47 protein-coding genes and 1 tRNA gene (2 of these 48 cut by a window edge) are annotated in these 57671 nt (G+C 72.8%); 36 read left to right on the top strand and 12 right to left on the bottom strand.

The annotated features are described in order from the left end of the window. The 5 genes from FGE12_RS02955 to FGE12_RS02935 all read left to right on the top strand — a co-directional run. A protein-coding gene (locus tag FGE12_RS02955) for a toxin TcdB middle/N-terminal domain-containing protein (protein WP_153864629.1) crosses the window boundary here: on the top strand, positions 1-3969 show its end. Its footprint begins 7032 nt before the window's first position; the window shows 3969 of its 11001 coding nt (coding positions 7033-11001); its start codon lies beyond the left edge, outside the window; it ends in the stop codon at positions 3967-3969. A gap of 53 nt (positions 3970-4022) precedes the next feature. Next, on the top strand, positions 4023-4694 hold the full coding sequence (locus tag FGE12_RS02950) for a hypothetical protein (RefSeq protein WP_153864628.1): 672 nt from the start codon (positions 4023-4025) through the stop codon (positions 4692-4694). A 13-nt stretch (positions 4695-4707) separates the two neighbouring features. Continuing rightward, the gene (locus FGE12_RS02945; protein ID WP_153864627.1) at positions 4708-6279 is read left to right on the top strand and encodes a hypothetical protein; all 1572 of its coding nucleotides are present in this window, start codon (positions 4708-4710) and stop codon (positions 6277-6279) included. A 46-nt stretch (positions 6280-6325) separates the two neighbouring features. Next, positions 6326-7300, top strand: coding sequence for a peptidylprolyl isomerase (locus tag FGE12_RS02940; protein ID WP_153864626.1), 975 nt, complete (start codon positions 6326-6328; stop codon positions 7298-7300). A gap of 105 nt (positions 7301-7405) precedes the next feature. Beyond that, positions 7406-7780: a hypothetical protein gene (locus FGE12_RS02935; RefSeq protein ID WP_153864625.1), complete on the top strand. Its 375-nt coding sequence runs from the start codon at positions 7406-7408 to the stop codon at positions 7778-7780. 29 nt (positions 7781-7809) lie between these two features. On the opposite strand, the gene FGE12_RS02930 is transcribed toward FGE12_RS02935, so the two are convergent. Then, on the bottom strand, positions 7810-9297 hold the full coding sequence (locus tag FGE12_RS02930) for a mechanosensitive ion channel family protein (RefSeq protein WP_194797511.1): 1488 nt from the start codon (positions 9295-9297) through the stop codon (positions 7810-7812). 99 nt (positions 9298-9396) lie between these two features. Here FGE12_RS02930 and holB point away from each other — a divergent pair, with 99 nt between their 5' ends. Continuing rightward, a complete protein-coding gene (holB, locus tag FGE12_RS02925) occupies positions 9397-10428 on the top strand; it encodes a DNA polymerase III subunit delta' (protein WP_153864624.1) in 1032 nt (343 codons plus the stop codon). Then, positions 10425-11741 carry a DNA polymerase III subunit delta gene (gene holA / locus FGE12_RS02920; RefSeq protein ID WP_153864623.1) on the top strand — a complete coding sequence of 439 codons (1317 nt, stop codon included), beginning with the start codon at positions 10425-10427 and terminating at the stop codon, positions 11739-11741. Before holB ends, holA begins: the two co-directional genes overlap by 4 nt. On the opposite strand, the gene FGE12_RS02915 is transcribed toward holA, so the two are convergent. Both FGE12_RS02915 and FGE12_RS02910 read right to left on the bottom strand, forming a co-directional pair. After that, positions 11701-12126, bottom strand: a complete 426-nt coding sequence (locus tag FGE12_RS02915) for a DoxX family protein (protein ID WP_153864622.1) — start codon at positions 12124-12126, stop codon at positions 11701-11703. The two genes, holA and FGE12_RS02915, sit on opposite strands and share 41 nt — an antisense overlap. 62 nt (positions 12127-12188) lie before the next feature. Then, entirely contained in the window at positions 12189-12980 is a 792-nt protein-coding gene (locus FGE12_RS02910; protein ID WP_153864621.1) for an NRDE family protein, read from the bottom strand. Between the two features lie 78 nt (positions 12981-13058). Between FGE12_RS02910 and metG the strand changes: the two genes are divergently transcribed. The 5 genes from metG to FGE12_RS02885 all read left to right on the top strand — a co-directional run bounded on the left by metG (position 13059) and on the right by FGE12_RS02885 (position 18696). Then, positions 13059-15203 (top strand): methionine--tRNA ligase, encoded by a 2145-nt coding sequence (gene metG / locus FGE12_RS02905; RefSeq protein WP_153864620.1) that lies wholly within the window; start codon positions 13059-13061, stop codon positions 15201-15203. Beyond that, entirely contained in the window at positions 15200-16156 is a 957-nt protein-coding gene (locus tag FGE12_RS02900; protein WP_194797510.1) for a HEAT repeat domain-containing protein, read from the top strand. Before metG ends, FGE12_RS02900 begins: the two co-directional genes overlap by 4 nt. Further along, positions 16153-16926, top strand: coding sequence for a TatD family hydrolase (locus tag FGE12_RS02895; RefSeq protein ID WP_153864619.1), 774 nt, complete (start codon positions 16153-16155; stop codon positions 16924-16926). Before FGE12_RS02900 ends, FGE12_RS02895 begins: the two co-directional genes overlap by 4 nt. 224 nt (positions 16927-17150) lie before the next feature. Then, positions 17151-18227, top strand: a complete 1077-nt coding sequence (locus FGE12_RS02890; RefSeq protein WP_153864618.1) for a hypothetical protein — start codon at positions 17151-17153, stop codon at positions 18225-18227. A 34-nt stretch (positions 18228-18261) separates the two neighbouring features. Beyond that, positions 18262-18696 carry a hypothetical protein gene (locus tag FGE12_RS02885; protein WP_153864617.1) on the top strand — a complete coding sequence of 145 codons (435 nt, stop codon included), beginning with the start codon at positions 18262-18264 and terminating at the stop codon, positions 18694-18696. A 58-nt stretch (positions 18697-18754) separates the two neighbouring features. Here FGE12_RS02885 and FGE12_RS02880 read toward each other — a convergent pair whose 3' ends face one another. After that, the gene (locus FGE12_RS02880) at positions 18755-20233 is read right to left on the bottom strand and encodes a 3'-5' exoribonuclease YhaM family protein (protein ID WP_153864616.1); all 1479 of its coding nucleotides are present in this window, start codon (positions 20231-20233) and stop codon (positions 18755-18757) included. A gap of 44 nt (positions 20234-20277) precedes the next feature. Between FGE12_RS02880 and FGE12_RS02875 the strand changes: the two genes are divergently transcribed. Next, positions 20278-20925, top strand: a complete 648-nt coding sequence (locus FGE12_RS02875) for an START domain-containing protein (protein ID WP_194797509.1) — start codon at positions 20278-20280, stop codon at positions 20923-20925. On the opposite strand, the gene FGE12_RS02870 is transcribed toward FGE12_RS02875, so the two are convergent. The 3 genes from FGE12_RS02870 to FGE12_RS02860 form a co-directional block, all read right to left on the bottom strand. Beyond that, on the bottom strand, positions 20922-22061 hold the full coding sequence (locus FGE12_RS02870) for a class I SAM-dependent rRNA methyltransferase (protein WP_194797508.1): 1140 nt from the start codon (positions 22059-22061) through the stop codon (positions 20922-20924). The genes FGE12_RS02875 and FGE12_RS02870 overlap by 4 nt on opposite strands. A 129-nt stretch (positions 22062-22190) precedes the next feature. Beyond that, positions 22191-22580, bottom strand: a complete 390-nt coding sequence (locus FGE12_RS02865) for a hypothetical protein (protein ID WP_153864613.1) — start codon at positions 22578-22580, stop codon at positions 22191-22193. Between the two features lie 17 nt (positions 22581-22597). Then, entirely contained in the window at positions 22598-24196 is a 1599-nt protein-coding gene (locus FGE12_RS02860; protein ID WP_153864612.1) for an NAD(P)/FAD-dependent oxidoreductase, read from the bottom strand. Between the two features lie 363 nt (positions 24197-24559). Between FGE12_RS02860 and FGE12_RS02855 the strand changes: the two genes are divergently transcribed. After that, the gene (locus FGE12_RS02855) at positions 24560-24775 is read left to right on the top strand and encodes a hypothetical protein (protein WP_153864611.1); all 216 of its coding nucleotides are present in this window, start codon (positions 24560-24562) and stop codon (positions 24773-24775) included. A gap of 128 nt (positions 24776-24903) precedes the next feature. Here the strand turns inward: FGE12_RS02855 and FGE12_RS02850 are convergent, their stop codons facing one another. Then, positions 24904-25587, bottom strand: a complete 684-nt coding sequence (locus FGE12_RS02850; protein WP_153864610.1) for a diacylglycerol kinase family protein — start codon at positions 25585-25587, stop codon at positions 24904-24906. A 296-nt stretch (positions 25588-25883) separates the two neighbouring features. Between FGE12_RS02850 and gap the strand changes: the two genes are divergently transcribed. From gap to FGE12_RS02760, 18 genes are all read left to right on the top strand, one after another. Beyond that, positions 25884-26894 carry a type I glyceraldehyde-3-phosphate dehydrogenase gene (gene gap, locus FGE12_RS02845; protein ID WP_153864609.1) on the top strand — a complete coding sequence of 337 codons (1011 nt, stop codon included), beginning with the start codon at positions 25884-25886 and terminating at the stop codon, positions 26892-26894. Between the two features lie 20 nt (positions 26895-26914). Continuing rightward, positions 26915-28102 carry a phosphoglycerate kinase gene (pgk, locus tag FGE12_RS02840; protein WP_194797507.1) on the top strand — a complete coding sequence of 396 codons (1188 nt, stop codon included), beginning with the start codon at positions 26915-26917 and terminating at the stop codon, positions 28100-28102. Further along, complete coding sequence (tpiA, locus tag FGE12_RS02835) at positions 28103-28876, top strand: triose-phosphate isomerase (protein ID WP_153864608.1); 774 nt, start codon at positions 28103-28105, stop codon at positions 28874-28876. Between the two features lie 139 nt (positions 28877-29015). Continuing rightward, positions 29016-29429 carry a preprotein translocase subunit SecG gene (secG, locus tag FGE12_RS02830; protein ID WP_153864607.1) on the top strand — a complete coding sequence of 138 codons (414 nt, stop codon included), beginning with the start codon at positions 29016-29018 and terminating at the stop codon, positions 29427-29429. Between the two features lie 73 nt (positions 29430-29502). Then, positions 29503-29584 (top strand) — tRNA-Leu (locus tag FGE12_RS02825). A gap of 152 nt (positions 29585-29736) precedes the next feature. Continuing rightward, positions 29737-30918, top strand: a complete 1182-nt coding sequence (locus FGE12_RS02820) for a diguanylate cyclase (protein ID WP_153864606.1) — start codon at positions 29737-29739, stop codon at positions 30916-30918. A 56-nt stretch (positions 30919-30974) separates the two neighbouring features. Next, on the top strand, positions 30975-31721 hold the full coding sequence (locus FGE12_RS02815; RefSeq protein WP_153864605.1) for a spheroidene monooxygenase: 747 nt from the start codon (positions 30975-30977) through the stop codon (positions 31719-31721). Between the two features lie 189 nt (positions 31722-31910). Then, entirely contained in the window at positions 31911-34883 is a 2973-nt protein-coding gene (locus FGE12_RS02810) for a choice-of-anchor D domain-containing protein (protein WP_153864604.1), read from the top strand. A 166-nt stretch (positions 34884-35049) separates the two neighbouring features. Continuing rightward, positions 35050-35412 (top strand): hypothetical protein, encoded by a 363-nt coding sequence (locus FGE12_RS02805; RefSeq protein WP_370458864.1) that lies wholly within the window; start codon positions 35050-35052, stop codon positions 35410-35412. Between the two features lie 162 nt (positions 35413-35574). Beyond that, a complete protein-coding gene (locus FGE12_RS02800; RefSeq protein ID WP_194797506.1) occupies positions 35575-37404 on the top strand; it encodes a serine/threonine-protein kinase in 1830 nt (609 codons plus the stop codon). A gap of 143 nt (positions 37405-37547) precedes the next feature. Beyond that, positions 37548-38087: a MerR family transcriptional regulator gene (locus FGE12_RS02795; protein ID WP_153864602.1), complete on the top strand. Its 540-nt coding sequence runs from the start codon at positions 37548-37550 to the stop codon at positions 38085-38087. Positions 38088-38134: 47 nt separating this feature from the next. Beyond that, positions 38135-38647, top strand: a complete 513-nt coding sequence (locus FGE12_RS02790) for a sigma factor-like helix-turn-helix DNA-binding protein (RefSeq protein ID WP_153864601.1) — start codon at positions 38135-38137, stop codon at positions 38645-38647. A 93-nt stretch (positions 38648-38740) separates the two neighbouring features. Continuing rightward, positions 38741-40282 (top strand): bifunctional phosphoribosylaminoimidazolecarboxamide formyltransferase/IMP cyclohydrolase, encoded by a 1542-nt coding sequence (gene purH, locus FGE12_RS02785; RefSeq protein ID WP_194797505.1) that lies wholly within the window; start codon positions 38741-38743, stop codon positions 40280-40282. 3 nt (positions 40283-40285) lie between these two features. Next, entirely contained in the window at positions 40286-43000 is a 2715-nt protein-coding gene (locus tag FGE12_RS02780; RefSeq protein WP_153864600.1) for a zinc-ribbon domain-containing protein, read from the top strand. 7 nt (positions 43001-43007) lie between these two features. Then, positions 43008-44300, top strand: a complete 1293-nt coding sequence (gene purD, locus FGE12_RS02775; RefSeq protein WP_194797504.1) for a phosphoribosylamine--glycine ligase — start codon at positions 43008-43010, stop codon at positions 44298-44300. Further along, positions 44297-45412, top strand: coding sequence for an LptF/LptG family permease (locus FGE12_RS02770; RefSeq protein ID WP_194797503.1), 1116 nt, complete (start codon positions 44297-44299; stop codon positions 45410-45412). Before purD ends, FGE12_RS02770 begins: the two co-directional genes overlap by 4 nt. Next, a complete protein-coding gene (locus tag FGE12_RS02765) occupies positions 45409-46509 on the top strand; it encodes an LptF/LptG family permease (RefSeq protein ID WP_153864599.1) in 1101 nt (366 codons plus the stop codon). The genes FGE12_RS02770 and FGE12_RS02765 overlap by 4 nt, the downstream gene beginning before the upstream one ends. Then, positions 46506-47768, top strand: a complete 1263-nt coding sequence (locus tag FGE12_RS02760; RefSeq protein WP_153864598.1) for an O-antigen ligase — start codon at positions 46506-46508, stop codon at positions 47766-47768. Before FGE12_RS02765 ends, FGE12_RS02760 begins: the two co-directional genes overlap by 4 nt. Here the strand turns inward: FGE12_RS02760 and FGE12_RS02755 are convergent. Then, positions 47692-48756: a glycosyltransferase family 1 protein gene (locus FGE12_RS02755; protein WP_153864859.1), complete on the bottom strand. Its 1065-nt coding sequence runs from the start codon at positions 48754-48756 to the stop codon at positions 47692-47694. The two genes, FGE12_RS02760 and FGE12_RS02755, sit on opposite strands and share 77 nt — an antisense overlap. Before the next feature lie 144 nt (positions 48757-48900). On the opposite strand from FGE12_RS02755, the gene FGE12_RS02750 reads away from it, so the two are divergent. The 3 genes from FGE12_RS02750 to FGE12_RS02740 all read left to right on the top strand — a co-directional run bounded on the left by FGE12_RS02750 (position 48901) and on the right by FGE12_RS02740 (position 52061). After that, positions 48901-50025, top strand: coding sequence for a glycosyltransferase (locus tag FGE12_RS02750; RefSeq protein WP_194797502.1), 1125 nt, complete (start codon positions 48901-48903; stop codon positions 50023-50025). 175 nt (positions 50026-50200) lie between these two features. Next, positions 50201-51592: an undecaprenyl-phosphate glucose phosphotransferase gene (locus FGE12_RS02745; protein WP_194797501.1), complete on the top strand. Its 1392-nt coding sequence runs from the start codon at positions 50201-50203 to the stop codon at positions 51590-51592. Between the two features lie 4 nt (positions 51593-51596). After that, on the top strand, positions 51597-52061 hold the full coding sequence (locus FGE12_RS02740; protein ID WP_153864596.1) for a GNAT family N-acetyltransferase: 465 nt from the start codon (positions 51597-51599) through the stop codon (positions 52059-52061). A gap of 91 nt (positions 52062-52152) precedes the next feature. Here the strand turns inward: FGE12_RS02740 and FGE12_RS02735 are convergent, their stop codons facing one another. Next, the gene (locus FGE12_RS02735) at positions 52153-53565 is read right to left on the bottom strand and encodes a glycosyltransferase family 39 protein (protein ID WP_153864595.1); all 1413 of its coding nucleotides are present in this window, start codon (positions 53563-53565) and stop codon (positions 52153-52155) included. A 60-nt stretch (positions 53566-53625) separates the two neighbouring features. Next, positions 53626-56406, bottom strand: coding sequence for a vitamin B12-dependent ribonucleotide reductase (locus FGE12_RS02730; protein WP_153864594.1), 2781 nt, complete (start codon positions 56404-56406; stop codon positions 53626-53628). Between the two features lie 532 nt (positions 56407-56938). Between FGE12_RS02730 and FGE12_RS02725 the strand changes: the two genes are divergently transcribed. After that, positions 56939-57280 carry a ferredoxin gene (locus FGE12_RS02725; protein ID WP_153864593.1) on the top strand — a complete coding sequence of 114 codons (342 nt, stop codon included), beginning with the start codon at positions 56939-56941 and terminating at the stop codon, positions 57278-57280. 44 nt (positions 57281-57324) lie between these two features. Here FGE12_RS02725 and FGE12_RS02720 read toward each other — a convergent pair whose 3' ends face one another. Then, positions 57325-57671, bottom strand: the final stretch of a protein-coding gene (locus tag FGE12_RS02720) for a Bax inhibitor-1/YccA family protein (protein ID WP_228530504.1). It continues 370 nt past the right edge of the window; the window shows 347 of its 717 coding nt (coding positions 371-717); its start codon lies beyond the right edge, outside the window; it ends in the stop codon at positions 57325-57327.

Raw genomic sequence — 57671 nt, 5'->3', positions numbered from 1 at the left:
CTCTTCGGCGCCACGGTGAACACCTACGGGGCCACCACCCCGCTGGCGGCGCCGCTCGCCCAGTGCATGGCGTACGCGCCCTTCTTCCTCTCCGCAGCGGACTACTGCGCGCCCACCTTCACGCCGCTGGAGCGCTCGGAGGTGCGCCAGTACGAGGGCCGCACCGAGGACGTGAATGCCCCGGGGCTCGCGTCCGCCCAGGTGCTGCACTACGACCTCGCCACCGGCAACGTCACCCTGGTCGAGGACCTGGGCGACCTCGCGGACCCCTCGGACGACCTGCACGCCCGCATCGCGTACGCGACGAGCAGCGCGCTCGCGGCGCTGCACATCGAGAGCAAGGTGGAGAGCGTCGAGGTGCGCGCGGGCTCGCCCGCCTCGCCGGGCGCGCTGATGCGCCAGCGCAGCGCCACGTACGACGAGCACGGAGACCTGGTCCGCCAGGTGGCGAAGATCTCCAACTCGGAGAGCTCCGAGTCGCTGCTCGCCTGGAACGCGGACGGCCTGCTCCAGACCCTCACCGGGCCTCCCAACGCCCGCGGCCAGCGCTACCAGGTCAGCTACCAGTACGACCCGGTCACGCGCGCGCTCGCGACCACCATCTCGGACTCGTTCGGCTACACCTCGCAGGTGGACTACGACCTGCGCTTCCAGCAGGCGGTGCGCACCCAGGACGTGACGGGCAACGTCACCGAGCAGGCGTTCGACTCCTTCGGCCGGCTGGTGCGGGTGTGGAGTCCCTACGAGTCGCGCAGTGGCGCCCCCACCCTGGAGGTGACCTACGGCCACACCGACTTCCCGGCCTGGGCCACCACCGCGCACCTGCTGCCGGACGCCAACGAGCGCGGCGCGGACCGCACCCTGGACACCACGCTGTTCATGGATGGGTTGAACCGCCCCCTGCAGATGAAGAAGGACGTGGAGCTCGAGGGCCACATCGTGGGCCACAGCGTGAGCGGCCACGTGGCCTTCGACGCGATGGGGCGCCTGAGCGTGCAGGGGCAGACCTTCTTCGATTCGTCCCCCACGCAGGTCTACGTGCCCGGCCTCCCCATCCATCCGAGCACCGAGGAATACGACGTGCTGGGCCGGCGCGTGCGCTCCACCACCGCCGACGGCTCCGTCACCCGGATGAGCTACGACTTCGCGCCCCTGCCCGGTGGCGGGCCGCTCAAGCTGCGCTCCACCGTGGTGGACCCGATGCTCAACGTGCGCGTGCTCTACCGCGGCGCGGACAGCAACCTGGACGCCGTGGAGGAGCACATCGAGGGGCGCGCGCCGCTCACGCGCTACGAGCGCGATCCGGTGGGGCAGCTGGTGCGCGTCACGGACGCCGCGGGCAACGTGACCCGCACGGGCTACGACCTGCTCGGCCGCCGCACCTTCGTGGACGGCCCGGACACCGGCCTCACCGAGCTGCGCTACGACGCGGCCGGCAACCTGGTGGAGCGCGTGGAGCCCAACCTGCGCGCCGCGGGCCTCGCCATCCGCTTCGAGTACGACTTCAACCGCCTCATCCGCGTGGAGCGGCCCGGCTCGGACGAGCTGCGCTACGCCTATGGTCCGCCGGGCGCTGCGGAGAACGCCGCCGCTCGCCTGGTCCGCATCGACGACGAGGCGGGCAGCGAGACGCGCGGCTACGGCCGGCTCGGCGAGATGGTCCGCTCCACCCGCACCGTGCGCGCGCTGCGCCCGGGTGACCGCGAGCGCACCTTCACCACCCGCTTCGAGTACGACGCCTTCGGCCGGATGCTCGGGATGGTCTATCCGGACGGCGAGGTGCTGCGCTACGGCTACGACGCGGGCGGCCTGCTGCGCGACGCCACCGGCCACCGCCCCGGCTCCGCCCATGCCCCGGCCGAGTCGCAGACCTACCTGCGCTCCACCGAGTACGACGTCTTCGGCCAGCGCACCCGCCTGGTGATGGGCAACGGCGTGGTGTCCACGTACAGCTACGATCCGCTCAATCGCCGGCTCGCCACCGTGACCACGCGCACGCCGCGCGCCCGCACCCTGCAGGCGATCAGCTACCGCTACGATCGCGTGGGCAACGTCACCGGCCTGGTCAACGCGCTCGGCCAGCCCGTGGGCAGCCACTCGGGCTCCGTCTCCTACAGCTACAGCTACGACGAGCTGTACCGGCTGACCTCCGCCACGGGCGAGGCCCTGGCGCGCCCCGGCCTCATCGACCGGTTCGCCTCCCGCTTCGCCTACGACGACATCCACAACATGCGTCACAAGACGCAGGTGCACGAGCTGCTCAGCAGCCGCCCGGAGGGCGCCAACGCGGCCCGTCCGGACGCCTCCAACCACGACGAGGCTTACGAGTACGGCGGCACCGGGCCCCACCGGGCCACCCGGATCGGCGACACGCTCTACACCTACGATCTCAACGGCAACACGCTCGTCGAGTGCCGCACCGTCAATGGCTCGGGCTGCGCGGACACCGACGGCACCACCGGCTCTCCGGAGACGCACAACCACTACCGCCGCTACGTCTGGACCCAGGACAACACCCTGCGCGCCGTGGTGCACGGCGGCGGTGACACGACGCGCTTCTTCTACGATGCGCAGGGCGAGCGCGTGGTGAAGCTGGGCCGCGGCGGGACCAGCATCTCGCTCGGCCAGTTCTTCTCCATCAAGGGCAAGCGCCACGGCACCAAGCACATCTTCGCCGGCGAGACCCGCCTCGCCTCCAAGCTCATGCCCGTCCCGGACGGGGACATCGGGATGAGCGGGCCTCCCGGCTCGGTGGTGCTGACCAACGGGACCGGCAACGTCAACGGCTGCGAGCCCAGCGACGACCAACCCCAGAAGTGCCCGGTGATCGTCCCGACCCCGGGCGAGGACCCGGACGGCGAGCCTGCGGTGCGGCCGGCCACGTACTACTACCACCCGGACCACCTCGGCTCGACCAGCTGGATCACCGACCAGCTGGGCAAGGTGCACGAGCACGTGGAGTACTACCCCTTCGGAGACGTGTGGCGCGACCAGCGCAACGACGACGACGGCGGACCGGCGAAGGCGCCCAACTACCTCTTCACCGGCAAGGAGTTCGACGAGGAGACGGGCCTCACCTACGTGGGGGCGCGCTACTACGACTCGCGGCACGCGCGCTGGATCAGCCCGGATCCGATGCACTCGGACTACCTGGACGGCGCTCCCAACGGCGGCGTGTTCACGCCGGTGAACCTGGCGCTCTACGCGTACGCGAACAACAACCCGCTGGTCTTCGTGGACCCCACCGGGCTCTTCAACGTCTCCTGGAGCGACGCCGGCAAGGGCTTCGTCAAGGGAGGCGCGTGGGGCCTGGCAGGCGGCATCGTGATCGGCGCGGCGCTGGCCGTGGCCTCGCCGGTCGTCGCTGCGGCGGTGGGCGGCGCGCTGGTGGGCGTGGCCGTGGTCACCACCGGCAAGGCGGTCTACGAGATCGCCACCGGACGCGAGGTGGGCACAGGCCGACAACTCAACGACCGCGAACGCTCGTACATGGCGGGCGAGCTCGCGGGCGGCTTCGTGGGTGGAGCGGTCGGCGGCTACGCCGGCTCGCGCGCGGGCAAGGCGCTCGCGGGCGCCATGCGGGCGCCTCCCGTGGAGCCTCCGGGACCGCGGCTGCCCCAGGACGTGGACGTCAACCCCACCGCGCCGCGCGCCAACAACGGCGTGGGCTCGAACGGCCAGCAGGCCCCTATCGGCAAGTCCCCCGCACAGGCCGCCGAGCTGGCGCGCGACATCCGCGCGGCGCGGGCCAAGGGCGCCACGGACATCCGCGTCAACCAGCAGCAGGTGAACGCCGCCGGCGAGCGTGTGGGCATCAACCGTCCGGACCTCCAGTACACGCTCAACGGCAAGCGCTTCAACGTGGAGTACGATTCGCCCAGCTCGGGTCGCGGTCCGGGGCACGAGGCGCGCATCAAGGCGAACGACCCCAACGCCCACGTCGAGCTCAAGATCATCAAGGACAAGTGAACGTGAGCACCGAGTCACCTCAGGGGTTGCTTCCGCAGTACTGGCCTCTCACCATGAGTGTGGGCTTCCTGGACGCGCCCCTGGGGCGCGTCCGAGACGCCTTCGCCGCGTGGCTCGCGGAGGTGCGCCAGGCCCGACCCGCCGTGAACCTCGGGCGGGCTCCCCTGGTGGCACACCTCGGCCGGCTCGAGCCGCTCGCCTTCACCTGGAGGCGCATGCTGCTCGTGCAGACGCGCTCCGCGTGGACGGCCGTGCTGCTGAGCAACAGCAGAGGGGCGGACGTGACGCCCCCGGTCTCGCACCTGAGCGAGGTGCTCGGCGTGCGAGGCGCACTCTTCTCCAACGTCCCGCAGGTGGAGGATGCCAGCGGGCGCGTGGTGAGCTTTGGCGAGGTGCGCTTCGACCTGGTGTCGGAGAAACCCGGCTACTTCCTCAACCACGTGCGCACCGTCTACGTGATGAACGACGGCGGGCGCTGGGTGTTCACCGCCCAGGGAGAGCCGCAGCCCTTCGAGGAGCCGGAGGCGTACAAGGCGCGCAAGGTGCGCGACCGCTTCACCGCGCCCATGCTCGAGCGCTACGCGCGCGGGCTCGGGATCGAGCTCTTCACGCCCGAGTTCTACGAGGGCGAGGCAGCGCTGCTCGAGACCGGGGACGCGCTGCCTCCGGGGCAGAAGGAGCTCTCGCTCGCGCAGGCGCGGCGCGAGCTCGGTTTGTCCGCCTGAGCGGAGGGAAGCCATGAAGCGAGCGGTGCGGGCGATCAGCAGGCTGGGCTGGGGCGCGGTGGCGGCACTCGCGGCCTGTGGTGGCGGGAGCGGGGGAGGGGGAGGCCCGGGGGAGCAGGGCAAGGTGGTCGTCACGGTCGCCATCGGCGGGCTCGGCGGCGGCGAGGTGCGCGCCACCGGCGGCACGTTCCGCTGCAGTGGCCCCGCGTGCCTGCTCGAGGGCGAGGCTGGCAGCACGCTCACGCTCGAGGCCAGCCCCGCCGCGGGCGGCGCCTTCACCGGGTGGAGCGGCGCCTGCTCGGGCACGGGCAGCTGCCGGCTCACCTTCGACCTGGGGGCCGCCAAGGTGGTGGCGGGCTTCGCTCCGCCGGGCACCTGGTCGCGCAGCTTCGGCTCCGCGGGGGCGGACGTCCCCCTCGCGGTGGCGCGGGACGCCACAGGCAACGCCACGGTACTCGGCGTGCTCGCCCAGGACGCGCGGGTGGACGGCCAGACGCTCGCCGCCGGGGTCTTCGTGGCGCAGTTCGGAGCCGGAGGGACGCTGCGCTGGGGCCGGTCGCTGCCGAAGCTGGGCACGGACGCCCGCCTCCGGGCGCTCGCGGGCGGGGACCTGCTGGTGGCGGGCAGCTTCAGCGGCACGGTGCAGCTGGGAGCGCAGAGCCTCACGAGCGCGGGTGGCACGGACCTGCTCGTCTCGCGGCTGGACCCGTCCGGCGCGCCGCGCTGGGCCCGGCGCCTGGGCGGCGCCGGCGACGAGCGCGTCACGCTGCTCGACGCGGCCGCGAGCGGCGCCCTCTTGGTGGGCGGGGACACCACCCAGGGCTACTCGGCGGAGGACTGCCCTTCGCCCTGTACCTTCCTCACCGCCGGCTTCGTCTATTCGCTCGGGGGGGACGGGCAGCTCGCCTCGGTGAGCGCCCAGGGCAAGGGGCCCGCCGCGCTCGCCACGGATGGGCTGGGGCGCCGCATCCTCGCGGGCGACGACGCCTCGAGCACCTTCAGCCTCTGGGTGGCGGCGACGGACGCCGACGGCGCCTGGGTGTGGGGCTACGAGCCCACGCGGCCCGCCGCGGCCCGCGCGGTGCCGCGCTGGCTGCGCGCGAGCGCCACGGGAGAGGTGCTCGTGGCGGGCTCGTACGCCGGGACCCTGACCGACGTGGGGACGGTGGGCTTCGAGTCTCGCGCGGACCTGTTCCTGCTCTCGCTCTCCCCGACGGGCGCGGTGCGCTGGGGCCGCAGCTACGGCGGTGACGACCTTCAGGTGCTGGGCGGAGCCGCGCTGGACGCGCGCGGCGACCTCGTCCTCGCAGGCTCGAGCTACGGCAGCCGTCCGGACCTCGGCAGCGGCGCAGTGGACCTGGGCGCGGGGCTGGGGCAGCAGGCCTTCGTCGCGCGCTACGGCACCGACGGCACCCCGCGCTGGTCCGCCGTCTTCGGCAGCACCGGAGAGGATGCTGCGGTGGATGCAGCCTCCGCAGGCGCGGACGTGGCCGTGGTGGGCAGCTTCGAGGGCAGCGTGCACTTCGGAGACGCGGAGCGCACGAGCGTGGGGAGCAAGGACATCTTCCTGCTGTCGGTTCCCTAGCAGGGCCTGGGCAGGACCAGCGAAGGGTTGACGAGGTGACGAGCCGATGAGCGATGCGCGCAAGTGGGGCGTGGGCCTGGTGCTGGTGGCGCTGGGGGCGGCAGGTGGCTATGCGGTGGGTGCGTGGCACGGTGGCGCGGACGCTCCCGGTGCCGCGCCCGCGCGCGGCCCAGCGGTGGCCACCTTCGAGGGAGGCCGCATCGACGCGGAGGCCGTGCGCGAGCGGATCCGCGAGGAGGGGCCGCTGGTGGCCGAGACCTACGCGACGCCCGCCGGGCTGCACGAGCTGGTGGAGCGGATGGCGCGCGAGCAGGTGCTGCTCGCCGAGGCGCGCAAGAAGGGCTACGACCACCGCCCCGCGGTGACCCGGCAGTGTGACGGCGCGCTGCTCGAGGCCTTCCTCGAGGGCGAGTTCGAGGCTCCCGAGCGCGCCCGTGCGCTCGCCCCCGGTGAGCTCGAGTCCGCCTTCACGGCCCAGAAGGACGCGCTGTCCCATCCGGCCCAGGTGCGCGCCGCGCAGATCTTCCTCGCGGCGCCCGCGAAGGACGCAGCGCTGCGCCAGCGCCAGCGGCGCGCCGCGGAGGCCCTGCTCGCCGAGGCGCGCACGGCACTCGCCCGCGACCCCGAGGCCTTCGCCGCGCTGGCTCGCCGGCGCTCGGAGGATCCGCGCACCCGGCCGCTCGGGGGGGAGCTCCCCCTCATGACGCAGGCGCAGCTGGCCGCAGTGCTGGGGGCGCCCGCTGCCGAGCGCGCCTTCGCCGGCACGGCGCCACGCACCGTGCTCGACCAGGTGGTCGAGGCGGAGGACGGATTCCGCGTGGTCGCGGTGCTGGAGCGCCGGGCGGCCTCGGAGACCTCTCTGGACGAGGCGCGCGAGCTCCTCGAGCCGCGGGTGCGCCGCGAGCGGCGCAAGCAGGCCTACGACGCCTTCGTGGCCGGGCTGGAGCAGCGCGCACAGGTGCGCATCGACGACGCCGCCCTCTCCCAGCTGAGCGGGGCGGCCTCGGCCGGCGCGCGCTGAGCGCGGTGGACCGGGTGGCAACAAGTCCCTAGGCAATCACGGGGACGTCGTGCGGACGCGCTGGGAGGCGGCGCTGCACCTCCTCGTCGGTGAGGCTGGTCGAAGATGACCCCAGAGGAGTTCGTCGAAGTGGTGCGACAGGTCGTGATGCAGGGCGCCGTGCGCGCGGCGGTGTCGCTCCTCGAGCGTCCACCGGGTCGCCGTCCCGCTCCCAAGCTCGTAGCGGCGAGCGCCTGGTACAACGGGCTGAGCGAGCAGGACCGTGAGCAGGTGCGGGGTGTCGCGGCCATGGCTTCGCATGCCGCCGTCTTCGGCTTCCTCGCCGTGCTCGATGGCGTGCGGGTGATCGAGGATGGGCCTGACAAGGGCACCCTCACGCTCACGCTCCGCAAGGGCGACCAGGAGTGGGTCCTCAATCCGCCGAACGCCCCAATGCTGCACGACCTGCTGAACACGCCTCCCGAGGATTCGCCCGGCTAGCCCGTGGCGCTCTCCGCGAGGGCGACGCGTCAGTCTCCGGACAGCCCGAAGATCTGCCGCAGGCGCGCGAGGATGCGGCGCTCCTCGGGGTGGGCCTCGGCGCCGCCTGCGTGCTCCGCGACCGCGCGCAGCTGCGAGCGGCGCTGGGCGAGCAGCGCGGAGAGCTGGCGCGCGAGGCGCGGGTGCTCGGAGAAGAGGCGCGCGAAGGTGGGCCGCCCGAACTCGAGCAGTACCGAGTCCTCGGCGGCGACCACCGTGGCCGAGCGCGACTCGCCGGTGAGCAGCGACATCTCACCGAAGTACTGGCCGCGCTTGAGGCGGGTGATCTCCGCGCCGGTGCGCCCCGTGCGCACGGACACCTCGCCCGAGGCGACGAGGTAGAAGGTGTGGCCGCTCTCGCCCTCCTGGAGGATGCGCTCGCCGCGCCCGAAGCGGCGCTCGACCACCTCGTGGCGCAGCCGCTCCAGCTCCGCCGGGGGCAGGGGAGCGAAGAGGTCCACCGCCTGCAGCACCTCGATCATCCCGTCATCCGGGCTCGCAGTGGCGCCCGCGGGCGCGCCGGCCTGCTGCATCCGGATGGTGCGCTGGGGGAAGGGCACCTCGATGCGCTCGCGCCGCAGCCGGTACCAGAGGCGCGAGTACGCGTCCTCCATCACGCTGTCCGCCGTGAGGTAGTCGGTCACGAAGTAGCGGATCATGTACTTGATGCCGTTCTCCTCGTACGCGTTGGTGCGCACCGAAGGCGGCGGGTCCTGCAGGACGAGCGGGTTGCTGCGCACCACGTCGAGCAGCACGCTCTTCACCACGTTCGGCGGCGCGTCGTAGGACAGGGTGATGTAGTGGTCCTGGCCCACCGGCTCGCCGCCGCGCGAGAAGTTCTTGATGGCCTGCTTGCCCACGAGGCTGTTCGGCAGGGTGATGCTCTCGCGGCGGAAGTTCTCGATGCGCGTCGCGCGCCAGCCGATCTGCGCGACGAGACCCGTGTACTCGCCCACCTTCACGTAGTCGCCCACCTGGAAGGGGCGCTCGAGCTGCAGCGACAGGCCCGCGAAGAGGTTTCCGAGCGTCTCCTGCAGCGCGAGACCGATGACCACCGAGAGCACCGCAGAGGTCGCGAGCAGGCCGGTGAGGTCCAGGTTCAGCTGCGCCCGGAGGATGGGCACCGTGACGAGCGCGTACAGCGTGAAGTCGATGACGTCGCGCAGGATCTTCGGCGTGGTGACGGGCGTGCGCAGCCGCAGCAGCTTCAGCCCGAAGGACACGGCGACGCGCACCATGCCGAAGGCGAAGGTGAGCATCCAGGAGACCTGGATTGCCTTGCCCAGGCTGGGGAAGTGCTCCAGGGGCACCACCCACGAGAGCAGCCTCAGCGCGAGGAAGGTGAGGATGAGCGCCAGCGCGCCGCGCAGGTCGCGCTTGAAGAGCGCGTCGGAGGTGCCCGCGCGAACGGCCAGCAGGACGACCGCGAGCAGGGCGCCCGCGAAGAGGAAGAGGTTGCTCTGGAGGAGGGGAAGCACGGGCGCGCTCGACTCTGCCCAGCCGGGGGCAGGGGGTCAAGCCGCGGCGGGCAAGCGGGCGGTTGACCTCCGGCGTCCGAGCGGGGATACACAGCGCCCATGACGCTGGCCTCGGTGTTCGGACAGCCGCGCGCAGTCGAGGCCCTCCGGGCCGCCCTGCGTGGCGGATCGGTGCACCACGCCTACCTCTTCGTCGGCCCCGAGGGCGTGGGCAAGGAGCTGGCGGCGGTGGGCCTCGCACAGGCACTCACCTGTCCGGAGAAGCCGCTCGAGGGCTGTGGGGTGTGCAGCAGCTGCACGCGCATCGCCAAGGGCACCCACCCCGACGTGCTGTGGCTGATGCCGGACGCCGAGCGCGTGGAGCGCGGGCTCGCGGGGCGCTCGGACATCAGCGGCACCCCCAGCCGCGACATCCGGGTGGAGCAGATCCGCCAGCTGCAGGAGCGCCTCTCGCTGCGCGGGCTCGAGTCCCCGCGCAAGCTGGCCCTCGTCGCGAGCGCGGAGGCGATGAACACCCAGGCGCAGAACGCCTTCCTCAAGACGCTGGAGGAGCCGCCCTCGGACACCACGCTGGTGCTGCTGTGCTCGGCGCTGGATCGCCTGCTGCCCACCATCCGCAGCCGCTGCAGCAAGGTGCCCTTCGGCCCGCTGCCGCTCGATTTCCTCGCCCAGCGCGTGCAAGCCGAGCGCAAGCTGGACCCGGCGACCGCGGCGCTGGTGGCGGTGATGGCCGGCGGCAGCCTCGGGCGCGCGCTCGCGCTGGACGTGAAGGCACTGGGCCGGCGCAAGCAGCTGATCACGGACTTCGAGGCGCTGTGGGGCGGGGACGCGCTGCCGCTCCTGCGCTTTGCCGAGGAACACGGCAGCAGCCGCGACGACGCGGAGCAGGCGCTCACCATCCTCACGCTGTGGACGCGCGACGTGGCGGTGGCGCGCACCGGCGCCGGCGCGGGGCTCGCGAACCAGGACCTGGAGCCGCTCGCGCGCGAGGTGGCCGGCCGCCTCTCCGAGGCCGGGCTGCACCGGCGCTTCGCGCTGCTCGAGCGCGCGCTCGGGGCGATCGTGGGCCGCAACGGAGCGCCGCGCCTGCAGCTGGAGCGGATGCTCATCGAGATGATGGAGGCCCGATGAGCGTGGAGCTCGACGACGTGCTGGCCGAGGCGAAGGCGGGCAAGGTGGCCCCGCTCTACCTGCTCTGGGGTGAGGAGTACCTCGTGCGCAAGGGCGCGGACGAGCTCATCAAGCTGCTCGTGCCGGACGCCGCCATGGGGCTGAACCTGGTGGTGCTGGACGCGGCCTCCCCGCGCGAGGCCGCGCAGGAGCTCGCCACCATGCCCCTGTTCCCCGGGCGCAAGGTGGTGCTGGTGCGAGACCCGGAGTTCCTCGCGCCCAAGAAGGGGCGCGGGGATGCGCTGGGCAAGGCGCGCGAGGCGTGGAAGGCCGGCAAGCGCAAGGAGGGGGCGCGGCGCCTGCTCGCGCTCGCGGCGCGCGCCGGCTGGGGCGTGGACCAGCTGGACCCGGACGGCGCGAGCGCGCCGGGCGTGGAGGCGTGGAAGGAGGAGCTGAACGTGGACCTCGCCGAGGCGGACCTCGCCTTCCTGCGCGAGGCCGCTGCCTTCTGCCGCGAGGAGCGCATCAGCGCCCCGGAGGGCGACGCGAGCGCGCTGCTCGAGCTGTTCCAGAAGGGCGTGCCGCCGGGTCACGCGCTGGTGCTCGCCGCGACCGACGTGGACGCGAAGAGCCCGCTGCTCAAGCTCGCGAAGGAGGAGGGGCGCCTCGTCGAGCGCAAGGTGGCGAGCCGGCTGAAGGACCTGGACATCTCCGAGCTCGCGGCCGAGTTCCTGCGCCCCTTCAAGAAGCGGCTGGGCCGCGGGGCGGAGGCGGCGCTGAAGGAGCGGGTGGGCGGCAACATCCGCCTGTTGCAGAGCGAGCTGGAGAAGCTCGCGCTCTACGTGCAGAGCGCCGTCATCGAGACCGAGGACGTGGCGCTGCTGGTGGGCCACGCGCGCGAGGAGGAGTTCCTCGAGCTCTCGGACGCGCTGCAGAAGCGCGACCTGCGCGCGGCGCTCGCCTATGCCGAGGACGCGATGGGGCAGGGGACGCACGCGCTGCAGCTGCTGGGCGCCGTCGCCTCCATCACCCGCACGCTGCTGGAGAACCACGAGCGGATGAACCGCTACGCGCAGGGCGCGCCCCCGCGCTCCTTCGACGACTTCAAGAGCCGCATCTTCCCCAAGGTCGAGCAGGAGGCGAAGGCGAGCAAGGGCCGCGCGCCGCACCCCTACGGCGCCTTCCTCGGGATGCAGGCGGCGGCGCGCTACGGGCGCAAGGAGCTGCTCGGCGCGCTCGTCGCGTGCGCCGAGTCGGACCTCGCGCTCAAGTCCTCGGCCAGCGGCAAGCTCGTCATCGAGCGGCTGCTGTGGAGCGTGTGCGGGAAGGCCTAGGCCACGAGGCCCACGCGAGGCTCGCGAGGCAGGCGATGAGCAGGGCGCTGAACTCCACGCCGTTGCGCCCCGCGCCCACGACGAACCAGCCCTCGTGCGCGTGGATGAGCACGATGCCGGCCGCGAGGATGCCGATGAGGGCGAGGCAGGCAGGCACCACGTAGCGCCCCGCGAGCAGCGCTCCGCAGGCCGCGAGCTGTACGAGGATGGTGAGCCACGCCAGCGCCACGCCGAAGGGCAGGCCCACGCTGCTCAGGAAGCCTCCGAAGCCCGCGATGTCCTCGCCCAAGTGACCGCCGCTCCAGAGTCCGTGCAGCGGGTGCACGATCTGGATCAGTGCCACGGCGATGCGGAGGGCATTCAACGGCGTCCGGGCCTGCTCCATGCGCGCGCTCCTCGGGAGGGTTGCGCCTGGAACGCTCGGGCCCCGGAGAGATACCGGCCCTTTCAGCCGCGCGGGTACACGAGCGGGAGCACGTCCACCCACGGGCTCACGCAGGGGGCGCCCTCCGTGGCGAGGTAGTGCGCCACGCGCCCGGGCTGCAGCGCCACGAGCGCGGAGGAGCGCGTGCCGTAGGCGGGCGTGTGGATGCACAGGGCCTGGAGCTGGCGCACGAGCTCCCGGGTGAAGCGCGAGCCCTGGGCGGGCTCCTCCACGCTCTCGAGCGGAGGCAGGGCGTGGTCCGCGAGCGCCCCCTTCAGGCGCTCGCAGAGCTCTTCCCAGCCGAGCCCCGCCACGTCCCCGACGAGCGCCCGGGCGCGGGTCACCTTGGGGATGCCCGCGTGGTCCAGCCGGTCGTTGGGCAGGACGTGCAGCCCCTCGGGCACGTCCTCGCGCGTGAAGCCCTCGGGCCGCGCATAGGCCACCCGAAGGCGCTCGGCGTCGCCGTACAGGAGGTTGAAGGGGTTGAACTCGGCCGGGGCGAGGGTGTCCAGCAGCCGCTCCACCCCGTCCACGCTGCCGCTCTCCAGGGCACGCAGCACCACCTCGCCGCGCGAGCGGCGGGTCGCATCCGCGGGGCCCGAGGTGCGCTGGTTCGTCAGCCCGACGAACAGGCCAGCGTCCGTGACGCCCATCCAGGTGCCGGCGCGCACCTCGTCGCGGCCGCCGATGGTACGGGGGGAGGCGAGCAGCACCTCGGGGCCGCGGGCGGGGCGGGCGTAGAACTCGTCCCGGTTGGCCGCGAGCACGAGCGGCAGGGTGGGGTGGACGCGGCGCAGGACGAGCACGGTGCACATCGTGACGGTCGCGATAACACCGGCGACCGCCGCTTGCCGAGGATATAGAGTCCGCCGCCCTTCAGGAGAGTCGAGTCCATGCCGCAGAAGACCCTCATCACCAGCGCGCTGCCGTACGCGAACGGCTCCGTGCACATCGGCCACCTCGTCGAGCACATCCAGACGGACATCTACGTCCGCTTCCTGCGCTCCTGCGGCGAGGACGTGATCGCCCTGTGCGCGGACGATCAGCACGGCACGCCCATCGAGATCAACGCGGCGAAGCAGGGGCTCAAGCCCGAGGACTTCGTGGCCCGCTTCATGGAGGAGCACCAGGCCGACTTCCGCGACTTCGACGTCCACTACGACGCGTACGGCAACACCAACTCGCCGGACAACCGCAAGTACGCCGAGTACATCTACGGGCAGCTCAAGGCGAAGGGCGACATCGACCGGCGCGACATCGAGCAGTTCTACTGCGAGACGGACAAGCGCTTCCTGCCGGACCGCTTCATCAAGGGCACCTGCCCCAACTGCGGCGCCAAGGATCAGTACGGCGACGCCTGCGAGAAGTGCGGCAAGGCGTACGCGCCCACGGACCTCATCGACCCGCGCTGCGCGCTGTGCGGCAACCCGCCGGTGCGCCGCAACTCCACGCACCTGTTCTTCACGCTGAGCAAGCACCGCGACTTCCTCGCCCAGCTGCTGCGCCGCCCGGAGTTCGTGAACCAGGGCATCGCGAACCAGCTGCAGCAGTTCTTCGAGAAGGGGCTCGCGGACTGGGACATCAGCCGTGACGGTCCCTACTTCGGCTTCGCCATCCCCGGCGAGACGGACAAGTACTTCTACGTCTGGCTGGACGCGCCCATCGGCTACATCGCCGCGACCGAGCTGTGGGCGCGCGAGACGGGCAAGGCGAAGGACGCGCTCGCGTACTGGGCCGAGGGCAGCGGCGCGCGGATCATCCACAACATCGGCAAGGACATCGTCTACTTCCACGCCCTGTTCTGGCCGGCGGTGCTCAAGGTCGCGGGGCTCAAGCAGCCGGACAAGCTGCTGGTGCACGGGCACCTCACCGTGAACGGCGAGAAGATGTCCAAGAGCCGCGGCACCATGGTCCCGGCGCGCGCGTACCTCGACAAGCTGGACCCGAGCTACCTGCGCTACTTCTACGCGGCCTGCCTCGGCAACGGGCCCGAGGACCTGGACCTCTCGCTCAACGACTTCCGCCTGCGCGTGAACGGGGAGCTGGTGAACAACATCCTCAACCTCGCCAACCGCAGCCTCTCCATGCTCGCGGGGCCCCTCGAGGGGCGGCTCGCGCCGGGCGGCAGCACGGGCCCCGGCCGCGCGCTGGTCGAGGCGGCGCTCGCGCGCGTGCCCGAGGTGCGCGCAGCCTTCGAGCGGCTCGAGTACCGCGTGGCGATCAAGGCCATCACCGAGATCGCCCAGACGGCGAACGGCTTCCTGCAGGCCGCAGCCCCCTGGGCGAAGATCAAGACCGACCCCGAGGGCGCGCGCGCGGACCTCTCGGACGCGGCGGAGGTCACCTACCTGGTGGGCGCGCTGCTCGCCCCCGTGGTGCCGCGGGTGACGGACAAGCTCTTCGCCCAGCTCGGCGCGCCGCCGCTCACCTTCGAGCGCCTCGCCTCCGCGAGCTACCCGCTGTTGGACCGCACGCGGCCCGTGGGCACGCCCGCGCCGCTGCTCCCGCGCCTCGAGGAGGCGCAGGTCAACGCCATCCTGGGCACGCCCGCAGCCGAGGCGGCCCCCGCACCCAAGAAGAAGGAGAAGAAGATGAAGGACGCTGCCCCCGCCGGTGCTCCGGCTGACGCGCCCGCTGCGACGCCCACCACCCAGGCCTCTGCGGGCGCTGGCGCCGCGGCTCCGGCCGCCGCGCCCGCTGCTGCCCCCGCGAGCGAGATCGAGTACGCGGACTTCGCCAAGGTGGTGCTCAAGGTGGGCAAGGTGCTCAACGCCGAGCGCATCCCGAAGGCGGACAAGCTGCTCAAGCTCACCATCGACCTGGGCGAGGGCAGCCCCCGCACCATCGGCTCGGGCATCGCGGAGGCCTACGCGCCCGAGCAGCTGGTGGGCCGCAACGTGGTGGTGGTGACCAACCTCAAGCCGCGCACCATCCGGGGCATCGAGAGCCGCGGCATGATCCTCTCGGCCGGCTCCGGGGGGAAGGATCTCTCGCTCATCGATCCCGGCGACATGCCGCCGGGCACCGAGGTCAAGTGAGCGCGGAGGCCGCTGCGCTGTTGCTCGGGGCCGAGCAGCCGCCCCGCTCGCGCGCCGCGGCCGCCCGCACGCTCGCCCAGGCGGCCAGCGCGGGGGAGCCCGTGCCCGAGTCGGTGCGCGCGCAGCTGCCCGCGCTGCTCGAGGACGCGCAGCCCGAGGTGCGCCGCGCGGCGACGGTGCTCGCGAGCGCGCTGCTGGACGGAGCGGCGCGCGAGGAGGCGGTGCGCGCGCGGCTCGCGGACCCGGAGGCCGAGGTGCGCCTCGAGGCCGCCGGCCGCCTCGCGGACCTGGGCGAGCCGGGGCTGCGCGGCGCACTCGCCGGCATGCTCGAGGACCCGAGCTTCGAGGTGCGCTTCGAGGCGGCGCGCGGCATCGCGTCATTGGGGCATGGGGCGGGGCTCGAGGTGCTGGTGGAGGCGCTGGACCGCGCGCCCCTGCGCTTCCGGGCACTCGGCGCGCTCGGTGAGCTCGCGGACGCGCGCGCGCTGCCCGCGGTGCAGAAGCTTTTCGGCCGCTGGCTGCTGCCGGACTTCGAGCGCACGCAGGCGGCCGGCGTGCTCGCGCGCCTCGGCGAGCCGAAGGGCGCGGCGCACCTGCTCGCGCGCACCCGGAAGAAGTGGAGCCCGGACCGCGCGCTCGCGGCGGAGCTGCTGGGAGAGGTGCAGGCCGCGGGCGCGCTCGAGCGGCTGCGCGAGATGGTGCAGGACGCGGGGGACGTGAACCGGGGCGCTGCGGCGCGCGGGCTCGGCCGGCTGGGAGATGCGGCCGCGCTGCCCTGGCTCACCGCGCTGCTGGAGGACACCTCGGCGCCGGAGGACTTCCGCCAGGATGCCGCCGAGGCTCTGTGCCTGTTGGGACTTCCGGAGGCGCGCGGCGCGGTGGAGCGCGCGCTGCCGGGCTTCTCCGCCGAGGTGCAGGCGGAGCTGAGGCAGACACTGCAGGAGACGGCATGAGACTCGTCGATTCACACTGCCACCTGGAGCCGAAGGACTACGCGGAGCTGCCGCCGGTGCTCGAGCGCGCGCGGGCCGCGGGCCTGGTGCACGCGGTGGTGGTGGGGCAGTTCCACGGGCCGGGGGACTGGGGCCACACGCTGCAGGTGACGGCGGCGCACCCGGAGTTCCTCTCGCCCACCATGGGCATCCACCCGCACGAGGCGGCGCGCGCGCGCGAGGAGGACCTGCAGGCGCTCGAGGCGATGTGCGCGCGGCCCGAGGTGCGGGCGGTCGGGGAGGCGGGGCTCGACTACTACTACGATCACTCCCCGCGCGAGGTTCAGGCGCAGGTGCTGCGGCGCCAGTGCGCGCTCGCGAAGGCGGTGGGCAAGCCGCTGGTGGTGCACGTGCGCGACGCGCACGAGGACTGCGAGGCCATCCTGCGCGAGGAGGGGCTCACCCGCGGCATCATCCACTGCTTCACCGGGGACACGGCGGCTGCGCGCCGCTACCTGGACCTGGGCTTCCACCTCTCCTTGTCCGGCGTGGTGACGTACAAGAAGACGGAGGCGCTGCAGGCCGCCGTGCAGTACGCGCCGCTGGAGCGGCTGCTGGTGGAGACGGACAGCCCCTACCTCGCGCCGGTGCCGCACCGCGGGCGCAAGAACGAGCCTGCGCACGTGGTGGAGACGGCGCGCAAGGTGGCGGAGCTGAAGGGCGTGTCGCTGGAAGAGGTGGCCGCGGTCACCACGGCGAACGCCCGCGCGATCTTCTCGCTCCCGATTTGACGAAGCGAGCCTGCGGCCTCCCGCCCGTCCGCTCGCGCGCCAACACGCGCCGGCGATCTGCGTCGGTGGAGCGTGGCGATGCTGCTAAGGGGAGGGCGACGGGAGTGCCGCTCTCCCGCGCTCGGAGACGCCTGATGCTCGAGTCGCCTCGCCCCGGGGGGCCCGCCCCCCTGACAGCGGACGCCCCCGCCTCCCTGGATGCGCCGCGCACGCGTCCAGCGAGGGTGCTGCCCTGGCTCGTGCTCGGCTCCTTCCTGCTGCTCGCCGTCTGCCCGCTGCTCAGCCGCAGCCGCACGGCAGACCTCGCAGGGGACTTCTCGGATCACCTGCGCCACGCCCACGTCGCCTGGCTCGCGCTCCACAAGGGCCTCGCGGTGTACCTGCATCCGTTCGGGGAGGTCGCGGCAGGAGGGGACTACCGCCACCCCTGCCTTGGATGGCCGATGGTGCCCTACGCCTATCCGCCGCTCGCGCTGGTCCTGTTCATGCCCGTGGCGCTCGCAGGCCAGTACCTTCCGCTCTCGGAGATGGCCTACGCGCGCTTCGCATTGCTCTACACGCTCGTGCTGGCACATCTGGCGCTGTGGGCTTTCTGGAGCGCCCTGGGCCGCCGCACGCTGCTCACGCTGGTCGCGGGTGCCCTCGGCTGGGCGATGCTCGTGCGCTCGGGGCTGCAGGGCTTCTACGATCCCGCGTGGCTGCTCTTCGGCGCGCTGGCGCTCTCCCGGCTGCAGCGGGGCAGGCCCTCCGAGGCCCTGCCGTGGTTCGCGCTCGCGGCGCTCACCAACTACCGTGCCGCGGCGCTCGCGCCGTTCGCGCTCCTGGCCGCGTGGGAGGCGGTGCGCGGCCGGCCCGCGGCGAAGTGGCCCTGGGCGAGCCTCGCCCTGCTCGGGCTGAGCGGCGCGCTGTGCGTGGCGCTCTTCCTGCCGGTGCTCCCCTACGAGCGTGACTTCCGGCTCGCGCCGCCACTCCTCGAGCGGGGTGGAGGGCAGTTCCACTGGGTACTCATCCTCGGTGCCGGCGCCGCGCTGCTCGCGCTCGCGCAGCGCCGACCCGCGGTGGCGGCCTCGGTCGCCGTCGTGACGGCGCTCGCGGTCGTGGACACCCCTGCCTGGTGGCACGCCCTCATGCTGCTGGTGCCGCTCGCGGCGACCGTGGCGGAGCGCCGCACTCCCGCGCGCGTCCTCCTGACGGTGGTGCTCGTGTGCTGGCTGCTCGTGCTCCACCACAACGTGTGGCTCAGTACGCCCCTCGGGGTATTCACGGAGCTGAGCATCTGGGCGCAGCGGCTGCGGGCCTGAGCGCCAGGGCACTCGACGAGGGGGCGAACTTCGCATGTTCAGGCAGACGCGGGAGCAGAAGCAGTCGTACGTGAATGGGCTGGGGCTCTTCTTCGGAGCCCTGCTCGGCGCGAACATGGGCGTGCTGACGGACCTCGCGCCCTCGGAGTACCTGAAGGTCATCCTGCTGCTCGCCGGCGTGGTGCTGTGGATCCAGATGCTCAGCGCCTCGCGCAGCCGGCTTCACGCGCTGCGGATGCTCGCAGCGCTGGTGCTCCCGGCCGTCATCCTGATCGCGTTCCCGCAGTCGCGGCCGCAGGGGCTCACGGATCGCCAGGCGTACAACATGGCCGCGACGCTCGCGGTCTGGCTGGTGTGCGTGGCCTTGATCGAGGTGACGCCCCTGGTGCCCGAGCCGGCGGCTGGCGCGGGTACGGCGGCGCCGGTGTCTCCGCCAGCGGCTTCGCGCAGCGGGGCGAGCAAGGCCTGAGCGGGGCGCCACCACGCCCTCGTCCGAGCGGGACGAGGGCGGGGCGGGCGCGGGAGTGCTACTCGCCGGAGCCCGGCTCGGTGCCCTGCGCAGGCTCGGAGGCCGCGGGGGCCTCCTGCGCCGGCTTCGGGGCCTGCAGGTCGCCCGTCAGCGCGCTGAAGGGCTTGAAGGTCAGCTCCTTCGGCGCACTCGCCGGCTTGTCGCCGCGCGGCGGGCGCGGCTCGCGCGGGCCGCGGTCCTCGCGCGGGCCGCGGTCCTCACGGGGCGGACGCTCGCGGCGCGGCGGGCGCTCCTCGCGCGCGGCGGGGGCGGCCGCGGACGGCGCGCCTCCCTCGGTGGGCGTGGCTGCCGGCGCCGCGGCCTGGGGCTGCTGCTGCTGCGCGCCCTTGCCCTTGCGGCGCGGCTCTCCGTCGCGCTGCTTGTTGCGGCGGCTCTCCACGGGCGCCTTGCCGCGCACGGTGGGCACGGGGCCCTTCCAGAGCGAGCGATCGTAGTGGCGCAGCGGCTCGGTCCAGCGCTCGTTGGGGTCGCGCGCCATGGCCTCGGTCCACGAGGCGATGCGCGAGTCGAGCGAGTCCAGCGCGTGGACGATGTGCGCCTCGAGGGTGAGGGGCAGCTTGGGCGAGCCGTACTCGAGCTGGCCGTGGTGGGCGAGCACGAGGTGGGTGAGGTGCTGCTCGAGCAGGGGCGGGAAGCCGGGCAGCTGCAGGGTCTTCTCGCGGATCTTCTGCGCGGTCATCACCAGGTGGCCCACGAGGCGGCCCTCGTCGGTGTAGTCGAAGCCCTTGGCGGACGAGATCTCCTTCACCTTCATCACGTCGTGCAGGAGCGCGCCGGCGAGCAGCAGGTCGCGGTCCGCCATGGGGTAGTGGTCCGCGACCCGCAGGGTGAGGCGCATCACGGAGAGCAGGTGATCCGCGAGCCCGCCGCGGTAGGCGTGGTGGATGCCCTTGGCGGCCGGCGCCTGGGGCAGGAGGGCGGCGATCTCGGAATCGTCCAGGAAGGCGAGCAGCAGCGCCTTCACGTGCGGGTCCTGGATGCGCTGCTCCACGATCTCGCGGATCTGTCCCACCGAGCGCGCGCCGCCCGCGCCCTCGCCACCGCTGCGCGGGGCCGCGGGCTCGGCGGAGGAGGCGGCGGCGGCCTGCGCGGGAGCGGCCGGGGCCGGAGGCGCGGGCGGGGGCTCGAACTCCTTGGGGTCCAGCGGCTCGGGGTCCAGCTTCTCGAGCTTCTCGATCACCACCTGCGGCTTGCCGTGGAAGGCGATGACGTTGCCCTCGACGAGCAGGTAGTCGCCGGAGGCGAAGGCGGCATCCAGCTCTTCGGCGCGCTCGAAGACGCGGGCGTCCACCTCGCCGCTCTTGTCGGCGAGCACGGCGCTGAGGAACACCTTGCCCGAGCGGGCGGTGACGCGCGCCTTCTGGGTCACGCGGAACACGGTGTGGACGCGGTCCTTCTCGCGCAGGTCCTTCGCGTACACCTTGCGGACGTGCTCGACGGAGGCGGAGGTCTCTTCGTTCTGGGTTTCGGTCGCCATTGCGGCGGCGGACACTAGCCCACCTTCCGGCTAGAATGGCGGCGATGATTTCCGCTGCGTCCGTCTCGCTCGTCGTGCTCCTTGCCCTGGGGGCGGGCCCTGCCTCCCCCCCTGCCGCCTGGGAGGCCGTGACGGAGGTGGACGGCATCCGCGTCTACGCCCGCGAGCGCGCCGAGAGCAGCGTGTCCGAGGTGCGCGCGGTGGGGATGGTCGATGCGCCGCCCCTCGCGGTCTGGCAGGTGGTGCGCGACTACGCGAACCAGCCGAAGAGCTCTCCGTACGTGGAGGTCGCCCGCGTGCTCGCCAGCGAGGCGGACGGCAAGGTCATCCTCCTCTACAACGTGATCAAGGCGCCGCTCGCGGACCGGCGGGACGTGACGGTGCGCATCACGGACGAGTCGGACTGGCAGGAGGGGCGCGGCTACCTCAAGGCGCGCTGGACCGCGAGCGAGCTGGGGCCGCCGCCCACGCCCGGCATCGTGCGCATCCACCTCAACGATGGCTTCTGGCTGCTCGAGCCCATGGACGGCGGGGCGCGCACGCGGGTGACCTACTCGCTGTACACGGACCCGGGCGGCTCGGTGCCCCGCTGGATCGTGAACCGCGCCAACCGCAGCTCGCTGCCCGAGGTGCTGCGCGCGCTGCGGCGCGAGGTCGCAGCGCGCGCCGCGGGCGCGGCTTCGGAGCGCTAGTTCACCTCGAGCGCCACGGCCTCGAGGTACTCGGCCGTGGGCGAGCCCACCGGGGTGGGGTGGTCCGGCGGCAGGCCGAAGCGCCCGAGCCGGAACGCGATGCGCTGCTCCTGCTCGCACGCCACCGTCACGTGGCGGTCGAAGGTGCCCGCGCTCAGGGGCGGGTGGTAGCCCACCACCGCGAGCCGGCCGCCGCGCCGCGTGGCGCGCAGGCCCAGGCGCACGCGCTCGATGAAGGCCTCGTCGGTGCGCGCGTCCGGGGTGTCCAGGAGCACCAGGTCGAAGGTCTCGCGGTTGGCCTGCAGCACCTTGAGGCTCTCGCCCTGCTCGACCTTGGCGCGGCCCGACAGGCCGTTGGCCTCCGCGTTCTCGCGCGCGAGCTCCGCCGCGTCCGCGTTCGCCTCGAAGGCGCGCACGCTGCGCGCGCCGTGCAGGCCCGCGTGCACGAAGAGGCCGCCGGTGGTGCAGCAGGGGTCGAACACGCGTGCGCCCTGGGCCATGCGCCCGAGGAAGCGGCGCAGCTCGCGCTGATCGTAGTGGTAGCCGGTGCGCCGCCCGTAGGAGAGGTCCACGGTGAAGCGTGCCCCGAGCTCGAGCATGCGGCACCAGCGCGGCGGGCTGCCGTAGAGCACGTGCGGGCGCTGCGAGGGCAGCCCCAGGCCCTTGCGGCGCGGGCTGTCGTTGCGCAGCAGCACCGAGCTCGCGCCGGCCACCTCCACCAGGGCGCGGCTGATCTCCTGCACCCGCGCGTCCATGGCGCGGGTGAAGGTCTGCACCACGAAGTGGGTGTCGTAGCGGTCGATGGTGAGGCCGGGCAGCCCGTCCCCGTCGTCGTTCACGAGGCGGCAGAAGCGCGGGTCGTCCACGAGGCGCGCGCGGCGCTCGAGCGCCTGGCGCAGGTGGCGGGGGACGAGCCCCTCGGCCGCCTCCTCGGGCAGCCCCAGCCGCCGCACCGTGTACGAGGACTCGAGGTCCAGGTCGGCGAGCCCCAGCACCTGTCCGTCCTCGTCGCGCAGCTGCACCGGCTCCCCCAGCGCAGGGGTGCCGTCCATGGACAGGATGCCTTCGCGCGGAACCCAGGAAGCTCCGAGCCGAAGGCTGCGCGCCGCGTCACGAGAAAGATAGGTGCTGAGCAATACGCCCTCCCGGCAGGTCGGGGTGGATCCCCTCGGGTGCCGGGTGCTCAACAATCGTGAAGGGTGCGGGAATCTGCGCACCCACCTCGTCCGCCGTGCCGGTTCCCAGGGCAGGCGGGCAGGGGAGCGCTAGAGCAGGCGCTTGCCGCGGGAGAAGGTGCGCGAGGTGACACGCATCAGCAGGCCGGCCACCACGAGCGCGAGCGCCACCCCGAGCATGCGCACGCCCGGGTTGCTGCCGCGCACGAGCAGCCACAGCGCGACGAGCGAGAGCCCCACGGCGAGCAGGATGGGCACGCGCTGGCTGCGCGAGCCCCCGTCGGTGGCCGCCGGCGCGGGGCGGCTGCGGGCGAGCGCGGGGAGGCTCGCGGCGCGGCGCCACTTCTCGCTGCCCTCCTCGCGCACCTCGTCCTCGGGGCCCACCAGCCCCACGGCGTAGGCGCGCTCCACGTCCAGGAGGCTGGGGAAGTCGAGCTCACCGTCGGGAGTGCGGACCCTGTAGGACGTGGGAGTGGGCATGGGGCGTGGGCCGGGCGCTAGCCGCCCAGCTCGGTGGCAATCTGCTCAGCGATGCGCAGCCCATCAATGGCGGACGAGACGATTCCTCCCGCGTACCCGCAGCCCTCGCCGGACGGGTAGAGCCCGCGCAGCGAGACGGAGTGCAGGTCCTCGCCGCGGGTGATGCGCAGCGGGGTGCTGGTGCGGCTCTCGATGCCGATGAGCTTGCCCTCCTCGGAGATGAAGCCGCGCATGCGCCGGTCGAAGGCCTTGAGCGCCACCTTGATGGACTGGGTGATGCGCGCGGGGAAGAGCCGGTTGAGGTCCACGTGGGCGAGGCCCGGGCGGTAGCTCGTGTCGCCCGGGTCCTTCTTCACGCGCCCCGCGAGGTAGTCGGGAATCGTCTGCGCGGGCGCGAAGTAGCGCCCACCGCCCAGCTCGTACGCCTTGCGCTCCCAGTGGCGCTGGAACTCGATGCCGGCGAGCGGCCCGTGGAAGCCCTCGCGCGCGTAGTCCGCCACGCTCACCGAGACGACGATGCCGGCGTTGGCGAACTTCGCGTTGCGCCGCGAGTTGCTCATCCCGTTCGTCACCTGCATGCCCTCCTCGGTGGGGGTGGGCACCACGATGCCGCCGGGGCACATGCAGAAGGAGTAGATGCCGCGCACCTCGCCATCCACCTCGAGGTTCTCCGCGAGCTTGTAGTCGGCCGGGGGCAGCTTCGGGTTCTTCGCCGCGGTGCCGTACTGGATGCTGTTGATGAGCCCCTGCGGGTGCTCGGCGCGAAAGCCCAGCGCGAAGGGCTTGGGCTCCACGCTCACCCGGCCGTCCTTCGCGAAGCGCTCGAAGAGGTCGCGCGCGCTGTTGCCCGGCGCGAGGATGACGCGGTCGCTCTCGAGCGTGCGCCCGTCCACCAGCCGCACCCCGGCCACGCGCCCGTCCTTGTAGAGCAGGTCCTCCACCTTGTGCTCGAAGAGCACCTGGCAGCCGCCCGCGATGAGCATGTCGCGGATGCGCGCCACGGCGCCCGGCAGCAGGTCCGAGCCGATGTGCGGCTTGCCCTCCACCAGGATGTGATCCGGCGCGCCGTACTGGGCGAAGGTCTCGATGACCTTGCGCACCATGGGGTGGTTGATGCGCGTGGAGAGCTTGCCGTCCGTGTACGCGCCCGCGCCGCCCTCGCCGAAGCTCATGTTGCTCTCCGGGTCGTGGGTGCCGTCGCGCATGATCTTCGCCACGTCCTTGCGCCGCTGCACCACCTCGCGCCCGCGCTCGAGCAGGATGCTGCGCACCCCGCGCTCCAGGAGCCCCAGCGCGCAGAAGAGCCCGGCGGGGCCGGTGCCGATGATGATGGGCAGCCGCTCGGGCTCCTTCACCGGCAGCGGCTTCTCGGGGGCCGCGGGCGCCTCGCCCACGTCCGGGGGAAGGCGCGCGGGCCTCTTGCCCGGCGCGAGCGCCACCTCGAGCGTGTAGATGTAGCGCGGGCTGTTCTTCTTGCGCGCGTCCAGCACCGAGCGCACCACGCGCACCGAGGCGAGGTCCGAGCGGCTCACCCCCAGCTTCTCCGCCGCCTTGTCGCCGAGAGAGGACTCCGGCTCGTCCAGCCAGAGGCCGATGTTGTTCACGCGGTACGTCATGGGTGCTGCATCTCCTGGGTCATGGGCCGTCTTCGCGGCCAAGTGGGGCCGGGGCTCTTACGCCACCGGGGCCCGGAAACGGAAGCCGCCTGGAACCTTCCAGACGGCCTGATCCGGGGCGCAGTGTGTAAACCTCTATACACCTCGCGCGCCACCCGCCCTGCGCTGCCCCCCGGGTGCGAAGCCTCCTTCGCACCCGAAAGGCCCGATTGACGAGCTGCGGCAAGGCCTCGAGCACTCTCAACCCACGGGGAACTCAGGAGAATCCGTGAGGAAGAGGACGGTTGGCACGGCGGTTGTAGTGGCTCCGCTGCGTCCGCTTCACGCAGCACAAACCTCTCATCCTCCCTAGGAGGCACCCCCTTGAGCACCGATAAAAAGGGCACCCGGATCCTGGCGCGCACCTTTTTCAACCAGCTTCGCGCGAGCGGCTACACCCCGCACCAGATCATCGGCGTGGCCACCGAGCTGCTCGACCTGGTGACCGAGGAGCTCAAGGCTCCGGCGCCCGTCGCCGAGGCGCACGTTGTGTCCCAGGCGACCCTCGCCCAGAAGCCGGACTTCCGCCCCGAGCTCTAGCGCCCTAGACTTTCGAGCAGTGCTGGGGGGCAAGCACGGGTTCCGGCCGGGTGCCGGGGCTCAGCCCCTCAGACCGTAGAATCAAAAGCAGCAGCGCGGACCGGCCCCCTTCACTGGCGGCCGGTTTTTTATTGCGTGCGCTCCGGGTGGACAGGGCCCGCCGCGGCGCGCCTCCGGGCCGCCGCCCCCGCCTCGTGCCGGCGGGTGAGCGCAGCGGCGGCCGCCACCGCGAGCAGCCCCAGCGCCATGGCGCTGAACACGATGCTCGCCGTCTCGCGCGCCAGCAGCACGAGCAGCGCGAGCGCCCCCACGAGCGCGAGCGCGTCCACGGCGAGCGGGCGCGGGCGCGGGGTGAGCAGCAGCCACACCAGCGCCACGAGCGGCAGGCCCAGCTGCACCTGGCGCAGGATGCGCTCGCCGTTGCTCGCCACGGTGCTCCAGTTGGTCACCAGGATGGCGGCGAAGATGACCACCGTGCCGATGGCGAGCACCAGCACGCCGGCGGCCGCGGCGTCCTTGGCCACCCGGGCCTTCTCGTCGAACTGCTGCACCGCCAGGTCCACCAGGTGCTCGAGCGCGCTGTTGAGGATCTCGGCGAAGAAGATGAGCAGCACGCAGAAGATGAGCGTGACCTTCTCGGCGAGCCCCAGCGGGATGCCGCTGCCCACCAGGCTCACCAGCATCGCGGCGAGCACGTGGATGCGCATGTTGCGCTGGTGCACCACGGTGTGGATGAGCCCCCGCCACGCATGGAGGAAGGAGGCGAAGAAGCCGCTGCCGCCGGGTGCGAGGAAGGGGGGAGGGGAGCTCATGGGCGGGCCGTGTGCGGGCCGCACCCTAGCAGGAAGCGCGGCCGGGGCAGCCGGGGAACGGTGCGCCGCCCGTTCGCCCGCAGGGCGCTCCGGGCCCGGGTGGAGTGTTCACCCCTTGCGGCTCGGCGTGCACGGCCGCGCGATGCGCCGTGCATCGGAGCGCGCGCTGCTCTAATTGGCTCCCCGTCGGCTCCAATGTAGAGCGTTGACTCACCCGGCGGTCGTGCCTACGGTCGGCCGCCCTTTTTCGCTTCCTCCCAATCCCGTCGCCACATCCCTTCAAAGGAGAGACATCCATGGCCACCAAGATCGCGATCAACGGCTTTGGCCGCATCGGCCGCTGCCTGCTGCGCGCCGCGCTCGCCCGCAAGGAGGACCTCGAGATCGTCGCCATCAACGACCTCGACAAGCCCTCCGCGCTCGCGCACCTCTTCAAGTACGACTCCGTGCACCGCACCTGGCCGGGCGAGGTGAAGGCCGAGGAGAAGGCCATCGTCATCGACGGCAAGCGCATCGCGATCACCGCGGAGCGCGACCCGGCGGCCCTGCCCTGGAAGGACATGGGCGTGGACATCGTGCTCGAGTGCACCGGCCGCTTCACCGCGCGCGAGGGCGCCGAGAAGCACCTGAAGGCGGGCGCCAAGAAGGTCATCATCTCCGCGCCGGCGAAGAACCCGGACGTGACGATCGCCTACGGCATCAACCACGACCAGTACGACGCCGGGAAGCACCACATCATCTCCAACGCCTCCTGCACCACCAACTGCCTCGCCCCGGTGGCGAAGACGCTGGTGGACGCGTTCGGCATCGAGCACGGCCTGATGACCACCGTGCACAGCTACACGAACGACCAGCGCCTGCTGGACCTCACCCACGAGGACATGCGCCGCGCCCGCGCCGCCGCCCTCTCCATGATCCCCTCCAGCACCGGCGCCGCGAAGGCGATCGGCGAGGTGCTGCCGGTGCTCAAGGGCAAGATGCACGGCCTCGCGGTGCGCGTGCCCACCCCGAACGTGTCGCTCGTGGACCTCACCGTGGTCACCAGCAAGCCCACCACCCAGGAGGCGGTGCTCGCGGCGTTCAAGAAGAACGCGGACGGCGCACTCAAGGGCGTGCTGCAGTACAGCGACGAGCAGACCGTCTCCATCGACTACAATGGCAACCCGCACTCGGCCATCTTCGATGCCACCAACTGCTTCGTCATGGGCGGCAACATGGTGAAGGTCATGGCCTGGTACGACAACGAGTGGGGCTTCTCCAACCGCATGGTCGACATGGCCAAGTTCCTGGTCTCCAAGGGCCTCTAGGAAGGGCAGCAGGCGCTCCCGTGATCAAGTACATCGACGAGCTGCAGCTCACCGGCAAGCGCGTGTTCATCCGGGTGGACTTCAACGTCCCCCTTGAGGGCAAGCGCGTCACCGACGACACCCGCATCCGCGAGGCCCTGCCCACCATCCGGCGCGCGCTGGAGATGGGCGGCAAGGTCATCCTCGCCAGCCACCTGGGCCGCCCCAAGGGCCCGGACCCCAAGCTCAGCCTGGAGCCGGTGGCGGGCCGCCTCTCCGAGCTGCTCGGCGGCAAGCACGAGGTCATCCTCGCGGACGACTGCGTGGGTGACGGCGTGAAGAAGCTGGTGCGCGAGCTCAAGGAGGGCCAGGTGGCGCTCCTCGAGAACCTGCGCTTCCACAAGGAGGAGGAGGCCAACGACGAGGCCTTCGCGCGCGAGCTCGCGGCGCTCGCGGACGTGTACGTGAACGATGCCTTCGGCACCGCGCACCGCGCCCACGCCTCCACTGCCGGCATGGTGCCCTTCGTGAAGGAGAAGGCCGCGGGCCTGCTCATGCGCAAGGAGCTCGAGTACCTGGGCGGCGCGCTCAAGAACCCCCAGAAGCCCTTCGTGGCCATCCTGGGCGGCTCGAAGGTGAGCGACAAGATCAAGGTCATCGAGAGCCTGCTGCCCAAGGTGGACGCGCTGCTCATCGGCGGCGCCATGGCGTACACCTTCCTCAAGGCGCAGGGCATCAACGTGGGCAAGAGCCGGGTGGAGGAGGACAAGCTCTCGCTCGCCACCAAGATGCTGGACGCGGCGCAGCGCCTGAAGACCCCCATCGTGCTGCCGGTGGACCACGTGTGCTCCACCGAGTTCGGCGAGGCCGGGCAGAAGGTGGACGTGAACGACCGCGTCATCCCGGACACGATGATGGGCCTGGACATCGGTCCCAAGACGCGCGCCATGTACACGCAGTGGATCCGCGACGCGAAGACGGTGCTCTGGAACGGCCCCATGGGGCTCTTCGAGGTCCCCAAGTACGCCGAGGGCACGCGCGTCATTGCCGAGGCCATGGCCAACAACCGCGACGCGGTGACCATCATCGGCGGCGGCGACAGCGCCGCGGCCGTGCAGCAGATGGGCTACGCGGACAAGCTCAGCCACGTGTCCACCGGCGGCGGCGCCTCGCTCGAGTTCCTCGAGGGGCGTGAGCTGCCCGGCATCAAGGCCCTGGAGACCCGCTAGATGGCGAGCGCGACCGGAGCCCGGGTGAAGATCGTCGCGGGCAACTGGAAGATGAACAAGACGGTGGCCGAGGCGCTCGCGCTGGTGGGCGAGCTGCGCGGGCTGCTGAAAGAGGTTGCCGGGGTGGAGGTGGTGCTCGCACCGCCCTTCACCGCCCTGCACCCGGTGGCCGGCGCGCTCGCGGGCAGCGGCTTCGGCCTCGCTGCGCAGAACTGCCACTGGGAGCCGTCCGGCGCCTTCACCGGCGAGGTGGCCGCCCCCATGCTGAAGGAGCTCGGCTGCGCCTACGTCATCGTGGGCCACAGCGAGCGCCGGCAGTTCTTCGGCGAGACGGACGAGACGGTGAACCGCCGCAGCCAGGCCGTCCTCAAGGCCGGGATGCTGCCCATCGTCTGCGTGGGCGAGACCCTGCAGGAGCGGGAGGCGGGGCGCACCCTGGAGGTGGTGAGCCGCCAGGTGAAGGGGGCGCTCGCCGGCTTCTCCGCAGAGCAGGTGGGCCGCTTCGTGCTCGCCTACGAGCCGGTGTGGGCAATCGGCACCGGCCGCAACGCCACCAGCGCCCAGGCGCAGGAGGTCCACGCGGCCATCCGCCAGCAGCTCGCGGGCCTCCACGACGGGGCCACGGCCGCCCGGGTGCGCATCCAGTACGGCGGCAGCGTGAAGCCGGACAACGCCGCGGAGCTGCTCGGGCAGCCGGACGTGGACGGCGCCCTGGTGGGTGGGGCCAGCCTCAAGGCGGCGGACTTCGCCGCCATCGTGCGCGCGGGGCGCTAGCCCGCTCGGGCGCCCCGGCAACTCCGGGGAGGGCACGAGAAGGTTGTCTCCGCGCTGTCAGTTCTTGTACGGTGCGCGTCCCCCGAAGCCGAAGGGCTGTCGGGGGACGACTCACGCGCCGCTTCGCCAAAGGGATTCCATGCTGGCCTTCGTCACGACCGTGCACGTGCTGCTGTGCGTGTTCATGATCTTCGTCATTCTGCTCCAGCCGGGTAAGGACGCCGGCATGGGCGCGGCCCTCGGCGGCGGCGCGGCCACCACGGCCTTCGGCGGCCGCGGTGCGGTCACCTTCCTCAGCAAGCTCACCGCCATCTGCGCGGCGCTCTTCTTCCTCACCTCGCTGGGCCTCTCCTTCGTGGGGATGCGCTCGTCGGTGGCCGCGGGCCCCCTGCCGGCGCGCCGCGCGGCGGCTGCGCCTGCGCCGGCCGCTCCGGCGAACCCGGTGGGCACCTCTCCTGCGCCCGCGCCGGCCTCCGGTGCGCCGGCGTCCGTGGAGCAGGCGCGCCCGGGCCAGACGGCTCCCGCCGCTCCGGCGCCCGCGCCGAAGCAGTAGCAACAAGCGGCTGCAGCGCCTCAAAAAGGCGTTGCACCGCAAGGCCCGCTCAGGCATAGAGGGGCCGCGAATTGCCCAGGTGGTGGAACTGGTAGACACACTGGCTTGAGGTGCCAGCGCTGCAAGGCATGGGGGTTCGAGTCCCCCCTTGGGCACTCCCCGTGAAAGGCCTCCAAGTCTTCGGACTTGGGGGCCTTTCGCTTTTCCGGCCGGCCGCAGCGGAAGCGCAGCCCGCACCGGGGGGTTGCACTCTTCGTTGGGCACCGTGCCTCCGGCAGCGGAGGGAGGGCGCCCACGGGACCCCGCCTTGGACGCCGACGCCCCCAACCCAGCCCCGCCGCCGCCCCAGGTCGCCGCCGCCGCGGACGAGCTCGGCGCGGCGCTCGCCGAGGTCCAGGCCCGGCTGCGTGCGCTGCTGCTCGGCGGGCCCGTGGCGCAGGCGCTCGATGGGGCCCAGCGCGAGCTGGTGCGGCGCGTGGAGGCGGAGCTGGCGCGCGCCCAGGAGCAGCTCGGCCGGCTGGGCTCGCCGGGCGGCGGGTGGGGGGCGGCGAACGAGGGGGGGCTGCTCGCGGCCGTGCCCGAGGCGGGCGCCGATTCCCATAAAGGGCGCTTCCGGGTCCTCTACGTGGACGACGACCGCGAGAGCCGCGACGGGGTGGGGGAGCTGCTGGCCCGCTACTTCGACGTGCACCTGGCCCCGGACGGGGTGCGCGCCGCGGAGCTCGCCCGCGCGCTGCGCCCGGACATCATCGTCACCGACCTGAACATGCCCGGGCTGGACGGGCTCTCCCTGCTCTCGCTCCTGCGCAGCGACGAGGACACCGCCCACATCCCGCTGCTGGTGGTGAGCGCCTCCACCCACACCGAGGCGAAGGTGCTCTGCTTCGAGGCGGGCGCGAGCGACTACCTCACCAAGCCGGTGGTGGCCGACGAGCTGGTGGCGCGCGTGCGCAACGCGCTCGCGCGCTCCGAGGATCTGCGCCGCGAGCGCGCCCTGCAGGCGACCGACGATCTCACCGGGCTCGCGAACCGCCGCCGCCTGCGCTCCTTCCTCACGCCCGCGCTGCGCAGCGCCGCGCGCACCCGCACGGAGCTCACCGTGGTGATGGTGGACCAGGACCGGCTCAAGGAGCTCAACGATCGCTTCGGCCACGCGGCCGGTGACCAGGCCCTCCGCGCGCTCGCCCAGGCGCTCAGCGCGTGCAAGCGCTCCGGAGATCTCGCCGCGCGCATTGGCGGGGACGAGTTCGTGGTCTCCATGCCGGACACGGATCGCGCCGGCGCCGGGCGCTTCGTCGCGCGCGTGGAGGAGGAGCTGCGGCTGCGCCCCATCCTGCTCGAGCAGGGCGAGGTGTACCTCTCGGCGAGCTTCGGGCTCGCGAGCGCGAGCGAGCGCGACTGGGAGGAGAGCGCCGAGCACCTGCTGCAGCGCGCCGACCGCGCGCTCTACGAGGCGAAGCGCCTGCGGCGCAGCCGGCCCACGGACTGACGCCTGCTTCCCCTTTGCGCGCGCGCCCCGTCCGTGCTCCGGTGGGCGCCGGCCCCGTGACGCTCCTCGCTCCGACCTCGCCCCTCGCCGCCCTCACGCTGCTGCGCTACGCGCCGCGCGGCGTGCCCGGGGCCCTGCTGCGCCAGGGCCTGGAGTCGATGCAGCTCGCGCGCACGCCCGGCCTGCGCTTCTTCCGCCTCCTGGGCACTGCGCGCGGGCGGGGCTTCGGGCCCTGGGAGCCCACGCGCTGGGCGGCCTTCACGGTGTGGGACTCGGCGGCGGCGTTGGATGCCTTCGAGGCGCACTCGCGCGTGGCGGCCGGCTGGCGCGCGCGCGCCGTGGAGCAGTGGACGCTGCGGATGCGGCCCGTGCGCTGGCACGGGGCGTGGGGTGGGGTGGACCCCTTCGCCGGCTTCACGCCGGGAGCCGAGGACGGGCAGGGGGCGGCCGCTCCGCTCGTCGTGCTCACCCGGGCCACGCTGCGGCTGCGCCACCTGCGCGCCTTTCGCGCCGCCGCGGCCGCGCTCGAGGAGGTGCTCGCGCGGCAGGAGGGGCTGGTCGCGAGCCTCGCCGCGGGCGAGGTGCCGCTGCTCAAGCAGGCCACCTTCAGCCTCTGGCAGAGCGGCGCCGCGGTGCGCGGCTTCGCCTACGCGGGGCAGCGCCACGCAGGTGTCGTGCAGCGCACGCGGCGCGAGGGCTGGTACAGCGAGGAGCTGTTCGCGCGGCTGCGCCCACTGTCGGCCAGTGGAACGTGGGACGGGCGCGAGCCGCTCTCGGCGCTGCTGGCCCCGGGCTTGAACTGATCCCGCGCACCTCCCGGCGCACACTGCAGCAGAGGGCAACGCGCTTCCACACACGGCGCAGCGCTTTCGCCTGCGTGGGCAGTTGCCTGCCCAGAGGGGGGTGCCTAGCTTCGCGACCTGATCCGGCACGGGCATCGGCCCGTTTCCGGCATGGTGGGACGAGTGGCGTCGCGGAGGGGGTTGGGAGCCATGGATCGGCGTTGGGGCCTCTTGAGCCTCGTGGTGGGACTGGTGGGAGTGGGGATGGCGTCGGGGTGCGTGGACCGTCAGCGGACCACGCTCACGGACGGCCAGCTCACGGTGTCGCCCGGCGGCATGCAGTTCCAGCGCGTGGCGGTGTTCGACGGGCGCGAGGTCGAGTTCACGCTGCGCAGCGTGGGCCGCATGACCGTGACCGTGCAGGACGCCTGGGTGGAGGGGCCCGCGGGACAGTACGTGGCGCGCTTCCAGGACGCGGGGCCCCACAAGCTCTCGCCCGGTGAGGCCAGCCAGCTCAAGGTGCGCTTCACGCCGCTCGCTCCGGGCGACATGCCGGCCACGCTCGTCATCCAGACGGACTCCTCCAAGGCGCGCCAGCTGCGCGTGCCCCTCACCGGCACGGGCGTGGACGCGTGGGCGCGCATCAGCCCCTCGCGCCTGGACTTCGGGCGCATCGAGGCGGACTCGAGCAAGACGCTGCAGCTCGCGCTGGAGAACCCCTCGGACCTGCCGGTGGAGGTCAACCCCAAGTTCCTCGGCACCAAGGAGCAGCAGGCCGAGTTCAGCATGGCGCCGCTGACGCTCGCCCCCTTCGAGAAGCGCGAGGTGCCGGTCACCTTCTCGCCGCACGAGGTGGGCATCAAGAACGTGGTGCTCGCCATCACCCCGTGCCGCGGCTGCGCGGACGTGCCGGTGCAGGTGGCCGCCGAGGCGCTCGAGCAGGCGGTGATCGCGGTGCCGCCGGACATCGACTTCGGCGCGGTGCCGCTGGACCGCGACGCGCAGCAGCCCATGAGCATCAAGAACATCAGCACCGAGCCGGTGACGGTGACGGGCTTCGTGCGCGACGGCAAGGACGCGTCCTTCTCCGGCGAGGTGACCGGGCTGCCGCTGGTGCTGCAGCCGGGGGAGACCCGCAGCTGGACCATGACCTACAGCCCGGGCCACCCGAACCTCGCCGAGGACTCGGCGCGCTTCACGGTCCAGAGCAAGCGCCACCCCACCACCGAGATCACGATGCGCGGCTTCGGTGGCGCTTCCGAGGTGTGCCTCTCGCCCTCCGGCGGCGAGGTGCTCTTCGGCGAGAAGCCCCTGGGCTCCAAGACCTTCCGCCTGGTGACGGTGAAGAACTGCGGCGCGGACAACGGTGGCCCGCTGCGCCTGCTCGGGCTCTCGTGGGGTGACGCCGCGCGGCCCGCGGATGGCCAGTTCACCAACGCGCCCCTCGCCACCCCCTACGTCCTGCAGCAGGGCGAGGAGGTGACCTTCAAGATCTTCTACGAGCCGGTGCGCGAGGGCCCCGCGAGCGACGTGCTCGTCATCCGCACGGACGCCTACAACGGCGCCACCGTGAAGCTCAACGTGCGCGGCAGCGCGGTGGCGCTGCCCCCCTGCGACCTGAAGATCACCCCCGAGGCGGGCCTGGACTTCGGCACCGTGCCGCCGCGCAAGGGCGCGGTGCTCGGCTTCAAGGTGCTCAACCAGGGCCAGTCCGACTGCGCGGTGAAGAACCTGCGCCTGCGCGACGACGGCGGCGGCACCTTCAACATGCCGGGCGGCGCCTTCGACGGCCTCATCATCCCGCCGGGCAACTACTTCAGCTTCCAGGTGGGCTTCACCGCACCGGAGGCGAGCGGCCGCTTCGAGGGGATGATGCAGATCCAGCAGGCGAACCCCGCCGACCCGCTCATCCTCCTGCCGCTGCGCGCCAACGTGCAGAGTGCCTGCCTCGTGGCCTCGCCGCGCTACCTGGACTTCGGCGCGGAGCTCAACATCTGCCCGCCGCCCGCGCGCGAGGTGAACTTCCTCAACGCCTGCTCGGACACGCTCACCATCCGCGACGTCGCGATTGGTGCGGGCACCACGGACGGCGAGTTCAAGATCACCGATGGGCCCAAGACGCTGCCCTTCACGCTGGCGCCGGGCGAGGCCTTCACCGTCGCCGTGGACTACGCGGCCAAGGTGCCGGGCATGAACCTCTCGCCGCTCTACGTGGACACGGTGGACCTCGCGGCGCCCCTGATGGTGCCGCTCATCGGCGAGTCCTCGGACCGCACGGAGAAGACGGACACCTTCATCCAGCAGGACGCCGCGAAGGTGGACGTGCTCTTCGTCGTGGACAACACGCCCACCATGGTCGAGGAGCAGCCGCGCTTCACCGCGGCGCTGCCGGCCTTCGTGGACGCGGCCCTGCAGAAGGGCGTGGACATGCACGCCGCCGTCACCACCACCGGCATCGACCCGGCGAGCAACGCCTGCCCGGGCGGCGCGCAGGGCGGCGAGGCGGGGCGCTTCTTCCCCGTGGACAACAGCTCGCCGCGCATCGTGAACCAGAACACCCCGAACCTCGCCGGCGTGCTGCAGAACAACTCGCAGGTGGGCCTGTGCTCGCTGCGCGAGGAGGGCTTCGAGGCGATGCGCCGCGCGCTCTCCGTGCCGCTCGTCAACAACGCGGACGACCCGCGCACGGCGACGCCCAAGGACGGCAACGCCGGCTTCCTGCGCGACGAGGCGGCGCTCGCGGTGGTGTTCGTGGGCGACGAGGACGACAACTCGCCGGACGAGGTGCTCACGTACGTGAAGTTCCTCCAGGAGAAGAAGGGCGAGAACCAGCCCCAGCGCGTCACCGTCTACGCCATCGCGCCCACCAAGACCGGGTGCGCGAGCGCCGGCGCGGGCGGGCAGCGCTACGCGGAGATCGCCAAGCTCACCGGCGGCGAGGTGCAGTCCATCTGCGCGGGCGACTACGCGCCCCTGCTGCGCACGGTGGCCAACAAGGCGTTCTCTCCGCAGAACACCTTCCCGCTGAGCAGCCCGGCGACCTCGGGGAGCATCCAGGTCACGGTCAACGGCACCCCGGCCACCGGCTGGCACTACGACGCGGACACCCAGAGCGTGGTCTTCGACGTGACCCCGCCGCCGGGCGCCAAGATCGCCGTCTCGTACCGTCGCGCCTGCAGCTAGCGGCCGTTAGGAATGGGCGGCGAGGGCCGAGAAACAGGCCCCGCCGCAGCGTGACAGGGCTGGCTGCTACAGGTGTGCAGCGGCCTGTTTAGATGACCGGAAAGTTGGAGCTTCGCCCGCAGTCTGTACCTTCCGCTCGTCCCTGCAGCAGCCGAGGAGGCGTCGGGTGAGCCAGAGCAACTCCGGAGATTCCCAGCAGCAGCTCCCGAGCGCGCGCCGCGCCGGCCACGCCCCGGGTGCGCGCCTGCGGGTGCTGCCCGGCGGTGGCCAGCGCCGCCAGGAGGAGCCGCTGGGCTCGCGCGACGCGGTGGTGCGGGTGCTGCTGGAGGCGGGCGCGGACCTGCTCCTGCGCCGCATCTCCTCCGTGCGCGCCGAGGAGATCGAGGGGCGCGTGGACCGCATCCTCGAGCTCTTCGACCGGGTGGACCAGGTGCCCGCGCTGATGCCCGTGCTGCGCCGCCAGCTGGACGAGCTCGAGGCGCTCATGCGCGAGACGCGTGAAGTGCGCCGGGTGCGGCGCGGAGGGTAGGGCGGCCGCGACGTTTGACCCGCTTCCGCGCTCGCGCGTACGCTGCCGCGCGCTCCGGGGGCAGGCAGGCGCCCCTCCTGCCAGACGCATCGTGTCCCTCGACCTTCGCCACCGCTCCTGCCGCCGCCCCTGCTCCCACCGCGCCCCGCCGGGGAGTCGCGCGTGACGCTCGCGGCCGGGACCCCCATCGGCAAGTACCTCGTGCGGCGCAAGCTCGCCGAGGGCGGGATGGCCGAGATCTACCTGTGCACCGCGCGCGGGGTGGAGGGCTTCGAGAAGGAGGTCGTGATCAAGCGGGTGCGCTCGTTCCTCGCGGACGACCCCGCCTTCGTGGAGATGTTCAAGGCCGAGGCCCGGCTCGCCTCGCGGCTGAACCACGCGAACGTGGTGCAGATCTTCGACTTCGACAAGCACGACGACAGCTACTACCTCGCGATGGAGTACGTGCGCGGCTGCTCGCTGTGGGAGCTGCGCAAGCGCTGCAAGGCGCTGCTGCGCCCCATGCCGCCCACGCTCGTCGCGCACATCGGCGCGGAGGTCGCCCGCGGGCTGCACTACGCCCACCGCCTCAGCGACCGCGGCCAGCCGCTGCAGCTCGTCCACCGGGACGTGACGCCGCACAACGTGCTGCTCAGCCTCGAGGGCGCGGTGAAGCTCACCGACTTCGGCATCGCCAAGGCGGGCAACCAGCTCACCGCGCCCGGCATGCTCAAGGGCAAGTTCGCGTACATGGCGCCGGAGCAGGCCCGCGGCGACGTCGTGGACGCGCGCACGGACATCTTCGCGCTGGGCATCGTGCTCTGGGAGATGCTCACCGGAGGCCGCCTCTTCGAGGGCGACACCGACGTGGCCGTGCTGCGCGCCGTGCAGGAGTGCCTCATCGTGCCGCCCGCGCGCCTCAACCCGGACGTGCCGGCGGACCTGGACGCCGCCGTGATGCGCGCCCTGCAGCGCGACCCCGCTGCCCGCTTCGCGAGCGCCGGGGAGCTCGAGCGGGCGCTCGCCCAGTGCGTGCTCGTGCACGCCGCCTCCGTGGACGACACGGACGTGGGCGAGTTCGTGCGCAGCGTGCTGCACGACGGGCCCACCCAGCTGGCCGAGCTCCCCACGGGGTTCTCCCTCGAGCTCGCCGGAACGCACGCTGCGGCGCCCCCGGCCGGCGAGGCCGCGGCCCCCGCGGTGCGCGCCGTGCGCGAGCCCACAGCGGTGATGCCGGGCGGCCGGGGCCGCGGCGAGGCGGCGTCCCCGCGGCGTCCCTCGCAGCCCGAGGCGCCGCGCGCAGAGGGGTTGCCACCGCCGGAGGCACCGCGCCCGGGGGTGGCGTCTGCGCCCGCGCCTGCGGAGCGGGGGGCCGCGCGCACCGGGCCGCCCGCAGCACCCCCGCTCGCGCCGGCCTCGGCGGACGAGGACGTGCACGCGCCCACCTTCGTCCTGCCGCCGCGCCCCGCGCTCTCCGAGGCGGCGCGGGCTCCCACGGACCAGGGCCTGCCTGCCGTGCAGCCTCCGCCCCCGCCCGCGCCCCGGCGGCGCTGGGCGCTGCTCGCCGCCTGCGGCCTCGGGCTCGGGGTGGTGGTGGCCGGTGCAGCGGCGCTGCGCCCTCGACACCCTGCGTCTCCTGCGTCCGTGGCGCCGTCCGTCGCCGCGAGGGCCGAGGAGGGTGGGGCGCCGCCCGCCGTGCAGCCGCCGGTGGCCGCGGTCTCCGCGCCGAGCGCGTCGCCCGAGCCTGCGGAGGCGGCGGACGCCGGCGTGGACCCGGAGATCGAGGAGCTCACCCAGCAGCCCGGCAGCCTCCAGGTGCTCGTCTATCCCTACGCCACCGTCTTCGTCGACGGCCGCTCCGAGGGCGTGGTGCAGGGCACGGCCACCTTCGCGCTCGCGCCCGGCAGACACACCGTGAGCTTCAAGCACCCGAACTCCCCGGCCGAGACGCGCGTGGCCACGGTCGAGTCCGGCAAGACGGTGAAGGTCCCGTTCCGCGCGCGGCTGAAGTAGCCGCCCGCGCGGGCCCGCGGCCTCCTGCCGCGACGTCGTAGCGCTCCGTCCACCGCTGATCACTTCGCGCCCCCGGTGCGCGCGCACGTCCGCGCACCCTTGACGCCGCTTGCCTGCCTGTGGCATTCAGTAGCGCATATTCAATGGGCTCCACTGAATGGACTACATATCGGCCACTGGACGCGGCCGAGCTCGAGCGGATCGAGCGCGACTACGCGGCGGGGCTGCCGGCGAGCGCGATCCTGGAGATCTTCCGGCCGCGCGGCGTTCAGCTGTCGGAGGGGACCTTCCGCAAGTACGTGCAGGTGGGGCTCTTGCCGCGCAGCCGCCGGGTGGGGCGCAAGGGCAAGCACCAGGGCAGTCGCGGGCTGTACCCGGTGGAGGCCGTGCGCCGCATCAACGCCATCAAGCGGATGATGGCCGAGGGGCACACGCTCGAGGACATCCGGCGCTCCTTCGTCTTCTACAAGGGGCACATCGACCAGCTGCAGCGTGAGCTGGCCGGGCTGCTCGACGGGCTACAAGGGGAGCTCGAGGAGCGGGGACTGGGCTCGGAGCGACGGCGCGCGCTCGAGGCCGAGCTGGAAACTTTGCGCCGCCGCGCGCAAGATCTGGTCCGGGACGTGGCCCGGCTGGGGAGCGCGGTGACATCGCATGCAGACGAAACGATCCGTTCGCAATAGAATGCCGGCCCCGGGGCGCCGGCCACTGTCGTTCCATCGGAGGGGACATGTCTGAAGCGAAGGAGCAGCTGCCCGAGGGGACCTCGTCCGCAGTGGGGGCCGGGGCCGGCGGTGCCGGTGAGCCTGCCGAGCGGCAGCGTTCGAAGACCATGTCGCGCAAGGAGATGGCCCGCGACCTGCGCCGCCGTCGCCTCACCGGTCAGGTGGACCCCGAGGAGGGGGAGCTGCTCAAGGCGGTGGAGTCCCAGCGCCCGCGCACCCGCGCCGACTGCGTCAACGGCGCGCGCCCCTGCCTCTTCGTCTCCTGCAAGCACAACCTCTACCTGGACGTGAACCCGGACACCGGGTCCATCAAGCTCAACTTCCCGGACAAGGAGATCTGGGAGCTCGAGTACACGTGCGCCCTGGACGTGGCCGAGAAGGGGGGCATCACGCTCGAGGAGGTGGGGGAGATCATGAACCTCACCCGCGAGCGCATCCGCCAGGTGGAGACGCGCGGCCTGATGAAGCTGCGCGAGGACATCGACGCGGACCCGCCCGTCTCCGCGCGAAAGCCCTGAAAAGCGGGGACTGCCGCCGCTGCGCAGCGCGTTGACACCCCGGGGGGTGGTTGCTAGACGGGCCCCCTCCCACACAGCGAGGCGCGCAAGCACGTGCTGGCCCTACTCAGCGTTTCCGACAAGCGCGGTCTGGTTCCATTCGCCCAGGGACTGGTGAAGCTCGGCTTCCGGCTCCTGTCCACGGGCGGCACGCTGGACGCCCTCAAGAAGGCGGGCGTCCCGGCGACCAAGGTCTCCGAGCACACCCAGAGCCCCGAGATCCTCGGCGGCCGGGTGAAGACCCTGCACCCCCGCATCCACGGCGGCATCCTGGGCCGCCCCGACCTGGCGAGCGACCAGGCGGAGATGCAGGCGCAGGGCATCGAGCCCATCTCGCTCGTCGCGGTGAACCTGTACCCCTTCCGCCAGACGGTGGCGTCCGGGGCGGCCGAGCCCGAGGTCATCGAGCAGATCGACATCGGGGGGCCCGCGATGGTGCGCGCCTCGGCGAAGAACTTCCGCCACGTGTCCATCGTGGTGGACCCGGGCGACTACGAGGCGGTGCTCGCGGAGCTGCAGGGGGGCCGCGTGGGCGAGGAGACGCGCCGGCGCCTGATGCGCAAGGCCTTCGCGCACACGGCCGCCTACGACGCCTCCATCGCCGCCTACCTCGCCGAGCGCGGCGGTGAGTCCTTCCCGGAGGAGCTCTCCCTCAGCTTCCAGAAGGTGCAGGCGCTGCGCTACGGCGAGAACCCGCACCAGAAGGGCGCGTTCTACCGCGAGTTCGCCCCGCCCGCGGAGCCCACCGTGGCCTTCTCGAAGGTGCTGCAGGGCAAGGAGCTCTCGTACAACAACCTGCTGGACCTGGATGCGGCGCTGGGCCTGGTGCTCGAGTTCCCCGAGCGCCCCTGCGCGGTGATCATCAAGCACAACACCCCGTGCGGCGTGGCCTGTGACGACTCGCTCGAGCGCGCGTACCGCACCGCGCGCGCCGCGGACGAGGTGTCTGCCTTCGGCGGCATCGTGGCGCTCAACCGCGAGGTGGACGAGGCGGTGGCGCGCGCGCTCGCGGAGACCTTCCTCGAGGCGGTGATTGCTCCGGGCTACTCGGCGGCTGCGCTGCAGGTGCTCTCGGCGAAGAAGAACCTGCGCCTGCTGGAGGCCGGCGCCGGCCTCGCCGCGACCAGCGCCCGCCCGCGCGCGCAGCTCGAGGCGCGCACGGTGTCCGGCGGACTCCTGCTGCAGGACAAGGATGCGCGCGAGCCGGAGCTGGAGTGGAAGGTGGTCTCCAAGCGCGCCCCCACGCCGGCGGAGGAGCGCGCGCTGCGCTTCGCCTGGCGGGTGTGCAAGCACGTGAAGAGCAACGCGATCGTGTTCGCGGCGGAGGACCGGATGCTCGCCTCGGGCGGCGGCCAGACGAGCCGCGTGGACTCCGCGAAGATCGCCACCGGCAAGGGCGGCAAGGCGCTCGAGGGCAGTGCCGTCGCCTCCGACGCCTTCTTCCCCTTCCGGGATGGGCTCGACGAGGCCGCGCGCGCGGGCGCCAGCTGCGTCGTCCAGCCGGGAGGCTCGGTGCGCGACGCGGAGATCATCGCCGCAGCGGACGAGCACGGCATGGCGATGGTGCTCACGGGAGTCCGACACTTCCGGCACTGAGCGATGCGGATCGTCTGCCAGAGCTGCTCGGCCGCGTATGCCATCGACGATCGGCACGTCACGCCGCGGGGCGTGCGCGCCCAGTGCCCGCGCTGCCGCCACCAGCAGGTGGTGCGGCGCGAGCCGGACGCAGCGACTGCCCCGCCCGCGCAGTCTCCTGCCGCGCCTCCCCCTGCACCCGAGCGCGCGAGCGCTGCACCCCCGCCCCCGGCCGTAGCGCCCGTTCCGCTGGCCCCCTCGGCCCGGCCGCGGCCGGAGGGGCCGCCCGAGCGCGCGCAGGCCGCCCGGCCTCGTGCGCCCGAGTCGCCGCGACCCGCTCCCGCAGCCGGCGCGCCGGCGCCCGAGCCGCGGCCCGGGCCCGCCCCGCGCACGGTGGCGCCGCCGCCGCAGGTGCCCGTCGCGGACAGCCCGCCTCCTGGCCTCGGCTCCGATGACCTGGCCTTCCAGGACCTGGCCCCCGAGGACCCCGCGCAGCCGCCTCCCTCTGCCGGGGGGCGCGCGCGGCGGGTGACACGCGAGCAGCCGGCCGCGCCCGTCGAGCGGCTGGAGCTCCCGGTGGCCTGCGACCGCTGTGGTGGGCGACTGGAGGATCCGGTTTCTCAGGCGCTGGGCACCTGCGAGGCGTGTCGCAGCGCTGCGGAGGAGGCGTCCGCCTCCACGCCGACGCTGCGCATCCCGCTCGGGGCAGCGCCTTCGCAGCGCGGCGCGGGCAGCTCGCCTCCGGGGGACGCGCGCACCGAGCGCACGCTGCCCATGGCGCCCATCGCGCTGCAGCGCGACCGCCCCGGCGTCCGCTGGCCGCGGGTGCTCGCGGCAGCGGGACTGGGCGTGCTCGTGCTCGGTGGAGCGGCGGCATACATGCTGCGCGAGCGCGCGCGCACCCAGCGGGAGGCGGCGCGCGAGCAGCCCCTGCCGCAGGCGGTGCAGGCGGTGCTCCCGCGCTGGCGGCTGATGCACGTGGACGTGCAGGGCAGCGCCGCGCAGCAGCTCGCCGAGGGGACGCGGCTGATGGCGCAGGACGAGCAGGGCGCCTACCTCGAGGCCGAGGAGGCCTTCCAGCGCGCGCTGCTCCTCGACCCGAAGAGCGACGCGGCCATCGCCGGCTACGTGCGTGCGCTCGCGCTGGGCCGCGGCGCTGCGCTGGAGCAGGACGCGTACGCGGAGGCGCTGGCGCTGATCCAGGCGGCGAAGGGCCGCGCAGGGGCCAACCCCGCCGTGCAGCTCGCCTGCGCCGCGCTGCTGCAGACGCGCGCGGGCGACACGGAGCAGGAGCGCGCACGGCAGCTGGCCGAGGCGGTGCTCGCCGCGAAGGACGTCTCGGCCGCGGACCAGGCCGAGGCCCACCGGGTGCTGGGGCACGGCTACGCCCACGGCTCCTTCGCGCTCGCGACGCAGCACTTCGACGAGGCCCTCGCGCTGAACCCGAAGCTGGTGATCGTGCACCGCGAGCGGGCGCTGGCGGCCGAGGCCGCGGGCGACTACCGCCAGGCCATCGCGGCACTCGAGCGGCGCCTGCAGCTGGACCCCGGCCACCGCGAGAGCATCGAGGCGCTCGCGCGCGTGCTGCTCGAGGTGGGCGACGTGCCGCGGGCGCGCGCCCTCTACGAGTCCCAGGCGCGCGCCTACCCGAAGGAGCTGCGCGCCCAGGTGCCGCTCGCGGTGCTTCGCTACCAGGTGGACGGGGCGCCGGCGCCCGCGGTCGCGAGCCTGCGCAGCCTGCTGCGCGAGCGCGAGCAGCAGCCCGCGCGCGACGTGGCCTCGGCGCTCGTCCACCTCGCGGCCGCCGAGCGCGCCGCGGGGCATGCCGCGCAGGCCGAGCGCGCCGCGGACGAGGCGCTGGCGCTGGACGCGGCGCTGCCGGCGGCGCACCTGCAGCGCTTCCTCCTCGCCCTGGATCGCCGCGACGCCGCGGTCGCCGCCGCGCACCTCGCTCCGGCGCGCGCGGGCCTCGCGGACCCGGCCCTGGGGCAGCTGCTCGCGGGGCGGCTCGCCCTGCTGCAGGCCGCCCCTGACAAGGCACGCGAGGCCTTCCTCGAGGCCTACCGGCTCGATGCGCGCCGCAGCGATGCGCTGCTGCTCGAGGGGCTCGCGGCGGCCAGCGCCGGGCAGCGCGAGGATGCGGCGCGCGTGCTCGCGCAGGTGCTGCAGGCCGATCCGCTGCGCCCGCCGCCCCGGCCCGTGGTGACGGACTTCTACCTGCAGCCCCACGAGCTGCTGCGGGGCGTGGACGGAGCGCTCGCGGGGCTGCGCAGCGGTCCGGAGGACATGGTGCCGGACCTCTACGCGGGGGCCCTGCGCTTCTACCAGGGGCAGCTTCCGGAGGCGGACGCGCTGCTGCAGCGGGTGCTCGCGCGGGACCTGAACAACGCGCAGGCGCTCGCCTACCGCGCGCTCGTGGCGCTGGAGCGGGGCGGGACCGCGGGCGCGGCCGCCGCGCGGCCGCTCGCCGAGCGCGCCGTGGCGCAGGACCGCCGCTACCCGGTGGCGCAGCTCGCCCTGGGGCTCGCGCTCGCGGCGCAGGGGAAGGCGGAGCCCGCCCAGCGCGCGCTGCGCGAGGCGCTCGCGCTCTCCCCCTCGCTGCTGTCGGCGGAGGTTCGGCTCGCGCAGCTGGAGGCGGGCTCGTCAGTGGACTCGGCGCGCACGCGCCTGCTGAGGACGGTGGGGCTGGACCCGGCGTACCTCGTGGCCAAGCGCGCGCTCTTCGCGCTGGAACAGTGAGGCAGACGTGAAGGTGCTTCTCCTGGGCTCAGGTGGCCGCGAGCACGCGCTCGCATGGAAGCTCGTGCAGAGCCCGCGGCTGACGGAGCTGCTGTGTGCTCCCGGAAACCCGGGCACCGCGCGGCTGGGCCCCCGCGTGCGGCACGTGGCCGTGGCGCCGGACTCCCCCTCGGCCGTGCTCGCGCTCGCGCGCGCCGAGCGCGTGGACCTGGTGGTGGTGGGGCCCGAGGCCCCGCTCGTGGCAGGCGTGGCGGACCCGCTGGTGGAGGCGGGCATTCCCTGCTTCGGCCCGCGCGCCGCGGCCGCGCAGCTCGAGGGCTCCAAGGCCTTCGCCAAGGAGGTGATGGCCGAGGCGGGCGTGCCCACCGCCGCGTTCCGCGTCTTCCGCAACACGCCGCAGGAGCTGCAGGCCGCCGAGGCCTACGCGGTGGCGCAGGGCCGCATCGTGGTGAAGGCGGACGGGCTCGCCGCGGGCAAGGGCGTCATCGTGGCGCCGGACGTGGCCTCGGCGCGCGAGGCGGTGCGCGCGGTGGGGGCCATGGGCGCCGCGAGCCAGCAGCTGGTGCTCGAGGAGCTGATGGAGGGCGAGGAGGTGTCGCTCATCGCCCTGTGCGACGGCGAGCGCTACGCACTGATGCCCACCGCGCAGGATCACAAGCGGGTGGGGGAGGGGGACACCGGCCCGAACACGGGCGGGATGGGCGCCTACTCGCCCGTGCCCTTCCTGGACGAGGCGCAGCTCGCGCGCGTGGGCGAGACGATCATCGCCCCCATGCTCGCCACCATGCGCCGGCGCGGCACGCCCTTCTGCGGCGCGCTCTACGCGGGGCTGATGCTCACCCGCGAGGGGCCCAAGGTGGTCGAGTTCAACGCCCGCTTCGGTGACCCCGAGACCCAGGTGCTGATGCTGCAGCTGGACGAGGACCTGCTGCCGCTGCTGGATGCCTGCGCGCGCGGGAGTCTCGAGGCGCGCACGCTGCGCATGCACCCGGGCGCCTCGGTGGCCGTGGTGATGGCGGCGCAGGGCTATCCCGAGGCGCCGCGCCGCGGCCAGCCCATCCGCGGCCTGGAGGGGCAGGGGGCGCTCGCGCCCGAGGCTCCGATCTTCTTCGCCGGGGTGGAGGAGCGCGAGGGCGCGCTGCTCACGGCGGGCGGCCGCGTGCTCACCGTGTGTGCGCGCGGGCGCGACCTCGCCCAGGCCCGAGAGCGTGCGTACGCGGCGGCGGCCGGGGTGAGCTTCGAGGGGGCGCACCTGCGCCGGGACATCGGCGCGCGCGGGATGCGGCACGGCGGGTCGTGAAGCTGCTCGCGCGCTACATCCTGGAGGAGCTGCTCGTCCCGCTGGTGGTGTGGGTGGCCTTCCTGTTCCTGCTGCTCTTCGTGATGCAGTTCCTGCGCGGCACGGAGGTGCTGCTGGGCTCGGCCGTCACGCTCGGGGACTTCGGGAGGCTGCTGCTCTACCTCGGGCCCCACTTCCTGGTGATGGCGCTGCCCATCGCCTTCCTGCTGGCCATCCTGCTGGGGCTGGGGCGCCTGAGCGAGGACCGGGAGCTCACGGCGCTGCAGGCGCTGGGAGTGAGCCCGCTGCAGCTGGTGCGCGCGCCGGTGCTCATCGGCTCGGCGCTGTGCGGGGTGATGCTGCTGCTCGCCTACAGCGCGGAGCCCTGGGGCCTCACCCAGATGAAGCAGCTGGTGGAGGAGGTCATCAAGAAGAACGTGGTGGGGGACGTGAAGCCCGGCGTCTTCTACGAGGACCTGAGCAATCTCACGCTGTACGCGGAAGGGGTGGAGCCGGCGAGCCAGCGCTGGACGCACGTGCTCATGCACGACGACCGCGACCCGGCCTCCCCGCTGCTCGTGCTCGCGCGCGAGGGCCAGGTGAACACCGCGGGGCGCGGCGCGGCGCTGACCCTGGGGCTGCAGGACGGCGAGGCGCACCGCGCGAACCTCACCGCGAGCGACTACGCCGTGGTGCACTTCGAGCGCGGGGAGATCGCGGTGGGCGTGGACGAGTCCCTGCGGCGCAAGAACCAGCGCTTCCGCTCTCCGAAGGAGGAGCTCACCCCGGGCGAGCTGCTGCAGGCCGCGCGCGAGGCCGAGGCGGCGGGCGAGGACCCGCGCCAGTTCCTCATGCACTTCCACAGCCGGCTCGGCAACGCGCTCGCGCCGCTGTCCTTCGCGCTGCTGGGCACACCCCTGGCCATCGGCCGGCGCCGCGGCGGGCGCGCGCGGGGCTACCTGCTCACGCTCTCCAGCTACGTCGCCTACTACGTGCTCTCGCGGCTGTTCGAGACCCAGGCCATGGCGGGCCACCTGCCGGTGCTGCTCGCCGCGCAGCTGCCCAACGTGCTCTTCACGGGGCTGGGGCTCGTCGCGCTCGCGCGGCTGGGGCGCCAGGGGGCGGCGTCATGAGGGGCACGCTGCTGCGCTACGTGGTGCGCACCTATCTCCAGTTCTTCGTGGGCATCCTCGGCGCGGTGCTCGCCATCTTCCTGGTGGCGGACTTCGTGGACCGGGGCCGCAACTTCACCGGCGAGGGCTGGGTGGCCGCCGCGGCGCTGCTCTATGCGAACAAGGCCCTGGTCGCGGCGCACCAGCTCGGCCCTGCGGCGATGCTGCTCGCGGCCGGGGCCACGGTGTCCTCGCTGCGCAAGCGCGGCGAGGTGACGGCGATCCGCGCGCTCACCTTCGGCCCCGCGGCGCTGTATCTGCCCATCGGGCTGTGCGCGCTGGTGCTGGGGCTGGGGCTCATCGCCTTCGACGAGAGCGTGGTGGTGCGCGCGGGGCGGCGCATCGACGAGATCAACACCCAGCGCTTCAACCGCTGGGGCGACTGGCGCTTCTACTACACCCCGAAGCAGTGGTTTCGCCGGGGCGACCGCGTCTTCTACCTGCGCGGCGGCGACGCCCAGGCGGGCTTCGAGGACGCGACGGTGCTCACGCTCACCTCGGACTTCCGGCTCGCGCGGCGCCTGGACGCGCAGCGGATGCGCCCGCTGGCGGGCACGCAGTGGGAGCTGACCGGCGTGGTGGAGCGCACCTTCACGCCCGAGGGCGCGACGCACCTGCGCTCCGCGGCGCACGAGGTGGTGGACCTGGGCGTGGCCGGGGGCGCCTTCCGCATCCGCCCGGGGCGTCCGGAGCAGATGCGCGTGCCGCAGTTGCGCCAGCAGCTCGACGCGCGCAAGGAGGTGGGCCTGCCCACCGCGCTGTTCAGCCTCGCGCTGCACAACCGCTTCGCCTACGGGATTGCAGGCCTGCCCGCGGCGCTGCTCGCCGTGGGGCTCGCGCTGAGGCCGGGGCGCCGCGGCCACCTCACCATGGCCATGGTGGAGGGCCTGGTGGTGGTGGTGGTGCTCTGGGGAATGATGGTGGTGGGCCGCACGCTGGCCACCAACCAGCACCTGCCCCCGTGGCTCGCGGCGTGGGCTCCCACGCTGGTGCTGGCGGTGGCGAGCGCGGTGCTGTGGCTTCGCACCGAGGGCATCCAGCGCCGGGCCGCCCGATGAGCCCTGCGCGCGCTTCGCCGCTCTCCACCCTCTTCGCGGGAGGGCTCGCGCTGTGGGGCGCCGGCTGCCTCTGGCTCGAGGCGCTCGCGCCCGTGGGAATGGCCCTGTGCGCGGTGGGCGCGCTCGCCTGGCTGCGCGCGGTGCGGCCCGCGCCGCGCCCGTTGCTGCGCGAGGGGGCCGCGCTGCTCGCGTTCCTGCTCTGGGCGCTGCTCGCCCCCACGCTCGCGGGCCACCCGCCCAGCGGCACGGGCGTCGCGCGCACCCTCGACTTCCTGGGCATCCCGGTCGCGGCGCTCGCGCTCGCGCTGCTCGCGCCCGCGCAGCGGCGGCGCCTCGCGCTGGGGCTGGGCGCGCTCTTCCTCGTCTCGTGCGCGCTCGCGGCGCTGCAGTACTACGGGCTATGGCCCTCGCTCGAGCGGCTGCAGTGGCTGCGCTGGACGCGGCTTCCCCTCGACCGCGTCTACGAGGAGGTGCCGGGCGCGCCCGGGCGCTTCATGGGCGGCGGGCTGCCGCTGCACCGGCTCAAGTTCGCGCACGTCGGCGGCTTCGCGGTGGTGGCGGCCTTCGCGCTCGGGCTGCGGCTGCGTGGGCGCGAGCGCGCCTTCGCGCTCGCGGTGGCCCTGGTGGGGCTGGTGTCGGTCGGGCTCTTTCCCTACGCGCGCGCGGCGGCGGCGAGCCTCGTCGTGGCGCTGGGGCTGATGCTGCTGCTGGGGTTGCCCCGCAGGACGGCGCTCGCGGCCTGCGCGGCGCTCGCGCTGGCGGCCGTGCTCGCGCTGGGGCTGGTCGCGCCGCTGCGCGAGCGCTTCCGCTCGAGCCTCACGTCCGAGGGCTCGGGGGATCGCAGCGCCATCCTGGCCACGGGCCTGCGCGCCGTGCGGGCGCACCCCATCGCGGGGGTGGGGCCCGGGCGCTTCCGGCCCTCGCGCTTCGCCGGGCCGGACACGCCCGACTACGTGCTGAGCAACGCCGGCAAGGCGCACAACCAGCTGCTGAGCATGGCGGCGGAGACCGGGATGGTGGGGGCGCTGCTCTTCGTGCTGCTCGGGGTGGCGCTCGCCCGGCGGATGTCGCGCGACAGCGCCGAGGGGCTCGCAGGCCTGGGCGCGCTCGCCTTCTTCTGCGTGCTGAGCGCCGTGCACGATCCGCTCTTCCACGCGCAGGTGTCCGCGGCGCTGCCGCTGGTCATGGGGCTCGCGCTGGTGCCTCGAGTGCGCGCGCATATGCCGCCAGGGTCCGCCGCGCACAGTCCTCCCAGCTGAAGCGGGCCGCGCGCTCCAGGCCGCGCGCGCGCAGGTCCGCACGCTGGGCGTCGTCTCGCAGCAGGTGCAGCACCGCCTCGCGCCAGGCTCCCTCGTCGTCCGGTGGCAGCAGCACCGCTGCGCTGCCCGTCACCTCGTGCACCGCCGAGCCCGTGGAGGCCACGACCGGGCAGCCGCAGGCGAGCGCCTCGAGCGCAGGCAGGCCGAAGCCCTCGTAGCGCGAGGGCATCAGGAGGGCGGTCGCGGCCCCGTAGAACAGCGGCATCTGCTCCTCGGGGAGGTCTGCGAGCTCGCGCGTGCTCGCGGGAAAGCCGAGCGCCTCGCGCGTGCCCTGGCCCGCGAGCAGCACCAGGGGCACGGGCCACTCCGCCGCGAGCTGCGCGAGCAGGGCGAGGTTCTTGTGGGGCTTGGGGTTGCCCACCACCGCGAGGTAGCGCGCGGGCAGCCCGTGCGCTGCGCGGAAGGCCTGCGCCTGGGCCGCGGTGGGGGGCGCGAAGCCCGCGTCCACGCCGGGGGCGATCACCTGCAGCCGGTAGGGGCTGAGCCCGAGGTGGCGCGCGAGCTCCTCGCGCGAGAAGTCGGAGACGGTGAGCAGCGCCGAGGCGCGGCGCGCGCGCGGCCCCACCACGAGCCGGTAGTAGGCGCGGCGCCCCGGGCCGTAGAGCTCGGGCAGCGCGAGGTGGTTCGCGTCGTGCAGCGTGGCGACGAGCTTCCCCGGCCACAGCAACGGGAGCGAGAAGCTCGTCGCGTGGAAGAGGTCCGGCGAGAGCCGCGTGAGCTCGGCGAGCAGCAGGGGCTGCTCGAGGAGCGAGAGGAAGGGGGCGCGGCTCGGGTGCAGCGAGATGCGCGGGGCGAGCGCGCCGAGCCCCGCGGGAAGGCCGCCCGCGGGCACCAGCGCGCTGAAGCGCCAGTCGGGGGCGAGCGCGGGCAGCCGCCGCGCCAGCTCCAGGGCGTAGCGGGCAATGCCGTGCAGACGGCCGTGCACCATGCGCAAATCGAGGAGGACGCTCGGCACGCCTCGCGGCCTAGCACACCCGGCGCGCCCGGTGGGAAGGGGAGCGGCCTTGCGCGCGCGACGGCGCGTGGCATCTCGTGTGGCATCTTCAGGGCCTGGTGCTACAAGGCGCGCCCCGTGAAGGTCGCCCTCGTCCACGACTGGCTCGTCACCAACCGCGGCGGCGAGCGCGTGCTCGATGCGCTCTGCGAGCTGTTCCCCACCGCGGACCTGTACACCCTGGTCTACAAGAAGGGCAGCGTGTCGCCGCGCATCGAGGACCGGCGCATCCACACCTCGTTCCTTCAGCACATCCCGGGCATCCAGCAGCGCTACCGCCACTTCCTGCCGCTGTTCCCCCGCGCCATCGAGTCCTTCCGGCTCGAGGGCTACGACCTGGTGCTCTCCTCGAGTCACTGCGTGGCCAAGGGCATCCGCGTGCCCGAGGGCGCGCGCCACCTCGCCTACGTGCACGCGCCCATGCGCTACATGTGGGATCTCTTCGACGACTACTTCGGCCCGGGCCGCGCCTCGCTGCCCGTGCGCACCGCAGCGCGCGCGGTGCGCCCCTGGCTGCAGGCATGGGATCGCACGAGCAGCAGCAGCGCGCGCGTGGACCGCATCCTCGCCAACAGCCACCACATCGCCGCCAAGATCCGCCGCTTCTGGGACCGCGACGCGGCCGTCGTCCACCCGCCGGTGGAGCTCTCGCGCTTCTGCGCCGCGCCGCTCGAGGGCACCGGCCAGGGCGGCTACTTCCTCTGGCTCGGCGCCTTCGCGCCCTACAAGCGGCTGGACGTGGCGCTCGAGGCCTTCGCGCAGCTGGGCGCGCCGCTGTGGGTGGTGGGCACCGGCCAGGAGGCCGCGCGCCTCACCTCGGGACCGCTGCCCGCGAACATCCGCTTCCTCGGGCCCGTGCCGGACGCGCAGCTGCCCTCGCTGTACCGGGACGCGCGCGCGCTCGTCTTCACCGCCGAGGAGGACTTCGGCCTCACCCCGCTCGAGGCGCAGGCCACCGGCCGGCCCGTGATTGCGCTGGGGCGGGGTGGGGCGCTGGAGACGGTGACCGCAGAGACCGGCCTCTTCTTCGCCGAGCAGACCCCCGCCTCGCTCGCCCAGGCGGTGCGCGCCTTCGACGCCTGGGAGGCAGGCTTCCAGCCGGCCCACGCCCGCAGGCAGGCGGAGCGCTTCTCCGTGGCCGCGTTCCAGGCGGCCGTGCAGCGCCACGTCGACGCGCTGCTCTCGGAGCCGCGCACGCCCTGACAGGGCTGTCAGGGCAGCCCTCAGCCTCCCGTGGCTGAACCCCCTCCAGCCGGGGAGGTTGGCTGGATTTGCGTGATTTGGCGTGGTACATCGCGCGCGCTGCAGAGGGCTCTGGCAGGTTCGGCTCTTGCAGGTCCGGGCGTGGCCCTTCGCCGCGCCCACAGGAGCATCAGGCGTGTTCAGTCGGTTCCAGCGCTTCTACACGTCCGTCAAGATCGCCACCGACGTGGTGGTGCTCGCATTCGCCTTCGCGCTCGCGTTCCTCACCCGCTTCTCGGGGCTGCTGCCCTACGAGACGCTGCCCACCTGGCAGGACACGCTGGTGTCGCTCGCCATGGTGCTGGTCATCTTCCCGGTGACCTTCAACAAGGCGCGCCTCTACGTCACCAACCGGGTGCGCACGAACATCGGCGAGGTGTTCGAGGTCTTCAAGGCCACCATCACCGCGGCCCTCATCCTGGTCGCGCTGACCTACTTCACGCGGGATCGCTACAGCCGCCTCACGCTCGCGCTCTTCGTGGGCTACGCCTTCGTGGGCGTGTCGGTGACGCGGCTCCTGTTCCGCCAGGCGCTCGCCGAGGTGCGCCGCCGCGGCTACAACCTGAAGACCATCCTGGTGGTCGGCGCGGGGGACCTGGGCGAGCGCGTTATCCGCACGGTGGAGAGCCACCGCGAGCTGGGCTTCCGCGTCACCGGCGTGCTCGGCCAGCGCGCCGAGCAGGTCGGGGGCCAGCTCGCCGGCGTCCCGGTGGTGGCCACGGCAGACGCGGTGGACGAGGTGCTGGACCGCCAGCCGGTGGACCAGGTGGTCATCGCGCTGCCCATCGAGGACCAGTCCCTGGTGAAGCGGCTGATGGAGCAGCTGGCGCTGCGCACCGTGGACGTGAAGGTGGTGCCGGACCTCTACCAGTACATCACGCTGTGCGGCGGGCTCGAGGAGTTCGGCGGGCTGCCCATCATCAACCTGCAGAGCGCGCCGCTGGACGGCTGGAACCTCGTCGCCAAGCGCGCCTTCGACGTCCTCTTCTCGCTGCTCGCGCTGCTGCTCGCCGCGCCCGTGATGGCGGTGACGGCGCTGCTGGTGAAGCTCACCAGCGCAGGCCCCGTGCTCTACAAGCAGGAGCGGATGGGGCTGGACGGGCGCACCTTCCACATCCTCAAGTTCCGCACCATGCGCGTGGACGCCGAGCTCGCGGGCGCCGCCATGGCCCGGAAGGACGACCCGCGCCGCACGCCCATCGGGACCTTCCTGCGCCGCACCTCCATCGACGAGCTGCCCCAGCTGCTCAACGTGCTGGTGGGGGACATGAGCCTCGTGGGCCCGCGCCCCGAGCGCCCCGTGTTCATCGAGGAGTTCAAGCGGCAGATCCCGCGCTACCACCTGCGCCACAAGGTGAAGGCGGGCATCACCGGCTGGGCCCAGGTGAACGGGCTGCGCGGCCAGACGTCCATCCAGAAGCGCATCGAGTACGACCTGTACTACATCGAGAACTGGTCGCTGATGATGGACCTGAAGATCCTCACCCGCACCGCGCTGGGCGGCTTCCTCTCGAAGAACGCGTACTAGCGCGATGCGCTCCGCGCCCTACGAGCAGCGCCGCGGCGAGTTCCTGGTGAGCACGGAGCGGGCGCTGCTGGATGTGCCCTTGATCCACGCGTTCCTCACGCACACCTACTGGTCTCCGGGCGTGCCGTTGGAGACGGTGCAGCGCGCGATCGAGCACTCACTCTGCTTCGGGCTCTACCGGACGGAGGAGGGGCGGCCGGCGCGCCAGGTGGGCTTCGCCCGGGTGGTCACGGACTGCGCCACCTTCGGCTACCTCGCGGACGTGTTCGTGGACGAGGGCTTGCGTGGCCAGGGCCTCGGCCAGTGGCTGATGGAGGTGCTCTTCGCGCACCCGCAGCTGCAGGGCTTCCGGCGCTTCATGCTCGCCACGCGCGATGCGCACGGCCTCTACGCGAAGCACGGCTTCACGCCGCTCTCCGCGCCGGATCGCTTCATGGAGCGCTGGGACCCGGACGTGTACCGCCGCTGAGGCCTTTTCCTGACGGCGAGTGAGCGCAGCCGTCCCCTCTCCCCCTGGGAGAGGGAAAGGGTGAGGGAAGTGCGTCCTTCCCGCGCATCCCTCATCGCTGCACGAGCCGCCACCCACGTGCTTCTGCGATCAACGTCCACTCCGCCGCCACTGGCAGCTCCGCGCGCACCAGCGCAAGCCGCGGCTCTTCAACCCCCGTGGGCAGCGGCTCGGAGATGGACCCCACGGGCCACGGCACCAGCCGCCGCTCCGCCGCGAGCGTGGAGAGCATGTCCCAGTCAGGCTTCTCGCTCACCACGAGGAGCGCCGTCCCCGCGGGCACGCGGTCGAACGCCCCGGAGAGCTCCCGGGACACGACGCATGGCGCGCTCATCAGCACACTGCGAAGCCCCGCGAGTGAGGCCCCCGCGGCGAGCACGAAGAGCAGCCCGAGCCCCAACACCGCGCGGCGTGCGCGCTGAGGCGCCGCGAGCGCCCGCTCGAGCCACGGACCCACGCCCGCGCCCGCGAGCATCGCGAGCAGCGGGAAGGCGACGAGCGCGTGGTACCAGAGCTTGCGGCGCGGCAGGCACAGCGCCGCGAGCGCGAGCACCACGGCGAGCAGCAGCACGCGCGCCCCGCCCCGCGCCTCCGTGCGCCCCGCCTCCAGGCGCTGCGCGAGCGCGCGCGGCCGTCCCAGCGCCACCACGCCTCCGGCGAGCGCCAGAGGCAGCCCGGGCCAGAAGCGCGAGACGGCGGTGCGAAAGGGCATGAGGGGCCCGCCGCGCCCATCCGTGCGCAGCCCCGCCGCCGAGGCGAGCAGCTGCTGGCGCCCGTAGCCCTCCCGCCACTCGGGGCTGAGCAGCAGGAAGAGCAGGGTGGGCAGGGACGCGAGCACCCCCACCGCCGCGCCCACGAGCAGAGGTCGCCAGCGCCGCTCCACGAGCGCCCGCGCGAGCACCGCGGCCGCGAAGGGCACCAGCCCGAAAGGGCCCTTCACCGCGACGGCGCCCGCGGCGCACAGCCCCGCGAGGCCCCAGCCGCGAGCGCGCGGAACACCCAGGAGCGGAGGCAGGGCAGCCGCCGTCGCGAGCAGCACCAGCGGCGCATCCAGGAAGGGCTGCCCCGCGCGCAGGAACACGTTGTCGCAGAGCGCGAGCGAGAGCATCGCCGCCACGCCGCCCCAGGGCCCTGCGAGCTGCGCAGCGCCGCGGCGCACCAGCAGCAGCGTCCCCGTCCACATCAGCAGCGCGAGCGGTGGGAGCGCCGCCTCACCGAAGGCGCGCGCCGCGAGCGCGTAGGGCCAGAGGCCGAAGGGCAGGTGCTCGTAGAAGCGCGGGTAGACGCCGGGCAGGTAGCGCAGCTGCAGCCATGTTCCGTCCTCGAGCAGGTGGCGCACCAGCACGCGGTACAGCTGCGCGTCGCCGAAGTCCGAGTGGCGCACCCAGGTGCAGGCCGCGAGCGCGAGGAAGGTCCCCAGCGCGAACACACCGGCGAGTCGTGAGTCAGGAGGGGAGGGGCGCATGCGCGCCGCGCACCATACTGCTGCGCGGGGCCGTGAGGGCACGGCCCCGCGCAGGGAGACTCAGCTGCAGCCGCTGGTGGCGCCGCAGTTGCTGCACTTGTAGCAGGCACCGCTCCTCACCATGATCGCGCCGCAGGTGTGGCAGGGCGGCGCGTCCGCCTGGTTGAGGTAGGTGTCGCGCGAGCTCAGCGTGGGCAGCGCGAGCACCGGGGCGCTGGGCTCGGCGCGGGGCGCGGGCGCCGCGGACTGGATCTCGACCTCCGCCTCTGTCTCCTTCTCGCTCGGCAGGAACTTCAGCGCGAGCCAGCGGAAGAGGTAGTCCGTGATGGACTTGGCGATGGGGATGTCGCGGTTGCCGGTGAAGCCGCTGGGCTCGAAGCGGGTGTGGCTGAACTTGTCGACCAGCACCTTGAGCGGCACGCCGTACTGCAGCGCGAGCGAGATGCTGGTGGCGAAGCTGTCCATGAGCCCGCTCACCACCGAGCCCTCCTTCGCCATCACGCAGAAGACCTCGCCGGGCGTGCCGTCCTCGTACATGCCCACCGTGACGTAGCCCTCGTGGCCGCCGATGGAGAACTTGTGCGTGATGGACTGGCGCTCGTCCGGCAGGCGCCGGCGCACCGCCTTGGGGTCCACTGCCACGGCCGGAGCGGGCGCAGCGGGCTTCGCGGCGGCCGCGTCCTTCTGCTTGTCCGAGGACGTGTTGAGCGGCTGCGTGCGCTTGCAGCCGTCGCGGTACACGGCCACCGCCTTGAGCCCCAGCTTCCAGGACTCGAGGTACGCCTTCTCGATGTCCTCCACCGTGGCGTTCGACGGCATGTTCACCGTCTTGGAGATGGCGCCGGAGAGGAAGGGCTGGGTGGCGCCCATCATCTGGATGTGGCCCATCCAGTGGATGCTGCGCGCGCCCTTGGCGGGCTTGAAGGCGCAGTCGAACACCGGGAGGTGCTCGGGCTTGAGGTGGGGCGCGCCCTCGATGGTGTCGTTCTTGTCCAGGTAGCTGACGATGTCCTGCACCTGGGTCTGCGGGTAGCCGAGCTTCTCGAGCGCCTGCGGCACCGTCTGGTTGACGATCTTGAGCATGCCGCCGCCCACCAGCTTCTTGTACTTGATGAGCGCGATGTCCGGCTCGATGCCGGTGGTGTCGCAGTCCATCATGAAGCCGATGGTCCCGGTGGGGGCGAGCACCGTCACCTGCGAGTTGCGGAAGCCGTGCTCCGAGCCCTGCGCGAGCGCCTCGTCCCAGGCCTGCTTCTGCGCGGCGAAGAGGGCCGCGTCCACGCCGTCCGGCTTCACGTTGTAGGCGGCCTTGCGGTGCTTGCGGATCACGCCGAGGAAGGGCTCGGCGTTCTTCGCGTAGCCGCTGAAGGCCCCCATGCGCTCGGCGATGCGCGCGCTCATCGCGTACGCCTCACCGCACATGAGCGAGGTGATGGCGGCCGCGTAGTTGCGCCCGGCGTCCGAGTCGTAGGGCAGGCCGCTCGCCATGAGCAGCGCGCCGAGGTTCGCGTAGCCGAGGCCCAGCGGGCGGAAGGCGTGGCTGTTCTCGGTGATCTTCTCCGTGGGGTACTTGGAGAAGCCGACGATGATCTCCTGCGCGAGCAGCGTCACGTCCACCGCGTGCTTGAAGGCGGTCACGTCGAACTCGCCGTCCACGCCGCGGAAGTGCATCAGGTTCAGCGACGCCAGGTTGCAGGCCGAGTCGTCGAGGAACATGTACTCGGAGCAGGGATTGGACGCGTTGATGCGAGCGGTGTTCGGGCAGGTGTGCCAGCTGTTCACCGTGGTGTCGAACTGCATGCCCGGGTCGCCGCACAGGTGCGCCGCCTCGGCGATCTCGCGGAACAGCTCGCGCGCCCGGTGGCTGTCCATCACCTGGCCGTCCTTCACGCTGCGCGTCTGCCAGGCGCCGTCGTTCACCACCGCCTTCATGAACTCGTCGGTCACGCGCACCGAGTTGTTCGAGTTCTGGAAGAAGACGCTGGAGTAGGCCTCGCCGTTGAAAGAGGGGTCGTAGCCCGCCTCGATCAGCGCCCACGCCTTCTTCTCCTCGTTCGCCTTGCAGCGGATGAACTCGAGGATGTCCGGGTGCTCGGCGTTGAGGATGACCATCTTCGCCGCGCGGCGCGTCTTGCCGCCGCTCTTGATCACGCCCGCGAAGGCGTCGAAGCCCTTCATGAAGGACACCGGGCCGCTCGCGGTGCCGCCGCCGGCGAGCAGCTCCTTGCTCGAGCGCAGGCTGGAGAGGTTGCTGCCCGTGCCCGAGCCGTACTTGAAGAGCATGCCCTCGGTGTGCGCGAGCTTCAGGATGGAGGACATGGAGTCCTCCACCGAGTTGATGAAGCACGCGGAGCACTGCGGGTGCTCCTCCACGCCCACGTTGAACCAGACGGGGGAGTTGAAGGCCACCTTCTGGCGCAGCAGCAGGTGCGTCAGCTCGGCGTGGAAGGTCTGGCGGTCCGTGTCGCTCGCGAAGTAGCCGCCCTCCTGGCCCCAGCGGGTGAGCGTGTCCACCACGCGCGCCACCAGCTTGCGCACGCTGCTCTCGCGCTCCGGGGTGCCCGGCGTGCCGCGGAAGTACTTCGAGGCCACCACGTTGGTGGCGAGCATCGACCAGCTCTTGGGCACCTCGATGTTCGTCTGCTCGAACACCGCCTTCCCGTCCTCACCCTTGATGCCGGCCGAGCGCAGCTCCCACGCGAGCTCGTCCGCGGGGTCCACGCCCGGGGTCGTGAAGAAGCGCTCGACCTTCAGTCCGCCCGGCCCCGCCGCCCGGGCGCGCTTCGCGCCCTTGCGATCCTTGGCCGTCCCCGCCGCCTTCGGCGCCAGATCCTTCTCCATGACCGTCCTCCGATTCACTGAGAGTGTGACTGCGAATTTTGCGCTGCCTCAAGCTGCCGGGATCGCTCGCGCCCCCGCGCGATCAATCCGTGACGTCGTCGTGTCGGTTTCGTCGCTCGGCTGGCGCACGGGAGTGCTGCCGGTCGGCCGCTGGCATGGCTGCCACCCGGCCGCTCCCTGATGCCGCAGGCGTCGGAGTCGTCAAGAAAGCCGCCCCCCAGATCTGGGGCCCATCCGTTGGATGCGCACCCATGGGTTGAGTTATCCAACGCTGAGCCGTCCGAGCCGTGCAGAGGTGGACCCTCCGCTCGGTGGGTGGGGAGGCAGGCTTTCTAGATCCGCTCTGTTCGGCAATCAACCCTACGTGGCGCGAAAAGCCAGCGCGTGACGAGTCATGTAGGGTCATGGGGAGCAACTCCCGGGTGATCACTGCTGGATGTTTGCTGGAAGTGTGTGCACGGAGGGGCAGGTGATCCAGTCCCCCCTGGATCACCGGGGCAAACCGGGCCGCGCTGCGTTACAGGAGGGGGCCATGGCTCCTCCCTTTGCCCGCCACGTCTTCGTCTGCACCAACCGCCGCCCGGAGGGGAACCCCAAGGGCTGCTGCGCCTCCAAGGGCGGCGAGGAGGTGCGCGCGCTGTTCAAGGAGGAGCTCTCCAAGCGCGGCCTCAAGGGCACCATGCGCGCGAACGCCGCCGGCTGCCTCGACACCTGCGCCTACGGCGTCTCGGTGGTCGTCTACCCCGAGGGCACCTGGTACGGCGGCGTCACTCCGGCGGACGTGCCCACCATCATCGAGGAGCACCTCGTGGGCGGCCGCCCCGTGGAGCGGCTGCTCATGCCCCTCAAGAAGAAGGAGGCGGGGACTCCGTAGAGTCCGCCGCCTCCTCGCGTGCTGCCCGGTGTGCTGCGCCTTCGCTAGCGGCGGCGCCCCAGCAGGCGCAGCAGCGAGAGGAACAGGTTCACGAAGTCGAGGTAGAGCTCCAGCGCGCCCACGGTGCTCACCGCGCCCGAGCTGCTGTAGCCGCTGTCCGCGTGCAGCGCCTTGAGCTTCTGCGTGTCGTACGCGGTCAGGCCCGCGAACACGAGCACGCCCGCGCAGGCGCCCACGAAGCTCAGGCCCTCGCTCTTGATGAAGATGTTCGCGATCCCCGCGAGCACGATGCCCACCAGGCCCATCATCAGGAAGGTGCCCCAGGTGCTCAGGTCCTTCTTCGTCACGTTCGCGTAGACGCTCATCGCGAGGAAGGTGGCCGAGCTGATGA

This window comes from Aggregicoccus sp. 17bor-14, from assembly GCF_009659535.1.
GTDB lineage: Bacteria > Myxococcota > Myxococcia > Myxococcales > Myxococcaceae > Aggregicoccus.
Note: the sequence above shows the minus strand (reverse complement) of the source record. Positions and strands in the feature narration are given on the sequence as shown.

Excerpts from the sequence above, each read along its gene's own strand:
- metG (WP_153864620.1), top strand. The coding sequence starts at position 13,059 with ATGCCGCAGAAGACCCTCATCACCAGCGCGCTGCCGTACGCGAACGGC.
- FGE12_RS02935 (WP_153864625.1), top strand. The coding sequence starts at position 7,406 with ATGACCCCAGAGGAGTTCGTCGAAGTGGTGCGACAGGTCGTGATGCAG.
- FGE12_RS02875 (WP_194797509.1), top strand. The coding sequence starts at position 20,278 with ATGATTTCCGCTGCGTCCGTCTCGCTCGTCGTGCTCCTTGCCCTGGGG.
- holA (WP_153864623.1), top strand. The coding sequence starts at position 10,425 with ATGAGCGTGGAGCTCGACGACGTGCTGGCCGAGGCGAAGGCGGGCAAG.
- FGE12_RS02860 (WP_153864612.1), bottom strand. The coding sequence starts at position 24,196 with ATGACGTACCGCGTGAACAACATCGGCCTCTGGCTGGACGAGCCGGAG.
- FGE12_RS02940 (WP_153864626.1), top strand. The coding sequence starts at position 6,326 with ATGAGCGATGCGCGCAAGTGGGGCGTGGGCCTGGTGCTGGTGGCGCTG.
- FGE12_RS02915 (WP_153864622.1), bottom strand. The coding sequence starts at position 12,126 with ATGGAGCAGGCCCGGACGCCGTTGAATGCCCTCCGCATCGCCGTGGCA.
- FGE12_RS02865 (WP_153864613.1), bottom strand. The coding sequence starts at position 22,580 with ATGCCCACTCCCACGTCCTACAGGGTCCGCACTCCCGACGGTGAGCTC.
- FGE12_RS02755 (WP_153864859.1), bottom strand. The coding sequence starts at position 48,756 with ATGGTGCACGGCCGTCTGCACGGCATTGCCCGCTACGCCCTGGAGCTG.
- FGE12_RS02885 (WP_153864617.1), top strand. The coding sequence starts at position 18,262 with ATGTTCAGGCAGACGCGGGAGCAGAAGCAGTCGTACGTGAATGGGCTG.
- FGE12_RS02895 (WP_153864619.1), top strand. The coding sequence starts at position 16,153 with ATGAGACTCGTCGATTCACACTGCCACCTGGAGCCGAAGGACTACGCG.
- FGE12_RS02760 (WP_153864598.1), top strand. The coding sequence starts at position 46,506 with ATGAGCCCTGCGCGCGCTTCGCCGCTCTCCACCCTCTTCGCGGGAGGG.
- FGE12_RS02765 (WP_153864599.1), top strand. The coding sequence starts at position 45,409 with ATGAGGGGCACGCTGCTGCGCTACGTGGTGCGCACCTATCTCCAGTTC.
- FGE12_RS02780 (WP_153864600.1), top strand. The coding sequence starts at position 40,286 with ATGCGGATCGTCTGCCAGAGCTGCTCGGCCGCGTATGCCATCGACGAT.
- gap (WP_153864609.1), top strand. The coding sequence starts at position 25,884 with ATGGCCACCAAGATCGCGATCAACGGCTTTGGCCGCATCGGCCGCTGC.
- FGE12_RS02790 (WP_153864601.1), top strand. The coding sequence starts at position 38,135 with ATGTCTGAAGCGAAGGAGCAGCTGCCCGAGGGGACCTCGTCCGCAGTG.
- FGE12_RS02725 (WP_153864593.1), top strand. The coding sequence starts at position 56,939 with ATGGCTCCTCCCTTTGCCCGCCACGTCTTCGTCTGCACCAACCGCCGC.
- FGE12_RS02740 (WP_153864596.1), top strand. The coding sequence starts at position 51,597 with ATGCGCTCCGCGCCCTACGAGCAGCGCCGCGGCGAGTTCCTGGTGAGC.
- FGE12_RS02945 (WP_153864627.1), top strand. The coding sequence starts at position 4,708 with ATGAAGCGAGCGGTGCGGGCGATCAGCAGGCTGGGCTGGGGCGCGGTG.
- FGE12_RS02850 (WP_153864610.1), bottom strand. The coding sequence starts at position 25,587 with ATGAGCTCCCCTCCCCCCTTCCTCGCACCCGGCGGCAGCGGCTTCTTC.
- FGE12_RS02795 (WP_153864602.1), top strand. The coding sequence starts at position 37,548 with ATGGGCTCCACTGAATGGACTACATATCGGCCACTGGACGCGGCCGAG.
- secG (WP_153864607.1), top strand. The coding sequence starts at position 29,016 with ATGCTGGCCTTCGTCACGACCGTGCACGTGCTGCTGTGCGTGTTCATG.
- FGE12_RS02880 (WP_153864616.1), bottom strand. The coding sequence starts at position 20,233 with ATGGCGACCGAAACCCAGAACGAAGAGACCTCCGCCTCCGTCGAGCAC.
- FGE12_RS02910 (WP_153864621.1), bottom strand. The coding sequence starts at position 12,980 with ATGTGCACCGTGCTCGTCCTGCGCCGCGTCCACCCCACCCTGCCGCTC.
- tpiA (WP_153864608.1), top strand. The coding sequence starts at position 28,103 with ATGGCGAGCGCGACCGGAGCCCGGGTGAAGATCGTCGCGGGCAACTGG.
- FGE12_RS02950 (WP_153864628.1), top strand. The coding sequence starts at position 4,023 with ATGAGTGTGGGCTTCCTGGACGCGCCCCTGGGGCGCGTCCGAGACGCC.
- holB (WP_153864624.1), top strand. The coding sequence starts at position 9,397 with ATGACGCTGGCCTCGGTGTTCGGACAGCCGCGCGCAGTCGAGGCCCTC.
- FGE12_RS02810 (WP_153864604.1), top strand. The coding sequence starts at position 31,911 with ATGGATCGGCGTTGGGGCCTCTTGAGCCTCGTGGTGGGACTGGTGGGA.
- FGE12_RS02730 (WP_153864594.1), bottom strand. The coding sequence starts at position 56,406 with ATGGAGAAGGATCTGGCGCCGAAGGCGGCGGGGACGGCCAAGGATCGC.
- FGE12_RS02735 (WP_153864595.1), bottom strand. The coding sequence starts at position 53,565 with ATGCGCCCCTCCCCTCCTGACTCACGACTCGCCGGTGTGTTCGCGCTG.